Genomic DNA, 57,093 nt, shown 5'->3' with positions numbered 1-57,093 from the left:
TATATCGCGGTCGAATTCGCCAATATCTTCCACGGCCTCGGCGTCGATACGACGCTCATCTATCGCGGCAAGGAAATCCTCTCGCGGTTCGATCAGGACATGCGCCAAGGCCTGCACAAGGCGATGGTGGAAAAGGGCATCCGGATCGTCCTGACCGACGTGATCGAGGAGGTGACGAAGGCGCCGGCCGGCGGGCTTGTCGCCCGTACCCTTTGCGGGGAGACGATCGCCGTCGACACGATCATGCTGGCGCTCGGCCGGGATCCGAACACGAACGGACTGGGCCTGGAGGCGGCGGGCGTCGAGGTGAACGAGCGCGGTGCGATCGTCGTCGACGAATATTCCCGCACCAGCGTGCCGCATATCTATGCGCTCGGCGACGTCACCGACCGGGTACAATTGACGCCGGTGGCGATCCATGAGGCCATGTGCTTCATCGAAACCGCCTTCAGGGACAACCCGACCGCCCCGGACCACCAGCTTATCCCGACCGCCGTCTTCTCGCAGCCGGAGATCGGCACCGTCGGCCTTTCGGAAGAAGAGGCGGCCAAGCGCTATCAGGAGCTCGAAATCTACCGCGCCGAATTCCGGCCGATGAAGGCGACGCTGTCGGGTCGCGCGGAGAAGATGATCATGAAGCTCATCGTCGATGCCGCAAGCCGGAAGGTACTCGGCGCCCATGTTCTCGGCCACGACGCGGGCGAGATGGCGCAGCTTCTCGGCATTTCCCTGAAGGCCGGCGTCACCAAGGACGATTTCGACCGCACCATGGCCGTCCATCCGACGGCGGCGGAGGAGCTCGTCACCATGTACAATCCGAGCTACCGCGTCAGGAACGGCGAGCGCGTCTGAAGCATCCGCAACCGGGCTTGGCTCACCGCAAATCAGGCACGAAACCCGCGGCGTCTTTGTCGGACAATGCGGCTATGCAAGGCTCGTGTTAAGGTTTATAAGCCGCCTCAATTTTGAGGACGGATGCCCGGCAGACAGTCGCCAAAGGGGCGATCGCCGCGGCGAGAGCAGGTGAGTGAAATGGCACAGAATTGGACCCCGAGCAGTTGGCGGAACAAACCGATCCAGCAGGTCCCGGACTATCCGGACCAGGCCGCGCTGGCAGCGACGGAAGCCCAGCTCGCGACCTTTCCGCCGCTCGTCTTTGCCGGCGAGGCACGCCGCCTGAAGAAACAGCTCGCCAATGTCGCGGAAGGCAACGCCTTCCTGCTCCAGGGCGGCGACTGCGCCGAGAGCTTCGCGGAACATGGCGCCGACAATATCCGTGACTTCTTCCGCTCGTTCCTGCAGATGGCCGTCGTGCTGACCTATGGCGCCCAACTGCCGGTGGTCAAGGTCGGCCGCATCGCCGGCCAGTTCGCCAAGCCGCGCAGCAACTCCCACGAGACGCAGGACGGCAAGACGCTGCTCACCTATCGAGGCGACATCGTCAACGGCACGGATTTCACCGAGGAAGCGCGCACGCCCAATCCGGAACGGCAGCTCGATGCCTACCGCCAGTCGGCCGCGACGCTGAACCTGCTGCGCGCCTTCGCGATGGGCGGCTACGCCAATCTCGAAAACGTTCACAAGTGGATGCTCGGCTTCGTGAAGGATAGCCCGCAGGGCGAGCGCTACCGCAAGCTCGCCGACCGCATCGGCGAGACGATGAATTTCATGCAGGCGATCGGCATCACCTCGGAAAACAATCCGAGCCTGCGCGAGACCGATTTCTTCACCAGCCACGAGGCGCTGCTGCTCGGCTACGAGGAGGCGCTGACCCGTGTCGACTCCACCTCCGGCGATTGGTACGCGACCTCCGGCCACATGATCTGGATCGGCGACCGCACCCGCCAGCTCGACCATGCGCATGTGGAGTATTTCCGCGGCATCAAGAACCCGATCGGCCTGAAATGCGGCCCCTCGCTGCAGGCGGACAACCTGATCGAGCTGATCGATGCCCTGAACCCGACCAACGAGGCCGGCCGCCTGACGCTGATCTGCCGTTTCGGCTACGACAAGGTCGCCGACTGCCTGCCGAAGCTCATCCGCGCCGTCGAGCGTGAAGGCAGGCAAGTCGTCTGGTCTTGCGATCCGATGCACGGCAACACGATCACGCTGAACAGCTACAAGACCCGTCCGTTCGAGCGGATTCTCTCGGAAGTCGAAAGCTTCTTCCAGATCCACCGCGCCGAAGGCACCCATCCGGGCGGCATCCATGTGGAGATGACCGGCAAGGATGTGACCGAGTGCACCGGCGGCGCCCGCGCCGTCAGCGCCGAGGACCTGCACGACCGTTATCACACCCATTGCGATCCCCGTCTCAACGCCGACCAGGCGCTGGAACTCGCTTTCCTGCTCGCCGAGCGGATGAAGAGCGGCCGCGACGAGAAGCGGATGGTCGCCAACGGCTGAGCCGTTCGGCGCGGTTCTCGACAGTTGCAAATGAAAGAAGGCCGGCGAGGGGGAGCGCCGGCCTTCTTCATTTTCTCGTCCGGGGCTGAACTTACTGGACGAGAACGGGATTGCGGCAACTGAGGCCCGTCACCCGGACATCGGCTTCGCCGATGCGCACGCCGAGCGTCAGGAGCAGATTGTAGACCAGGGTATCGAGAGGCTTCGTGAGCGTCGCCAATGTATCGGCGAGCGCGGCCTGGATGAGCGTCGGCGTGCCGATCGCCAGCGGCCCGAGCTTGATCTCCAGTTCCAGCCGTTTCAGAAGCGAGGTGACGAGGCTCGTCAGAGTGTCCCTGGTGGAGACGTTCATGACCTTGCCGGAGGTGATGTCGTTGGCCGAGAAGGTCAGCGTCTTCTTGGTGAGATTGCCGGCGTTGATGTCGGCCTTTCCCGTGATGCTGAGCAGCACCGTGGAGAGGATATTCGCCTTGGTGACGCGCGGCGTGGTGCCGAAGTTTTCGAACGCGGCCTGATTGACGTTGCCGAGCCCGATCGCCGCGACGCCCGGCACGACCTCGACGTCGACGCTGCCATTGCCGTGAGTGCCGCCATAGCAGCGGATATCGGCAAGCCGTGCCTCGGCATGCGCGACCTCGAGATAGAGCGGCACTTCCACCTTCAGTCCGGCGATTGCAGCAAGGCCATCGACGACGACGTTGAGGGCAAGCCGCGTCTGCGCGGTGCGGACGATGGTGCCGGGGCCTCCCACGGCGTTCGGCGGCGTGCCGACCGGCGGCTCGCCGATGGCGATTGTGAGCGTCACCTTGCTGAGGCCGGGAATGCTGACATTGAGGTCGACGCCGATCTGCTTGCCGCCGTTGCCGGCCACCGCAGCCGCCGTAATGACGTCCATCAGGGCCGCCTTCACGGCGAGACCGTCACCCTGTCCGACCAGCCTTTCGGACAATGGTCCCAGCGCCAGGATTTCTTCCAGCCTGAGCTTGACCTGCGTGCGGTTGACCGTCTTTTCGAGTGTGTTGAGGATGGCGCGGACGGACGGCGTGAGACCGGTCGCCTTGCCGAGCGCCTGCAGAAACTGCCCGTAGGTGATCTCGGTCTTGAGCACCTCGGAATAGGTGCCGGCGGTGAGCCCGAGATCGATCGCCAGTCCGTCGAGAACGTGAAGGAGGTTGACGTCGGCATCGATCAACGCCTGATAGTCCATGACTTTCAGCGAGACGGTCGTGCCGAGAAGCTGGCCGAGCAGCGCGTTGACGATGCCTTCGTTGAGGCTGGCAAGACGCGAGCCGACCGAGAAGGCGGCGAGCTTGTCGGCAGAAGCCGTGCCGGTGGCCGCAAGCAGGGGGGCTTCGGCGAAGCTGTTTGCGAAGAAGATCCGGCTCTTCTGGTGCATGGTCACGCGGACGGCATCGTAAGGCGTTGCGCCGGCCTCGAAACGGGTCTCCACCGGACGCGACGGATCGGCCACATAGCGGCCTTTCGTCAGCTCGGCATAGGCGTCGTAACTCTCGAAGAGGTGTTCGGGGTCGAATGGAATTTTTCCCTGGGCCGTCAGCAGCCCGGTATCCGTCCGCACGGCAAAATTCTGGTTGTTGAGCGTGAAATAATCGAGCGCCGCCTTTTCGGGGTCGTTCAACTGCCCGGTCGCGGCAATGGCGGCAAGGTCGGCGGAACTCTGGAGCTGTCGCTGCTGCAGGGTCAGGTAGCCGTAATCCACGCCGAGCGCCAGGGCGCCGATGACGAGCGGCAGCGTGAGGGCCGCCGATATGGCCACATTGCCCGATGTGTCGCGACGAAGAGCTTGAACGAACCTGCGCATGTCAGATACCTCCGATCCGCATCGTCGAGAAGCGCCGGATATGCGGGTCCGGCATGGCGTAGCTGTAGAGGCTGAAGATCGGCAGCTCGCTGGCGTCGTAATCGACGGAGACGGTGAATTGATTGGGGTTCTGCGGGTCGTCCCGCACCTGAAGGGTGAAGTTCCTCATGTCCAGCAGGGCATGATTCATGGTCGACATGGTGAAATAGTTCCGCACGAGCTGTTCGCGTTCGGCCGGGTTCAGCCCGGCCACGGCCGTGCGGGCGGCGTCGGCGGCGATCTGCTGCACCGCGTGGGCGGCGCTCAGGTAGATGCCGTAGCCGATCAGGCTGAAGAGCGTGAGGAAGAGGATGGGCGCCACGATGGCAAACTCAACCGCCGACCCTCCCGACCGGCATTTCATCAGCGATAGGAGACGGTTCATGTTTATTCTCTCCCGCTAAATAAGTATTTTAGAATATAATAATCGACAGGTGCTAATGGCCGATTAACGCTTCATCATAAATTGCATTAGAAAATTGAAACGTAATTTAAGGCTGCGTATCTCCCGATTGACGGAGATGGCAGGGGCAGGACGAGGGGCGCGAAATCGGGGGAACCAAGTTCTCTTCCCTCGAAGACGGCGCCGGCGCAGTCAGCGTAGCTTCGCGGATCACGGCGGCGGCTCGCAAAAAACTCCTGGAACACGTTGCGGCCTTTCACAGGGAACGCTAAATCCATCTCATGACCCAGGACATCAGCCAGACCCTTCGCATTGCTGTCGCTCAGCTCAACCCGACCGTCGGCGATGTCGCCGGCAATCTGGCCCTCGCGCGTGAGGCGCGCCGGGATGCCGCGCGGGAGGGGGCCGACCTCGTTCTCTTCACGGAGCTTTTTCTCTCCGGCTATCCGCCCGAAGATCTCGTCCTGAAGCCGGCCTTTCTGGCTGCCTGCCTCAAGGCGGCGGAGCAGCTTGCCGCCGATACCGCCGATGGCGGGCCGGGCGTCATCGTCGGTTTTCCCCGCCAGGGCAAGGAGGGGCGGCACAACTCGGTTGCGGTCCTCGACGGCGGCAAGGTGATCGCCATCCGCGACAAGATCGACCTGCCGAACTATGGCGAGTTCGACGAGAAGCGCGTCTTCGTCGCGGGTGAGATGCCGGGACCGGTCAATTTCCGCGGCGTGAGGATCGGCATTCCGATCTGCGAGGATATCTGGGGCGAGCTCGGCGTCTGCGAGACGCTCTCCGAAAGCGGGGCCGAAATCCTGCTCGTGCCGAACGGTTCGCCCTATTACCGCGGCAAGGTCGATATCCGCCATCAGGTGGTGCTGAAACAGGTCATCGAGACCGGACTGCCGATGATCTATGCCGCCCAGCTCGGCGGCCAGGACGAACTGGTCTTCGACGGCGCGAGCTTCGCCTTCAATGCGGACAGGACGCTTGCCTTCCAGATGAGCCAGTTCGAGCCGGCGATCACGGTCACGGAATGGAAGAGGGCCGGCGACACGTGGCGCTGCACGCGCGGGCCGATGGCGCGCATTCCGGAGAAGGAGGAGGCGGACTACCGCGCCTGCCTGCTCGGCTTCCGCGACTACGTCAACAAGAACGGTTTCAAGTCGGTCGTGCTCGGCCTCTCCGGCGGCATCGACTCCGCGCTTTGCGCGGCGATCGCCGTCGACGCGCTCGGCGAGGAGCGGGTGCGCACCGTCATGCTGCCTTATCGTTACACGTCCGAGGATTCGCTGAAGGACGCGGCCGACTGTGCCAAAGCGCTCGGCTGCCGTTACGACATCGTGCCGATCGCCGAGCCCGTCGACGGTTTCTTGTCGGCGCTGTCGGAACTCTTCGAAGGGACGGACGAGGGTATTACCGAGGAGAACCTGCAGAGCCGCGCCCGCGGCACCATTCTCATGGCGATCTCCAACAAGTTCGGCTCGATGGTGGTGACGACCGGCAACAAGTCGGAAATGTCGGTGGGCTACGCGACCCTTTACGGCGACATGAACGGCGGCTTCAATCCGATCAAGGATCTCTACAAGATGCAGGTCTATGCGCTCTCCGCCTGGCGCAATCGGCACCTGCCGCCGACCGCGCTCGGGCCGACGGGCGAGGTGATCCCGAAGAACATCCTTTCCAAGGCACCGTCGGCGGAACTGAGGCCCAACCAGACGGACCAGGATTCCCTGCCGCCCTATCCGGCGCTGGACGACATTCTCGAATGCCTCGTCGAGATGGAAATGGGCACGGAGGAGATCGTCGCCCGAGGCCACGACGCCGCGACCGTGCACCGCATCGAGCACCTGCTTTATCTCGCCGAATACAAGCGGCGGCAATCGGCGCCGGGCGTGAAGATCACCAAGAAGAATTTCGGCCGCGACCGGCGCTATCCGATCACCAACCGGTTCAGGGACCGGTAGGGGAGCCGGCCATGGCGCTGCGCAGCTCGGTCGAGGTCTTCGACATCCGTACCCGCCGGAACCGCGTGGTCTGGCAGACGGAAGAACTGTTCGAGGCGCCGAACTGGTCGCCGGACGGACGCTATCTGATGCTGAACAGCGAGGGATCGATCTACCGCCTGTCACCGGATGGCGACGGCGAGCCCGAGCTGGTGGACACGGGCTTTGCCCGGCAGTGCAACAACGACCACGGCATCTCGCCGGACGGCGCCCTGATTGCCGTCTCGGACAAGGTGGAATTCGGCAAGTCGGCGATCTACGTTCTGTCGGCGGAAGGCGGCGTGCCGAGATTGGTGACGAAGAACCTGCCGTCCTACTGGCACGGCTGGTCGCCGGACGGGAAGACATTCGCCTATTGCTGCATCCGGGACCAGGTCTTTGACATCTATACGATCGGTATCGAAGGCGGCGAGGAGACGCGGCTCACCTTCGGCGAAGGCCGCAATGACGGTCCGGACTATTCGCCGGATGGAAAGTGGATCTATTTCAACTCCAGCCGCACCGGCCTGATGCAGATCTGGCGCGTGCCGGCCGAGGGTGGTCCGGCCGAGCGGATCACAAACAGCAATTACGGCGACTGGTTTCCGCATCCATCACCAAGGGGTGACAAGATCGTCTTCGTCTCCTACGACGCCGATGTCTTCGACCACCCGCGCGACCGGAATGTCAGGGTCCGGCTGATGGATATGGACGGCGGCAATGTCGAGACGCTGTTCGATCTTTTCGGCGGGCAGGGCACGATGAACTCGCCCAATTGGGCGCCGGACGGCGATGAATTCGCCTATGTGCGGTATTTCCCCGTCGCATCGGCGGCTTGAACGGCTGTGGTCTTCCGGGCATAAAGCTTTCGTCAGGTGCCCGCTTCTGCGGGAGAATCGGGAATCCGGTGAGATGCCGGAACGTGCCCGACGCTGTGAGGCCGACGCTTGGCCGCGAGATCTACGCCACTGGAATTTTCCGGGAAGGCAGCGGCGCAGGCGAATGAAGCCAAGTCAGAAGACCGGCCTGACGGGATAGACCGATCCGCGCGGACGGCGGCAGGTTTCGAAGCTCTCCTTGTGCCGCAGGCATGGGGTGCTGCATTGTTGGGGAAAACGATGCGACCTGATCTTTTCGAACCCGGCCTCGTTACTGCCGGCGAATTTTCCGAAGCCGAGCGGGCGGCCGTCTACAGGGCGATCGGGACGCGCCGCGACGTGCGCGACCAGTTCCTGCCCGAGCCGTTGCCGGACGACCTCGTGATGCGGCTGCTTGCCGCCGCCCATGCGGCGCCGTCGGTCGGCTTCATGCAGCCCTGGAACTTCGTCCTGATCCGCGATCCGGCGGTGCGGGAAGCGGCTTTCGCCGCCTTTTCGCGCGCCAATGAGGAGGCTGCGGACATGTTCCCCGAAGAACGGCGCGATCTCTATCGCAGCCTGAAGCTCGAAGGCATCTGCAAGGCGCCGCTCTCGATCTGCGTGACCTGCGATCCGGACAGGGCAGGGCCGGTCGTTCTGGGGCGTACGCACAATCCGCGCATGGATGTCTATTCGACCGTCTGCGCCGTGCAGAACCTCTGGCTTGCGGCGCGCGCCGAAGGCGTCGGCGTCGGCTGGGTGAGCATCTTCCGCGACGAGGATGTGCGCGCTCTGCTCGGCATTCCCGAGCGCATCGAGATCGTCGCCTGGCTCTGCCTGGGTTACGTCGATCGGCTTTATGCCGAGCCGGAACTGGCGGTCAGAGGCTGGCGCCAGCGCCTGCCGCTCGAGGAGCTGATCTTCAGGGAGAAATGGGAGAACCGCTGATCACTGCTGCGGCTGCGGCCCGCTCGATTTCGGATGGGCGAGATCGATGTTTTCCTCGGGCAGGAATTGCGGGCCGACCATCCGCACCTTCCTGTTCGGATCATAGGGACGCTCCGGACCCGGCAGGTTCGGCTGGACGGCCGCTGCCTGCGGCTGTTCCGGCGGCGTGGTGCGCAGATTGGTGATGCCGGAATAGGGTTCTTCCTTCGGCAGTTCGATACCCTGCACCTTCATCCGTTCCTTCTGGTCCTCTTCCACGTCGGACGGAATGCAGCTGTTCGAGCGGATCGCCGCGAGAATGGCGGTGCGTTCGTCGGAGGACTGCACCAATTGCCGCGCATTGTTTCGCTCGTCCGTTATGCCGTCGCGGTTCGCTTCCGCCTGCTGGAGCTGATCGCGGATTTCCTGGCAGATCTCGCTGTCCGCATCGCCAAGGGCGATGATGCTCCCGGTGCCGCAGCCGGCGCTGCGCATCTCGATGCGCAACTGCCGGATGACGCTGTTCTGGCGGCTGAGCTGCTGCGCGTAACGCCGCATTTCGGCGGTGTTGCCGATCACCTGGCGGGTGTTGTTGAGCTGCCGGTAAAGCGCCGCGCAGGCCGCGATGTCCCGCGCAGAGGCCGCTGCGGGAACGAGCAGGAGCGGGGCGATCAAGAGGCCGCGAAGGCGCATGGGCATTGTGTCCGGCATTCTCTCCAATCGGCGGGAGACCCGATCATGGAGCACGCCGGTTGACAATATCATAAGGCGTGCCTTGCGACCCGTCGAAACTCAGCGGGAGAGCCCGCCCGCCTTGCCCCGGAACGTCGAATCTACGGCTGCACGTCGAGATTGGGCTGCGATGCCTCCGCGACCGCAAGCGCCGCCATGTTGACGACACCGCGCGACGTGACCGACGGCGAAAGGATATGCGCCGGCATTGCCGCGCCGAGCAGGATCGGTCCCACATGCAGCGCGTCGGTCATGTTGCGCACGATCCCGAGCGAGATATTGGCGGCATCGAGGTTCGGGAAGACAAGGAGATTGGCCTCGCCGGTGAGCGAGCTGTTCGGCATGGCGCGCTTGCGCAATACTTCCGAAAGAGCCGAGCCGCCCTGCATTTCGCCGTCGACCTCCAGGTCCGGCGCCCGTTCGCGCACCAGCTTGAGCGCAGAGCGCATCTTCTGGGCGCTTTCCGAATCCCGCGAGCCGAAATTCGAATGGCAGATCAGCGCCGCTTTCGGGACGATGCCGAACCGGCGGATTTCCTCCGCCGCGAGAACGGTGATCTCGGCGATCTCCTGCGCGCTCGGATTGTAGTTGACGAACGTGTCGGTGAAGAAGATCGTGCCGCGCTGCGAGATGATCAGGCTGAGGGTGGAGAAGGCGCAGACGCCCGCGCGCCTGCCGATGATCTGCTCCACGTCGCTCAGATGCTTGTCGTAGCGGCCCTCGACGCCGCAGATCAGCGCATCCGCTTCGCCGCGCTTGACCGAGAGCGCACCGATGACCGTGTTGTTGGTGCGCACGATGGTGCGCGCCGCTTCCGGGTTGACGCCTTCGCGGCCGACCAGCGCGAAATAGTCGTCCACATAGTCGCGGTAACGCGGGTCGTCTTCCGGATTGACCACGGCGAAATCGACATTCGGACGGATGCGGATGCCGAAGCGTTTCAGGCGCGCCTCGATGACCGAGGGACGGCCGATCAGGATCGGGGTGGCGGTCTTCTCTTCGAGCAGAACCTGGGCTGCGCGCAGCACCCGTTCGTCTTCGCCTTCCGCAAAGATGACGCGGTTCTTCTCGGCGCTCTTGGCGGCGTTGAAGATCGGCTTCATGACGAAGCCGGAACGCCAGACGAAGCGGCTCAGCTGATCGAGATAGGCGTCGAAATCGTGGATCGGCCGGGAAGCGACGCCGGTCTCGGCGGCAGCCTTGGCGACGGCCGGGGCGATGCGCAGGATGAGACGGGGGTCGAACGGCGAGGGGATGAGATAGTCCGGTCCGAAGACCGGTGTGTCGCCCGAATAGGCGCGCGCGGCGACGTCCGAGACTTCTTCGCGGGCGAGCGCCGCGATCGCCTTCACGGCCGCCATCTTCATGTCCTCGTTGATCGTCCGGGCGCCGCAATCGAGCGCGCCGCGGAAGATGTAAGGGAAGCACAGCACGTTGTTGACCTGGTTAGGGAAATCCGAGCGGCCGGTGCAGATCATCGCATCGGGTCGGGCGGCGCGGGCAAGCTCGGGCATGATTTCGGGCGTCGGGTTGGCGAGCGCCATGATCAGCGGCTTTTCCGCCATCTGGGCGAGCAGCTCGGGCTTCAGGACGCCGGCGGCGGACAGACCGAGGAAGACGTCGGCGCCGCCGATGCTGTCGGCAAGCACGCGCTTGTCGCTCTTCTGGGCGTAGATGGCCTTCCATTCGTCCATGAGTTCGGTGCGGCCCTCATAGACGAGACCCTCGATGTCGTGGACCCAGATATTCTCCTGTCTGGCGCCGAGCGAGACGAGGAGATGCAGGCAGGCGAGCGCCGCCGCACCTGCACCCGACGTGACGATCTTCACGTCGGCGATGTTCTTGCCGGCAAGCTCCAGCCCGTTCAGGATCGCCGCGGCGACGATGATCGCGGTGCCGTGCTGGTCGTCGTGGAAGACCGGGATGTTCATTTTCTCGCGCAGCCGGCGTTCGACCTCGAAACATTCCGGCGCCTTGATGTCTTCCAGGTTGATGCCGCCGAAGGTCGGTTCGAGCGCCGAGACGGTCGAGACCATCGTATCGATGCCGTTGGCGTCGATCTCGATGTCGAAGACGTCGATGCCGGCAAATTTCTTGAAGAGGACGGCCTTGCCTTCCATGACGGGCTTGGAGGCCAGCGGACCGATATTGCCGAGACCGAGGACGGCGGTGCCGTTGGAGATGACGGCGACGAGATTGGCCCGCCCGGTGAAATCGGCAGCCGTATCCGGATTGTCGCGGATCGCCAGACAGGGGGCCGCGACGCCCGGCGAATAGGCGAGCGCCAGGTCGCGCTGGTTGCCGAGCGGCTTGGTGGCCTGGATTTCGAGCTTGCCCGGGCGCGGATAGCGATGGAAGAACAGCGCCTGTTCGTCGAGATCGCCGCTCACCGGCACGGCGGACGATTTCGGTTTTTCCTGGGCGTTCATGGTCCCTCCTGGCACTTCTTTTCTGTCTTGCTGGGTCGAAAGGCGAGCGTCCCTCATTACATCAATCGACCGGATGCGACAGCAGCTAATTTGCGGTCGTGGCGGAAATTGGGGCATGGCGAATGGTCGCGGCGGCGGCTTTTGCCGGAGCCTGTCATCATCCTGAAACACGAGTCTGGTTTTGGAAACCGCAGAAGCGGCAGCGAAAGGACGACTTCGTGACCGGTCAAGTGGAAACAAGGCATTTCAGGACGCTCTTCATTTCGGACGTGCATCTGGGCTCCAAAGCCGCCCGAACCGACTTCCTTCTGGACTTCCTGCGCTATCACGAAGCCGAAACCATGTTCCTGGTCGGCGATATCGTCGACGGCTGGCGCCTGAAGCGCAACTGGTACTGGCCGCAGGGCTGCAACGACGTCGTCCAGAAGCTCCTGCGCAAGGCGCGCAAGGGAACCCGGATCGTTTATATTCCCGGCAATCACGACGAATTCCTGCGTTCCTTCCCGGGCACGCATTTCGGTGGCATCGAAGTGGCCGAACGCGCCATTTACGAAATGGCCGATGGCAAGAAATACCTGATCCTGCACGGCGACGAGTTCGACGTGGTGGTGCGCAACGCCCGTCTGCTCGCCTATCTCGGGGATTGGGCCTACGATGCCGCGATCGTCATCAATGTCGGCCTTGCCGCCATCCGCCGGCGTCTCGGCATGCCCTATTGGTCCTTCTCCGCCTGGGCGAAGCTGCAGGTCAAGCATGCGGTCAACTTCATCGGCGAGTTCCAGCGCGTCGTGGCCGAAGAGGCTCGCCGCAACGACGTCGACGGCGTGATCTGCGGCCATATCCACCACGCCGTGATGGAGGACATGGACGGCATCCACTACGTCAACACGGGCGACTGGGTGGAAAGCTGCACGGCGATCGCGGAGCACCATGACGGGACGCTCGAGATGATCTCCTGGCAGCGGATAAACGCCACCGCGGAGATCAAGGCACTGCCGAAGCCGCAGAACGTCGAGGATATGCAGGCCGCCTGACAAGCGGCTGTGCAGGTTCGGCGATCACCCTGCTCGAAGGCTATTTCTTGCCATAGGCAGGGCCCGGCTCCTGTGTTAGGTAAGCTGAAAGTTCCAGCAGCCTACCCGTGAAATCGTGATTCCTCCACATGCGGCGCCTTCCGCGCCCCGGTTCTTTCAATTGCGCTGCGCGCTCGCTTATGGCGCGCCGTTGGGGGTGAACGGCGTCATCCTGCCTTATCTGCCGATCTGGCTGGAGGGGCTTGCCCTGACCGAAGTCGAGATCGGCATCGTCCTGGCGATGCAGCTTCTTCTCCGGCTTCTGGCGGCGCCGGTCTCCGGTTATGTCGCCGACCGCCTGCCTGAGCGGACGATGGTGCTCGCCTGGTCCGGTGGCCTGACGCTGCTGACGGCGCTGGTGATGTTCTTCACCCACGGTTTCTGGCCGGCGCTGCTGATCGTCAGCATCCAGGCGGCGGTTTTCGCGCCCTATGCCCCGATCGTCGAATCAATTGCCGTGACGGGCGTCCGGCGCTGGGGCTTCCAGTACGGTTCCATGCGCGTCTGGGGTTCCATCGCCTTCATGGGGTTCGCTCTGCTGGCGGGCGAGTTGCGAGGTATCTGGGGCATCAATACCATTCCCGGAATGATGGCGGCCGGTTTCCTTCTGACGATCGCCGCCGCCTTCGTTACGCCGCGGCTGGGGCGGGCGCCGGTGGGACCGTCGGCCGACAAGGCGATCAGCCCGAGCTCCCTCAAGCGGTTCGACCTGCATGTGCTGATGATCGGCGCTTCGCTGGCCCAGGCGGCGCACGGCATGTTCTACACCTTCGGCACGATCCATTGGCAGCAGGTCGGCTTTTCGAGCGGCTCGATCGGCGTATTGTGGAGTGCGGCGATCGTCGCGGAAGTCACCGTCTTCTTCGCGGCCGGCTGGCTGGCGCGAAAGGTGCCAGCCTGGACGCTGATGCGCATCGGCTGCGCGGTTGCGATGGTCCGCTGGACGCTGTTTCCGATGCCGCTCGGCTTCTGGGGTTATCTGGTGCTGCAGTTCACCCACGCCTTCACCTTCGCCTTCGTGCATATCGGACTGCAGCACCGGCTGGTCGAGTCGGTGAACGAGGAGCAGGAATCCTCCATGCAGGGCGCTTACGTCTTCTATAACGGCGTGTTCCTGGCGCTTTCGACCGTGCTCTCCGGTTTCCTTTACCGACAGTTCGGGCCGGAAAGCTATGTCGTCATGTCCGGCCTGTCCCTGCTGGCGCTGGCGATCATCGCGCTTGCGGCCAGGCTTCAGCCCCAGAGGCCGGGCGCCGGCGGATGGACGAGCGAACCTTCGTAATGAAGGCCGCCCGGCCGGTCGCGGGCAAGCAGAAGCGGCCCGTCGAGATCCGCATAATCCGCGTCCTGCGCAAGCAGCACGGCCGGCGCCATGGCAAGCGAGGAGCCGACCATGCAGCCGATCATCACGGCAAACCCGAGCCGCTGCGCTTCCGCCTTCATCGCGAGCGCCTCCGTGAGGCCCCCGGTCTTGTCGAGCTTGATGTTGACGGCGTCGTAGCGGTCGCGAAGGCTGGCCAGATCCTTGGTGGCGTGCACGCTTTCGTCGGCGCAGATCGAGACCAGGCGCCGGATGCCGGCAAGCGCCGCATCTTTGCCGGCCGGCAACGGCTGCTCGATCAGCGACACGTTGGTTTCTGCCGCGACGGCCATGTGCCGGGCGAGATTGTCCTCGGTCCATCCCTCATTGGCATCGACGATAAGGCGGCAATCTGGAGCCGCTTCGCGGACGGCGCGCAGGCGGGCTTCGTCGTCGTCCGTGCCGAGCTTGATCTTGAGAAGCGGGCGCTGCGCATTCCTGCGGGCTTCGGCCGCCATGGCCTCCGGTTCTGCGAGCGACAGCGTAAACGCCGTGACGAAGGGCTTGAGGCTGGTCGCGCCGATGGCGTCGGCAACGGGGCGGCCGCTGCGCTTGGCTTCGAGATCCCACAAAGCGCAATCGACGGCGTTCCGGGCGGCGCCCGGCTTCATCCGCGCCTGCAGCTCTTCGCGTGTCAGGCCGTCGCGAATCGCGTCGGAAACAGAGCGGATATCCGCAAGGACGCCGTCCAGGGTTTCGCCGTAGCGTCTGTAAGGCACGCATTCGCCGCGGCCGGAGATGCCGTTTTCACCGATCGTGCAGGTGATGACCTCCGCTTCCGTCTTGGAACCGCGCGAAATCGTGAACGTGCCGGCGATCGGGAATGTTTCTATTGTGGCTTCGAGGTGACGGACCATGCTTTTACGCGTCCCGTTGTGGCAAATCCCTATGAGGCGGCTATATTGCCGGTCTCGAAAAACACGATCAACCGCATCGCATTGAAATTGTAAGCGCGAAAGAAAACCGTGGCGTCGAAGTCAGCCCAGATCACAGCCGAGAACATGCCGGGCGGCAGCGGCGAGCGCTTGGTGCTGGCCGGCGACTGGCGGGGCTCGACGATTTCCCCGATCCTCAAGGATTTCGAGCGGCTTGAACGGGCACGGGGGCAGGGCAGGCTGGAGATCGATCTCTCGGGCATAGCGGGAATCGATACCGCCGGCGCCTGGCTGATCCGCAGGCTTCTGACCACCAAGAGCGAGCAGGGCCGCGAGCCGGTGCTGGTGGGCGGCGACGGGCCTATCCAGGAACTGGTCGGCGTGCTGCCGGAAAAGGCCCCGGCGCCGCCCGAAGACGGCGGCGCGAAGGGCACGCGGTTCGAACGGCTTTTCTCACCGGTCGGCAAGGTCATGGTGGGGCTCGGCGGCGATTTCTACGCGGCCATGCACATCCTCGGTTCGGCGGTGCGCGGCGCGCAGATGAAGCTCGGCCGCGGTGCGGGTGTCTCGCCGGCTTCGGTGGTCACCCATATCGACCGCATGGGCGTGCGGGCCGTTCCGATCATCGTGCTGATGTCCTTCCTGATCGGCGCGATCATCGCCCAGCAGGGCGCTTTCCAGCTCCGTTATTTCGGCGCGGAAATCTTCGTCGTCGACCTCGTCGGCATCCTGCAGTTGCGTGAGATCGGCGTGCTTTTGACCGCGATCATGATCGCTGGCCGATCGGGCAGCGCGATCACCGCCGAGATCGGCTCGATGAAGATGCGCGAGGAGATCGACGCGCTGACCGTCATCGGCCTCAATCCCGTGGGCGTGCTGATCTTCCCGCGTCTCGTGGCGCTGACGGTTGCGCTGCCGCTGCTCACAATCGTCGCCAATTTCGCGGCGCTCGCCGGAGCGGCGGTCGTCGCCTGGGCCTATTCGGGCATCACCTTCGAGACCTATCTCTCGCGCCTGCATGAGGCGATCGACCACACTTCGGTTGCGTCGGGCATGATCAAGGCTCCGTTCATGGCGCTGTGCATCGGCATCGTCGCGGCCGTTGAAGGCATGAAGGTCGGCGGCAGCGCCGAATCGCTCGGCCAGCACGTCACGACCTCGGTGGTGAAGTCGATCTTCGTCGTCATCCTCATGGATGCGCTTTTCGCCATCTTCTATTCCGCGATCGATTTCTGATGGAGAACGGTTTGGCAGAGACTGAACGGATCGAGGTCGAGGACAAGGAAAACGGTCGGCAGATCGTGCTCTCCGTGCGCGACCTGACCGTCGGCTTCGGCGACAATCTGGTGCTCGACCGGCTGAACCTCGATGTCTATCGCGGCGAGATCCTCGGCTTCGTTGGCGCTTCCGGCACCGGCAAGTCGGTGCTGATGCGCACCGTTCTGGGTCTCCTGCCGCACCGGTCCGGCACGATCCATATTCTCGGCGCCGATTACGACAAGGTGTCGGAAGGGGAACGGATGGAGCTCGACACGCGGCTCGGCGTGCTTTTCCAGCACGGCGCCCTGTTTTCGGCGCTGACGGTCAAGGAAAACATCCAGCTTCCGATGCGCGAATATCTCGATCTGCCGCAGGCGCTGATGGACGAGCTTGCCTATCTCAAGATCGAGATGGTCGGTCTGCCGCCGGACGCCGCCGACAAATATCCCTCCGAGCTTTCCGGCGGCATGATCAAGCGTGCGGCCCTGGCGCGCGCGCTGGCGCTCGATCCCGATCTGGTTTTCCTGGACGAGCCGACATCCGGCCTCGATCCGATCGGCGCCGCCGACTTCGATGCCCTGATCGCCAAGCTGCGCGATACGCTGGGCCTGACGGTCTATATGGTAACACATGATCTCGACAGCCTTTTTTCGGTCTGTGACCGTATTGCCGTGCTTGGCCAGAAACGGGTATTGGTGGAAGGCACCCTTGACGATATGTTCGCTTGTGACGATCCATGGGTTCAGTCCTATTTCCGCGGCAAGCGGGCTCGATCGGTCGTTCTCCCAGAAAAGCAGCCGGCGGCAGAAGTAGAGAAGACGTAATCCATGGAAACCAGAGCCAACTACGCCCTTGTCGGTTTCTTCACGCTGCTGGTGATCGCGGCTGCCTTCGGCTTCGTTTACTGGATGGCGCAATCGGGCCGCGGCGGGCCGACGGCCGAACTGGCGATCCGTATCCCGGGTTCGGCGAACGGACTGTCGGTCGGCTCGCCGGTGCGTTTCAACGGCATTGCCGTCGGCTCGGTGCGCAGCCTCACCATCGACCCGGACGACCCGCGTTATTCGATCGCGTTCACTGAAGTGAGGGCCGATGCCCCCGTCTACCAGTCCACCCAGGCGAGGCTGGAAGTGCAGGGCCTGACGGGAGCTGCCTATGTCGAGCTCTCCGGGGGAGCCAAGGGCGAGGAGAACATCCTCCAGAAATCGCTCGAAACCGGCCGGCCGGCAGTGCTGATTGCCGAACAGTCGAGTGTGACGAACCTGCTTGCGACCGCCGACAAGATCCTCCAGCGCGCGGACGATGCGATCGGCGATATACAGGGTTTCGTCGCGGATGCGCGCGGGCCGCTGACCCAGACGATCCGCAATGTCGAGACCTTCACCTCCGCGCTGGCGCAGAATTCCGACAGCATCGACCGGTTCCTAAACAGCCTCTCGACGCTTTCGGGGACCATCGACCGCGTCTCCGAAACACTGAATTCCACGCTTGCGGCAGCCGAGCGGCTGGTCAGCGCGATCGATGCGGAAAAGATCAATGCCGTCGTCGCCAATACGGAGCGCGCCACCCGCAACATCGCCAATGCCTCGGACAATTTCGACGAGCTGGTGACGAACGTGAAGAATGCCGCCGCCAATTTCGAGCGGGTCGGCGCGCAGGCGCAAAGCGTTCTGGGCCGCGTCGATACGGTGATGAATTCCGTCAACCCGGATCAGGTCAGAACGACCATCGGCAACATCACCGCGGCGTCGGAGGATGCCCGCCAGACCATCAGCTCCGCTCGCAGCGTGGTGGACAACTTCGCGCATCGCAAGGAAGACATCGACCGTGCGATAGGCGACTTCACGGAACTGGCGAGGAAGCTGAACGAGGCCTCCAGCCGCGTCGACGGCATTCTCGCCAAGGTCGACGGTCTGGTCTCGAGCGACGATTCTCAGGGCTTGTTCGCCGAAGCGCGCCGGACGCTGGAATCCTTCCGGACCGTCGCCGACAACATCAATGCGCGCGTCGGCCCGATCGCCGACAACCTGTCGCGCTTCTCGGCGAGCGGGCTGAGAGACATCCAGACGCTGGTCAACGATGCGCGGCGCACCGTGCAGTCGCTCGACCAGACGATCAACAATTTCGACCAGAACCCGCAGCGGCTGATCTTCGGCGGCGAGACGGTGAAGGAATATGATGGCAGGACACGGCGGTAAACGGGGCATTCGGTTTTGGAAAATGGGGGCTTGATGACCGGTTCGGAGTTCTTGGTGCGGCGTGCGACCCGCCGCCCGTTTCTGCTCGCGCTGCCGCTTGTCGCAGCACTTGTGAGCGGTTGCGGCAGCAAGGCGAACAACGACACGTTCGATCTGTCGCTGACGCCTTCCGGAGAAGGGCCTTCCGCCCGCAACCGTCAGATTCTGGTACCCGAACCGACGGCGCTCAAACTGCTGAACAGCGAGCAGGTCGTCGTGCGCGTGTCGCCTTCGGAAATCCAGTATCTCGCCAATTCCCGCTGGGGCGACCGCCTGCCGGCGCTCGTCCAGTCGAAGCTCGTGGAGGCCTTCGAGAATTCCGGCCGTCTCGGCGGCGTCGGCAAGCCGGGGCAGGGCCTTGCGATCGACTATCAGGTGGTGACGGACATCCGCGCCTTCGAGGTGAGCGCCGGCAGCCCGCGGGTGGCGACCGTGGAGATATCCGCAAAGCTCTTGAACGACCGCAACGGCACCGTGCGCGCCCAGGGCGTCTTCAAGGCGACGGCGCCGGTCTCCGGCGCGGAGAACCGCGATTTCATCGAGGCGCTGGACAGAGCCTTCGCCAAGGTGGGCGCCGAGATCGTCGACTGGGCTTTGAAGTCGATGTGATCGCGTTTTCTTGAAGACGGGGCAAGCTTCGCTCGAAACAAAAAAGGCCGCCTCGAAGGGCGGCCTTTCTGTTTGGTGTCTATCCGTCTCAGCTGAACCGGCCCGCGGCATGGGCGAGCATCGTATAGACCTTGCCCGTATCCGAGGTGAGGTAGCTCTGCGTCACCGTCTTGTCGCGGTCGGTGCGGGCGACGTCGGCGAGCAGCTTTTCGAAATCGGCGATGTAGCGGTCGACGGCGGTGCGGAATTCCGGCTCGCGGTCGTATTTGCGCTTGATCTCGTCGAAGGTCTGCTGGCCCTTCAGCGTGTAGAGACGGCGGGTGAAGACGTCGCGCTCGCCACGCTGGTAGCGGCGCCACAGATCGACCGACGCGTCGTGATCGATGGCACGGGCGATATCGACCGACAGAGAGTTCAGCGATTCCACCATGTGGCGCGGATTGCGGTTGTCGCCGTTGCTGCGCGGCGCGGGGGCCGGTTCGGCAGGACGGGCCGGCTGCTGCTGGCGGGCTGCCGGAGCATTGCCGAGTTCGTCGCGGGAAGCCCCGCGCAGGAGATTGCTGATCCAGCCGTCATCGCCGGCATTGCCGCCGCGGGGCGCCGGCTGCTGAGCACGCGGTGCCGGTGCCGAACCCTGCCGATCCAGCGGAAGCGTGCCCCGCAGCGAGCCGCTTGCGTAAGGATCGTTGCGCGGGGCGGCCGGAGCCGGCTGCTGCGGAATTGCTGCGGCAGCGGAAGGCTGCGGACGGGCAGGGGCCGGCTGGGCCGCCGGAGCGGGGCGGCTGGCCGATGCTTCGGAGACCTCGAAGTTCTGCGTCGAACGGCCGACCAGGGCGGAAATATCCTGGAGCGCCCTGATCTGCTCGGCGACGGCACGGCGCATGGCGGCGGCACTTTCTTTCGCCTCTTCCGGCAGGTCGAAGGCACCGCGCTTGAGTTCGGAACGGGTCGCATCGAGTTCCCGGCGGATATCCTGCGCGGAGCGGCGAATCTCCTCGGTCGCGCCCGAGAAGCGGTTGATGGCCTCGTCGACCGATTCGCGCAGCGTCTCGCGAAGCTGGTCGGCCGCGCTGCCGGAGCGGTTGGCGGCATCCGACAGCACCCGTTCGACGTCTCCGAGCGAGGCGGCAATGCTGCCGCGCATGCGTTCGGAAATTTCGCGGGTGCGCTTCTCGGCTTCCGAGAGCGTCGTTTCGATGGCCTTGTTGGCGTCGCCGCCCGCGCCGATAAGCGCACTGCGCATCGCATCCGCGGTGGCCTCGGCACGGTGCTGGGTTTCCCCGAGCGTCCGGCCGATATCGGCGAAGGAAGCGTGCAGGCTTTCGCGCAGGCGCGAACCGACCTGCAGGGAGCGTTCCTCGGCCCGTTCGAACGCGCCGTCGACAAGGCTCGTCAGGCTGCGCATGGTCGCTTCGATTTCCTCGGAGCGGCTGACCAGGCCGGCGGAGAGATTGCGCAATGCGCTCTGCCGTTCGTCCAGCGTGCTTGCCAGGTTGGACTGGGCGGCGCCCAGGAGGTCGGAAGCCTCCGCAAGCACTCTTGAGTGCTCGTCGAAGCGGCCGACGATGCCGCCGACCTGGTCGAGCGTCTGGCTGAAGACATCCGACATCCGATCGATATTGCTCTCGAGGACCCGGGTCGAGCCGGAGACGATATCGGCCGCATGCGTGGCCGATTGCGCAAAGCGGTTGGCGGTGGCGCCGAGCTTACGGTCGGCTTCCGCCAAATGCTCCGCGACGGTATCGGCGGTGCTGCCGATCTCCCGCGCCGATTGCTCGACCAGCGACGCGATGTTGGAATTGCTTTCCGCCAGCTTGTCGATGAGGCTGTTTACCGCAACGGACAGGCCCTGCTCGACATAGCGCATCGTGCCGGCCGCATTTTCGGTCCGCTGGCTGATCGCCGCGAGCGTATCGTTCGTGCGGGCGGCGATCGCATCGATGAGGGCCGAATTCTCGTCGCGGATGCGCGCGCTCGTTTCATCCGCGGTGGCGGAGAGCCGTTCGGCACCCTGCTGCGCGGCGGTCGTGATCTGTTCGACGGCAATGCGGCCGGTTTCGGCATATTCCTCGATGATCGGCTTCGCCTTTTCGTCGAGAAGGCGGGACAGTTCCGCCGAACGGCTGGCGAGCACGGAATTCAGGTCGCGGGCGCGGCTGTCGAGGGCCGAACGGATGGCCTCGCCGCGCGCGGCGAGAGCACGGTCGACGGCGTCCATCGCACTGTCGAGCTGGTTTGCCGTGTCGGAAAGCGTGGTGCGGATATCGTCGCTGCGGGCGCCGAGTGCCTTCTGCGCGTCTTCGAGCGCTTCGGAAATCGCCGTCACCTGCTGCTTCACGAGGCTGTCGGCCTCCGCCACCTTCTTGACAATGGCATTGCCCGCCTCGGAGAAGGCCTGCGCAACGGTTGCCGCCTGGCCGGCGAGCCGGTTCTGCGTTTCCGAAATCCGGCCGACGATCTGGGTGGAACGTTCCTCGATCGCCTTGGTGAATTCGCTGTTGCGGTTGGCGAGTTCCTGCGTGAATTCGGCACCGGCACGGGCAAGCACTTCCGCAGAACGGGTGGCCTCGCTGTCCATGTTCTGGGCCGCGGCGCTGACGGCTTCGCGCAGCGTCGTGGCAAGGCCGACGGCCTTTCCTTCCATGGTCTTCGTGACGTTGTCGAGGCCGATCGTCAGCGCGCGATCGATCGTGCCGAGCCGCTCCTCGATCCGGGCCGTGCGGCTGTCCATGGTCTCGGCGATGCGGTCGGAGGCTTCGCCTGCGACGCGTTCCAACTCCGCGGTGCGGTCGCCGAGGGTGCTGGAGAGATTGGCACCGGCTTCGTTGACAAGCTGGGTGGCGTCGAGAATCTCGTCCCGGATGCGGCCTTCCAGCCCGCCGAACGTCGATTCGATCCTGCTGCCGGTCTCTTCGAGCGCTCCCTGGACGCCGCCCACTGTTTCCTTGATGCGATTGGAGAAGGTGTCGGCCGAGCGGCCGATTTCGCCGGCTGCATCGGAAAGCTGAGTGGCGAGCGTGCCGACGTTCTCCCGCAGGCGCTCTTCCAGCGACTGGCCGGCGGAATCGATGGCGCCGCGCAATGCGCTCTGCTGATTTTCCAGCGACATTTCCAGCATGCCGGCGCTTGCGGCGATGGTGGTGCCGAGCGATGTCGCCTGATCCTGCATCAGGTTGTCGATCTGGCTGTGTGCCTCGCTGAGCGTCTCGGCGATTTTGCCGGTGCGCTCTTCGAGCGTGTCGCGAATCTGCTCGTAACCGGAGCCCAGCGTGGTTTCCATCTGCTGGTGGCCGAGGCCGATCGTTGCGGCGATGCGTTCCTGGCTGGAGCTGAGTACGGTTTCCATCCGCTCCAGACCGTCGGTCAACCCGGTTTCGAAACGCTGCGTACCGTCCGAAAGCGCGGTTTCGATCCGGCCGGCCGCGCCGCCGACGGCCTGTTCCAGGCGCTCGCCGCCGCTTTCGAGAATGCGCGAAAGCTCGGCAGTGCGGTTCTCCAAGGAAAGGTCGAGGTTGAGCTGGTTGTCGGCATAGGCGCTGCGGATGGCCTCTGCCCGCGCGGCAAAGGATTGTTCGATGCGGCTGTCCGCATCCGAAAGGGTATTGGCGATCGCCGCCGCTTTCTCGTCCAGCATGCCGGAGAGCCGGTCTTCGCTGAGCGCGAAAGTTGTTGCGATTTCCATCGACTTGTCGTCGAGGATTTCCGCCAGCTTGTCGCGGTTGGCATTCAGCGCTTCGTGGATTTCCGACGTCCGGCGGCCGAGATCGCCGCTGATATGCTGTTCGGTCTCCGAAAGCGCCCGGGTGATGGCTTCCGCCTTTTCGTCCAGCATGCCGGTGAGGCGGTCCTCGCCGAGCGCGAAGGAGGTTGCAAGCTCCATCGACTTGTCTTGCAGGACTTCGGAAATCCGCTCGCGATTGGCTTCAAGCGAGGCCTGCATGTCCGAGACATGCCGGCCAAGATCGCTGTTGATGCGCTGCTCGCCGTCCGACAGTGTCTTGGCGATGCGCTCCGACCTTTCGTCGAAGACGCCGGCCAGGCGTTCCGGCACGTTGGACATCAGCGCGTCGAGTGCCGCCGTCTTCTGGCTGAGCACCTCGGTCAGGTGATCGTGGCTGCTGGAAAGCGCGGAGATGATGGCGCCGGAGCGGATCGCCAGTCCCTGTTCGAACTGGGTCTGGCTTTCCGAAAGCGTGCCGATCAGGCCGCTGCCGTGCTCGGTGAGCGTGTCGCTGATCTTGCGGTGGGCGTTTGCGAGACCCTCGTGAAGCTCGCTGTTGTGCTCGGCGAGCGTGCCGCTGATCTTGCGGTGGGCGTCGGCCAGCCCCTCATGCAGCTCGCTGGTACGGGACGCGAGGACGTCCTGGATCTCGGCGGTACGGAATGCGAGCGCGTCCTGGATTTCGCCGCTGCGGGCCGCCAGCGCGTCGGAAAACTCCTGCGAGCGGCTTTCGAGCATCGAATCGAGCACTTCCTGGCCGGTCCCGAGTGTCGTCGCCAGCGAAAGCGACTGGTCGGTCAGCGAGGAGCTGATGCGTTCAATGCTGGAGCTGAGGATGTTCTCGATCGATTCCGACCCGCTCGCGACGGTCTCGTTGATGCGGGCAAGGCTGTCCATCAGCTTGCTGTCGAGCGTGCCGGCCCGCTGGTCGAACGCCGACGTGAACTGCGAAATGCTGTCGTCGAACGTGGTGCTGAGCTGGCCTACGGTTGCCTGGAGGCGCTCCTCGAAGAAGCCGGAGCGCATGTCGAGATCCATGACCACGTCGTCGACGGTGGTCTGCAGGCTCTGGCGGAATGAGGAGCTCTTGTCCTCCAGCGAACTGTTGAGGGCTGCGAGGATGCCGTCGAGCGAGCCGGTGAGGGTTCTTTCGCTGTTGGTGAGGCCTTCGGTGATTTCGCGCGTGCGGGCAAGCAGCGTCTCGTTGAGCTGACGGGTGCGGTCCGCAAGTGCCGCGTTCAGCTTTTCGGTATTGGCGTCGAGCGTGGAGGCGCGGGTCTGGAACTCGTTGAGGAGCGCCTCGCCGCGTTGCGAGAGGACCGAGGTGATCGTGTCCATCCGCTCGTCGAACTCGTGGGCGAGGGCGAAGCCGGCGGAGTTCAGGGTCTGCAGCAGGTTTTCCGACTTGGCGGTCAGGAGCGAACCGAGCGCTTCGCCTGCGGCGTTGGATTTCTCCATCAGCGTAGCGGCACGGGTCTCGATCATCGAGGCGAAGGCTTCGCCGGAGGTCGCCAGCCGGACGGAGATCTCCTCTGTCGCCAGCGACAGTTCTTCCTTGAGCTGGTCATGGGCGCCGACGATCGAGGAGCGGATGCGCTCGGCATGGTTGACGATCGCGTCGCGCTCGGAGCCGAGTTCCTGCACCAGGCCGCGAACGCGCAATTCGTTGTCGGTGAAGCTGCGCTCGAGCGCATTGACTTCCGAATGCACGAGCGTTTCGAGTTCGGCGGCGCGCGCGATGGTCCGTTCGATGCCTTCGTTCATGGCGGAGACTTCGCGGCGCACGGCCTGGCCGACGCTCATGATCCGCTCGGACGCGATGGTTTCCGGCTCGGAAAGGCGAAGCGCCACCTCCGCCATGGAGCGGGCTGCGTTCCTGAGGTCCTGGGCGCGGGCCATCATGATCGCGAAGGCGAAGAACAGCATGATCGGCACGAGAATGCCGACCGCGAGCGCCACGATGCCGGGAGCCGCAAGCACCCCTTCGACCGAGGTGATCTGCCAGAGCCGGTTGCCGTAGATGAGCTGCCCGAGCCCCACGCCTGCGATGGCCCAGAGAATGGAGATGATGACGGCGTTGCGGATGGCCGACCGCATCGTGCCGCCCTCCAGCGTCCGCAGCATGGCGGTGGTCGAACGCCGGCCGGCGTCGTTGGCGGGCTGGAACGCCTGCGTCCTTGCGGCGCTCTCGGACGCGGCCGATCTTTGGGATTCGGCTGAATTGTCCTGAGGCTGCACGGGAGTTTGACGCGGCTGGGATGTGTCTGACACTCTCGCCTCCGAGGCATGGGGCACGGATCTGGGACGCGGCGGCTCATCGTTGAAATCGATCTTCAGAGCATCTTCCAACGCCTGGAAAGCCGTTTCGTCGATAGACTCGCTGGTGGTTTTCTTCGCCATGCGGTTACGCCTCGTTACATACTCGCCCGGCCATATCCCATCCGACATCTGCCGCCTGCAGATTGAAAGACGGGACACTGCCTGCCGGAAATCCGCCTTCCATACCGGAATTCGGAATTTCCCATTCACTTTCAGGTCGGACGCCGTTCTTTCAAACGGATGATAATGAAAACTTACCAACCTGCCATCCGTGGCAAAAGGAGAATATTCCTCGCCACCTTAGTCGTACTGTAGTGGCACATTCGGCCACCCCGTACAATTAAAACGCCCCCTTGCGATCGGCAGCGCGAAATGTTGTTAACAGAATTTAAACCATGCGAAGGTGCAAAAGTCCTAAAATCCCGGGAGCTTAGCAGAAATTAACCATATGGGAAGATTCCGGCCCCGATTGTGCCGGAATTTAACGGGATAGCTGGGGCTGCCCCGCACAATTCGGGACACATAACGATAGGGAAAAACAGGTTCATGGCAATGGCAGCGGTCAGTATCGCGTTCGAAGCTCCAGAAAACTCCCGGGGCGCTTGTCCCTCCCAATCCCGCCCGATCGATCTCGTCCACCTGGCCTCCCAGACCATGGGAGACAAGGGGCTGGAAATCGAGGTGCTTCAGATGTTTGCCCGCCAGGCACGCCGCGCCCTGCAGGATATCGCCGGCGCCGATGCCGCCACGGCCGCCGCGGCCGCCCACAGGCTGAAAGGCGCGGCCGGTGCGGTCGGCGCTTTCAAGGTCTCGGCCGCCGCCGAGCGTCTCGAATCCGATGGCGGGGACGCCGCATTGCGCGCCGCCGTCAACGCTGCCGTCATCGAAGCGGAAAACTTCATCAATAAGCTCTGCCGCTAAAGGCATTAGTTTTTGGCCCGAGGCGCTCGCGGAACAGTCTGCGGCGCCTGAAAATGTTGACTGTGCCGGGGTTTTATTGGAAGACAGCGCGCTTAAATAAGCCGTAACCCTTCAACATCCCGGATTTCCAAAATCATGACGAAACTGACCATCGTTGCCTTCGACGGAACGCGCTTCGATATCGAGGCCGAGCCCGGCTCCACCGTGATGGAGAACGCGGTTCGCAATTCCGTACCCGGCATCGAGGCCGAATGCGGCGGCGCCTGCGCCTGTGCCACCTGTCACGTCTATGTCGACGAGGCCTGGACCGAGAAAGTCGGTCCCCCGGCGCCCATGGAAGAGGACATGCTCGACTTCGCCTTCGAGGTGAAGCCGAATTCGCGCCTTTCCTGTCAGATCAAGGTGAAGCCCGAACTCGACGGGCTGGTGGTCAACGTTCCCGAGCGGCAGGCCTGATCCTTAATCGGGTTGCAGCAAAAAAGTGCCTCGCTGCCCGAACGGGAAGCGAGGCGAGGCGGGCGCATCACCGTCAGGCGAGGGAGGAGACACCTGCGGCTTGAGGACGCGCCAGGAGAACTTGGGAACGCACGAAATACTCAGGTATCCCCGGAAGCGGCTGCGTGCGACGCATCGGCCGGAGCTGGAAAGGCGTGCCGACCCTCGGCCATCCGTCTCTTCCGCCCCATCTCTCGGAGCGTCTGCAGCCAAGCCGTCTTAGCTTTTATCCGAGAATCATATTTTAGACTCTAACCATAAACCATCGGCGATAGGCGGGACAATGCCCGACCTTCATAAGGCGGCAGCCGGGCGTCTCTTCCTGTGGAGAAGCGGTCAGGAGCCCCTGCGGCCCATGCGGTATTGCAGGAGCCGCATCATGCGGGCGTCGAAATTCGTCGCTTCGATCTGATCGAAGCGCAATTGCTCGCGATCGTGGTTTTCAAGGATCCGGCGCGTCGTTTCCGAGACCTGTTTTTCAAGCGCGTCGCAGCTCTTGCTGGAGCCGAGCGCAAGCAATGCCCGCTCGAGCTGGCGGGCATGGTTGCGGGCGATCTCCGCATGCCGCTCCTCATGCCGCTTGATATCGGTGGACAGCGTGTCCCAGATGAAGCGGAGATCCGCCGACGCGCGGCTACGGTTGTTCCAGCGCGGCAGGATGAGGTGCGTCCGCAGCGTGACGCGCGCCCCGCCGATCGAGCAGCGTCCGCCCCGCTCCATGTAGGTGACGTCCCCGCCGAACTTGATCTCGGTCGCGCCGGGATGGCGATGGCCGGTCGCGCGGGTCATCGGCCCGTGCTTTTCCAGCTCCTTGTCGAGATCTTCGGCCGTGCGGCCGCCGATGCGGAAATACGAATAGGTCTTGGTGATGACGGGCTCGGCCGAAGCCGTTGCCGGGATCACGCAGAGGAGAAGAATTGCACCGAAAAATCGGCGGACTCTGCGCATAAAGAACATTATCAGGCCTGCGACGTTGAACTTGGTTGGAGCTTGGGGCATAGCCAACTGGAGCGCAACACAAAGGCATGAAATTTTGCGTTACCCTTCGAAAGATGGACAGCCGGTGACATCGCGATGCAACAGCACGTGGCGTGTCGGGCGAGGTCGGGCCATCGAACTCGGCCCGCAGGGCCATATCATGGCGATCGTCAACGTCACGCCGGATTCTTTTTCGGACGGCGGACGCTACTCCGGAAGCGTCGAGACGGCGATCGCGCATGCCATGTCCTGTATTCGTGACGGAGCCGCGATCGTCGACATCGGCGGCGAATCGACGAGACCGGGCGCCGTCGAGGTCTCGGCGGCGGAAGAGCAGGATCGCGTCCTGCCGGTGATCGAGAGGCTTGCGGCCGAGACCGACGCACTGATCTCCATCGATACTTACCGCGCCGAAACGGCGAGATTGGCCGTCGCGGCCGGTGCTCACATCGTCAACGACGTGCACGGCCTGCAGCGGGAGCCCGAGATCGCGAATGTCGTGGCCCGAACGGGGGCAGGGATCTGCATCATGCATACCGGCCGGGGTCGCGAACAGGAAAAGCGTGCCGACCTGGTTGCCGATCAGGAGTTTTTCCTGACGGAATCGCTGAAGATCGCCCGCGCCGCCGGAATTCCCGAGGAGGCCGTGATCCTCGATCCGGGCTTCGGCTTCGCCAAGAACCGTGACGAGGACGTGGAACTGATGGCGCGGTTCGCCGAACTGCACCGGCTGGGCTTTCCGCTGCTTGCCGGCACGTCCCGCAAGCGCTTCACCGGCAGCGTGACGGGCCGCGATAAGCCCGACGAACGCGATGTCGGCACGGCGGCCACGACCGTGATATTGCGGCTTGCGGGTGCGGCGATCTTCCGGGTCCACAACGTCGCCGTCAATCGTGATGCGCTGGCCATGGCCGATGCCGTGCTCGCCGCCGCCGAGGCCCATGCCGCAAAGAGAGGCTCCTGATGGGCACCTATACGATCACGCTGAAGAACTGTGCCTTCTATGCCAACCATGGGGCGTTCGAGCAGGAAGTCTCTCTGGGGCAGCGTTTTTTCGTCGATGTCGTCATGGACGTCGAGGCGGACGAGGCGCTCGAGAACGACGATGTCGGAAGCACGGTTCATTACGGCATCGCCTACGAGATCGTCGAAAAGGCCGTGACCGAGCATCGCCGCAACCTGATCGAGGCGCTCGCCAAGGACATCGCCAAGGCGCTCTGCGCCTGGTCGCCGAGGATCAGGCGTGCCGATATCACCGTGCGCAAGCCGAGCGTGCCGATCCGGGGCATTTTGGACTATGCGGAGGTGCGCGTTGAGCATTTCGCCTGAAAAGGTTTTCGAGGTCGCGGCGCTGGGGCTCGGCGGCAATATCGGCGATCCGCCGGCTGCCATGGCCGAAGCCTTGCGGCAGCTCGATCGGCGTGATGACTGCCGCGTCGCCGCCGTTTCGAAACTTTATTCGACCCCGCCCTGGGGGAAGACGGATCAGGCGGATTTCTTCAACTGCTGCGCACTGGTGGAAACGTCGCTGGAGCCGGAAGCCTTGCTCGATGTCTGCCTGTCGATCGAGCGGGGCATGAAGCGGGTGCGTCTGGAGCGCTGGGGGCCGCGCACCATCGATATCGACGTGCTGACCTACGGGACGCGCGAGCAGAAGACCGAGAAGCTGGAAGTGCCGCATCCCCGCATGACCGAGCGCGGTTTCGTGATGAAGCCGCTTGCCGACATCGCGCCGGACCTTCCGGTCAAGGGAAGAAAGGTGCGCGACTGGCTTGAAGAGGCGGATATCGGCGGCATCAAGGTCGCAGGTGACCAGGACTGGTGGCGGGCTCGGTAAGCCCGCACGGGGCATTACTGTTCGATCGAACCGACGGCGATCGAATCGAGATCGCGGTCGAGGCTGAGCCCGATGACCGGAACCATCTGATCCTCGACCTTCACCGAGATGGTGATGTTCATCTTGTTTTCGCCGCGCAGGCTCGCGACCATCGCGCCGTTGAGCTTGGCGCGGTTGATTCCCATCACGACCTTGTCGCCGCTGACAGAGCCGGAAATGATGTCGAGGCCCTTGCCTTCGGCGCCGTCCAGGAATTTGCCGCTATAGCCGCGGCCGCTCTCGGTGATGACCGCGGACATCGGCTGCTGGAAGACGCCGACGCGGCAGGTGCCGTCGAGCTTGATGCCGACATTGCCGTCCGGAGCCGGCGCGCCGGTCAGGTTGCAGCTGAACTTCGTACCCTTGTATTTGCCGGCGACGATTTCGCCGGGACCTTTCCAGACGCCTGCGACCGACTGGAAGAATGCCTTGTCGCGGGGGGCGGCTTCGGCCTGCGGAGCCATGGCCGACGTGGCCGCAATGGTCAGGACGGCGAGCCCGCCGAGAAGCGAAAAGAGGCGCGGGTACATGGGCTTTTCCTTGGCACGCAAGCAACGTTAAGTGCCGCCCAATCTAGGCGGGAATGGTTAACGACTGGTGACGATATCCAGGTTTGAGACGGATCGGACCGGTTTACGGCTCGTCCTTGCGCCCGCCGACCGCCGCGATATCGGAAATGAAATCGCCTATTCCGGGGCGTTTGACCGCCCGAAAGGGCAGCGGCCGGCAGAGATCCATGGCTGCGATCCCGATTCGCGCCGTCAACAGACCGTTGATCACCCCTTCGCCGAGCCGGCTCGACAGTTTGGAGGCAAGTCCATGGCCGAGCACCTGCTGCGCAAGGCTGTCGCCGACGGCAATCGAGCCTGTGACCGCAAGATGGGCGATGACGTCCCGCATCAATCTGAGAAGGCCCAGCGTCCCCGGCCGCCCGCCATAGAGATCGGCCATCGCGCGGATGAGCCGGGTCACCTCGAAGAACACATAGGCGAGATCGACGATGGCGCGGGGACTGACGGCTGTGACGACCGAGACCCGCTTCGCCGAACCGAGGATAAGCGAACGGGCCTTTCGGTCGAGAGGCGCCAGCAGCTCCCGTTCGGCCAGTTCGAGGAGCTGCGGGCCGTCGATGATCTCGTCTTTCGTTGCATCGAGCGAAGCGCGGCCCCTGGCGGTCTCCGCGCGGTGGCTGAGAAGCTTTGTGAGCGTCGCGACGACGCTGCGTGCCGCGGCCGGGCGGGGGGAGAGGGCTGCTTCTTCGGCTTCGGATTTCAGCGTCTGGACGGTGGCAAGCCGCATCATGCCGAAGATTTCCCGCCCGACGATGACGGCGAGCGCGAGGAGCCCGAGCCCGAGCGCGGCCAGCGCGGCATAGCCGAGCCAGTCGGCGCGGGAAAAGAGATCGCGGATCACCCGGTCGGCCCAGAGCCCGAAGGCGAGCGACAGGAAGGTGCCGAAGGCGGCGATCGCGAGATTGACGAAGGAGAATTTTTTCCGCGCCCGGGGCTCTGCGACCGGAATGGCTTCGGAGGCGAGTTCAGGCGGCGTCACGAAGGGGTCCTCTTCGTCCGGCGTGACGACGACGCCATCCTCGAAGCTGCGTGGGCTGCGGCGCGCCGGAACAGGCGTCTCGTACCTGGTTGTTTCGTCTTCCACGGTAAAGGAGGCGGGGCGACGCTTGCCGTTCGGGGGATTTTCGGGCTCTCTCATGCGAGTCGGTCTCCGAACAGGAACTGCATGGCGCGGTCGAGCCGGATATGCGGCACCGAGAGTTTCAGGCCCCCATTGGTTTCTTCCAGCGCCGGCGGGCGGAAACGCACCACGTTGATCTCCGGAAGCTCCGCCTTCGGCGCATCGAGCTTTTGAAAGAACGCTTCAGGATCTTCCGGCAAGTCGCCGGGAAATATGGCGGTTTTCCTTTCCCCGTCGAAGCGCTCACCATCGATCGTCTCGCCTGCCATCGGCGTGCCGACGATGACCGGCAGGAGCTGGTTGCCCTCCTTCACCGTCGCCTCGCGGGTGGCGCGGACGGACGCGATCGCCATGACCTCGATCCCGGCGCCGGCCATGCCGATGCGCTGGATGGCGCGGTCCACGAGCCGGCCCGTCAGTCTCTCCAGCCGGTCGTGGCTTTCGTGGTGCAGGTGGTCGGCCTTGGTCGCGGCAACCAAGACCTTGTCGATCCTGCGCCCGAGGAAGGCGGAGAAGAAGCTGTTGTGGCCGGGGCGGAAACAGGCGAGCACGTCCGTCAGCGCCCTTTCCAAGTCCTGCACAGCTTCCGGACCGCGATTGATCGCCTGCAGCGCGTCGATTAGCACGATCTGCCGGTCGAGCCGCGCGAAATGCTCGCGGAAGAAGGGTTTGACGACGACGTTCTTGTAGGCGTCATAGCGGCGCTCCATCATCGCCCGCAGCGAGCCTTTGGGCGCCTTCGCGTCCGGAATGTTCGGCAGCGGCGCGAAGGTGAGCGCCGGCGAGCCCTCCAGATCCCCGGGCATCAGGAAGCGGCCGGGCGGCAGGGTGGACAGCGAGCGCTCGTCGTCCTTGCAGGCCCTGAGATAGGCAGCGAAGCTCTCGGAAAGCCGCCTGGCGGTCATCTCGTCTGCCGGCGCATCCATGTCGATGCTCGAAGCGAGCGCCAGCCATTCCCGCGACAATTCCCTGCGTATGCCCGTTTCGGCGAGCGCTGCGGTATTTTCGCTGAATGCCCGAAAATCCTGTGCCAGAAGCGGCAGGTCGAGCAGCCATTCGCCCGGATAGTCGACGATATCGATGGAAAGCCGGCCGCGTGAAAACATCCGGTTCCAGCCGCTGGCGCTCTGGTAGTCGAGGGTGATGCGCAATTCGGAAATGGCGCGGGTGGAATCGGGCCAGACCCGGTCGCGCACCAGCGCCTGGATGTGATCCTCGTACTGGAAGCGCGGGATCGCGTCGTCCGGCTGCGGTTCGAGCCGTACGGCCGAGACCCGGCCGGAACGCAACGCCTCGAAGAGCGGCAGGCGGCCGCCGTTCAGAAGATTGTGGACGAGCGAGGAGATGAACACCGTCTTGCCCGCTCGCGACAGGCCCGTCACGCCCAGTCTGATCGCGGGATGCACAAGACCCGAAGCGCGGTCGGCGAGATTGTCCAGCGCGATGCGGGCGTCGTCGGTGAAGCTGGTAAGCGAAGGCGGCAAGGCGTCGTTCCGGATCCAGTGTTTTCAGCTATATAGGATGGGCAGCCGCCGCCGCAAAGGCGGGGATCGTCTCAGACCGTCAGGAAATCGGTGAGCACCCAAACCGCATCCGAGCCTGCGACGAAGCCGCGGTAGTCCAGCACCGCCAGTCCGGCGGGCGGATAGCCGCCCGGGATCGCCGCCACCATGCGGTCGGCCCCGATGAGCGCTTCCAGCACCTCTTCCATGGTCGGATTGTGACCGACCAGCATGACCGAGCGGCTGTCCTTCTGCCCGTCGAGGACGGCGAGGTAGGTGGCGAGCGAGCCGTTGTAGAGTTCGTCGATATAGACCGGCTCGATCGTCTCGCTGACGGCGCGGCGGACCGCTTCGGCCGTCTGGCGGCAGCGGATTGCCGTCGAGCTGACGAGGAGGTCGGGGCGGTAGTTCCGGTCGGCCGCCTTGTCGGCGACGATCTCCGCCTCCGCAAAGCCCTGATTGTCGAGCGTGCGGTCGAAATCGTGCTGTCCCGGCTCCGCCCAGCCCGATCTGGCATGACGCAGCAGGTAGATGCGGGAAGGAGGAGGCGTAATCGTCGTCATGCCCGGCGCCGAAACTTGGAAATTCGAAAGGATGGGTACCTGTCGGACGGGGCCTCGTCAACTGCCCCCGATGTCCCGGAATAATCCCGCACAAGCCCGTGACATTAGACGGAACGACTATGGCGGCTACAAATAAAAGCTTAAAAAATAGCCGTTTAGATGATTTCTGTGACAGTTTTAAAAATGCTTTAATGCTGGCCCGCAAGGCTTGAACCGCCTGGGGCACATGGGATATAGAGGCGCCGCATGAGATGTTCTTCAGGAGAATCGCGTTGAGTGAGAAGATCGATCTTAGCAATTATGTGCTCTCGGAAGACGACGAGTTCATGAATGCAAATCAAAAGGCGTATTTCCGGGCCAAATTGATTGCTTGGAAAAATGACATCCTGAGAGAAGCGCGCGAAACGCTGGATCATCTGGCAGAAGAAAGCGCAAATCATCCCGATCTCGCCGACCGGGCCTCCTCCGAAACCGACAGAGCTATCGAACTTCGCGCCCGCGACCGCCAGCGCAAGCTGATTGCCAAGATCGACGCCGCCCTCCAGCGCATCGAAGACGGCACCTACGGTTACTGCGAGGAGACCGGCGAGCCGATCGGCCTCAAACGCCTCGACGCCCGCCCGATCGCAACCCTGTCGATCGAAGCGCAGGAACGCCACGAGCGCCGCGAAAAGGTCTATAGGGACGAATAATCTCGCAACTGCCCAAAACCAATTCAGAAGGCACGGGGTCTCCCTGTGCCTTTTTTATTGGTCGGATGAGGAGGAACACGCCGCCTCGCTCACTTGTCGCGGGTGACGGACATCTCGCCGAAAATGCGAGCGACTTCCGCCTGCAGGGAGGGTTCGGGCGTTGCCCCGGTAACCGGCGGCACCGAAGGATCGCGCGGCAGCGTCTGGCGGTTCGCCTGTCCGGAGGCCGCGGCCTCGCGGGCGGCGAGGTTGTTGGCCATTTCCTGTTCGAGGATTTTCTCGAAGTCGCTGCCGAGCTGTTTCGGCTTCTCCGCGGCGGTCTGCAACGCGGAGGGCACGTTTGCGGGGTTGATGGGCACCACGCGCGGCTCCGGCTCCTCCTGAAAGACACGGCCCCGGGCTGCATCGAGCACCTCGGCGGCGTTGTCGAGCGAATGGGCGGCGGCATTGGCGGCCGCCAGGGCTGCGATCGGCCGCAGCGGTTCGGGCCTTACGTCGGGCGTCTGGGAAACGGGGACGTCGGACCTGGACGCGGATAGCGGTTCTGAGGCCGGCGGAAGAGGCCTGGAGGGTGCAGGCGCGCTCGCCGGCTGCACCACGCCGGGAACGGGAGCCGTAGCGGCCGAAGCGGGACGAGGCGCCTCCCGTGCGGCAAGGCTTTCCGCTGCCGGCTCGATGCGGGGTTCCGGCGGCGCCGGACGCTGGGCCGGAGCGGCTCGCGGTCCTGCAGGCGGCATGGCGGAGAAGGGGACGATATCCTGGGATTCCGAAACCTCGGAACGGCTTGCGGCGGACGCCGATGCTGCCCGCGTACCGCCCGTGGCGGTCGAAATCCCGCTCTCGATGACGATATCGGTCGGTCCGCCGATCATGATCAGGTGTTCGACATTGTCGCGGCGCACGAGAACGAGGCGGCGGCGCGTATCGACCGCAGCGGCATCCAGCACCTGCAGCCTCGGCTGACGGTTCTTGCCGCCGCGCACGAAAGGCGAGGGGCCGTTGCGGCCGCGGATCATCCACAGAACGCCGATCAGCAGGAGGAGGCCGACGCCGACGCCGACGATGGCGATCACGAGGCGGCTGCCATAGGCGCTCAACAGATCTTCGAACATTTTTGCCACTCCTCATGTGAACGCTGCCGTAAAAGACGACTTTTTTCCCGCCGAGGCAAGCCGCCGGTCGTCATTCTGCAGAGCTGAAAATACAGAACGGAATGGCAAAGATAGGTCACGCCGGCAAACTGTCCCGGGTTTTATGGACTTGCGGAGCTTTTTGCTTCATCTGCAACTTGCTAAGAAGGAATCGCGGGATTTTCGTTCCCGGGAATATCCATGGCCGGGGCGCCGGCCGAAATGCGAGGAATTGATGACGAAGTTGCAGCAAGGCGGCAACTACGAAGCGCCCCTGGTGGATCGCGGTTCGCGCGGCGGCACCATCATCCGGATCATTCTCCTGGCGCTTGTGCTCTGCGGCGTGGCCGCGGGTTTCGTGCTGTTCCAGCACGCGCTCGACAACGAAGTCGTGCTCGGCCTTCTCGGCATCCTCGCGATGGTGGGCATCTTCTTCCTGGTTTCCTCCATCATCGGCTTTGTCGAGGTGATGCCGCAGTCCCGCTCCGACGAGCTGGCGCGCGGCTTTCTCGCCAATCATCCCGACGGCATCCTGATCACCGATCCACGGGGCCGCATTCTTTACGCCAATGCCGCCTACGGCCGCCTGACCGGTGCGACCAGGGCGAGCAACGTGCAGTCCCTCGAAGCGCTGCTGTCGAAGACCCGCGAATCGACCGAGGCGCTCTACCGGCTGACCGCGGCGCTGCGCGAAGGCCGCGAAGGCCACGAGGAGTTCCGGCTTCTGCAGCCGCTCGGCCGTGCGACGGGCAATGGTTCCGGCGCCCACTGGTATCGCCTGAAAGCGCGGCTGCTGGGGCCTGCCGGAAAAGGTCAGCTCGATATCTGGCAGATTACCGACATCACATCGGAACGGGAGGACCAGGAGCGGTTTTTCCGCGAGTTGCAGAACGCCATCGACTATCTCGATCATGCCCCTGCCGGGTTCTTCTCCGCCGGCAAGAAGGGCGAGATCTTCTATCTGAACGCCACGCTGGCCGAGTGGCTCGGCATCGACCTCACCAAATTCGTGCCGCGTTCCACGACGATCGCCGATCTCGTGGCGGGCGAGGGCATGGCGCTCATCCAGTCCGTGCAGGCGGCCCCGGGTCTCGATCGCACCGAAACGCTTGATCTCGATCTGCGCCGCGCCAACGGCCAGAGCCTGCCGGTGCGGCTGGTGCACAGCGTCAGCGCCACCCGTGACGGTGCGCCCGGCGAAAGCCGCACGATCGTGCTGGCGCGGCCGAAGGGCGGCGAGGGCGACCAGTCGGCCTCCGCCATGCGCTTCACCCGCTTCTTCAACAATACGCCGATGGCGATCGCCTCGGTCGACGGCGGCGGAAAAATCCTGCGCATCAACGCGCCGTTCCTGAAACTGTTTGCCGGGGTCGTGTCCCGCGACGAGGTAGAGGCCGGCGCCGATCTCGAGCGCATCGTGCACGAGAATTCCCGCCAGCAGCTGATGCAGGCGCTCGCCGCCGCCAAGGACCGGCAGGGCGACATAGCCCCGATCGATTCGCGTCATCCGGGCGACGAGAACCGTTACGTGCGCTTCTACGTCAATGCCGTCATCGACGAGAGCGACGAGGCTCCGGAAGAGGCGGCGATCGTCTATGCCGTCGAGACGACCGAGCAGAAGGCGCTCGAGACCCAGATGGCGCAGACCCAGAAGCTCAACGCGGTCGGCACGCTGGCAGGCGGCATCGCACACGACTTCAACAACGTGCTGACGGCGATCCTGCTCTCCTCGGATCATCTTCTTTTGCAGGCGCGCCCTTCCGATGCGAGTTTTGCCGATCTGATGGAGATCAAGCGCAACGCCAATCGCGCGGCGGTGCTGGTGCGTCAGCTTCTCGCCTTCTCGCGCAAGCAGACCATGCGTCCGGCGGTATTGAACCTCACCGATGTCGTGGGCGACCTGCGCATGCTGGTCGACCGGCTGATCTCCGGCACGAACGTGAAGCTGGAAGTGGATTACGGCCGCGACCTCTGGCCCGTCCGCACCGACCTTTCGCAATTCGAGCAGGTGCTGATCAACCTTTGCGTCAACGCGCGCGATGCCATGCCCCAGGGCGGCACGATCCTCATCAAGACCCGCAATGTCTCGGCCGGCGAAGCGGCCGGTTTCCATCAGGCGGACCTGCCGGCCGAGGATTTCGTCATGGTGGAGGTTTCCGACACCGGCACGGGCATTTCGTCCGAAATCATGGACAAGATCTTCGAGCCCTTCTTCACGACGAAGGAAGTGGGCAAGGGGACGGGCCTCGGCCTTTCCATGGTCTATGGCATCGTCAAGCAGTCTGGGGGCTATATCTATCCGGAATCGGAAGTCGGCCGCGGAACGAGCTTCCGCATCTTCCTGCCGCGTCATGTTCAGGAAACGCCGGCGGTGGTGCAGGAGGCCGCTCCCGCGGCCGGTTCTTCGACCGAACAGGCCGCCCCGCCGCCGGTCGTTTCCCCGCCGCCCGCCGAAGACCTCGATCTGACCGGCAAATCGGCGGTCGTTCTGCTGGTGGAAGACGAGGAGGCGGTCCGGCGCGGCGGCAAGCGCATGCTGGAAACGCGAGGCTATACGGTACATGAGGCGGGTTCGGGCACCGAAGCCCTGGAGATCATGGAGGAGCTTGAAGGCAAGGTCGACATTGTCGTTTCCGATGTCGTCATGCCTGAGATGGACGGACCGACGCTGCTCACCGAGCTGCGGAAATCCTATCCGGATCTGAAATTCATCTTCGTCTCGGGCTATGCGGAGGATGCTTTTGCCCGCAACCTGCCGGCCGACGCCAAGTTCGGCTTCCTGCCGAAGCCGTTCTCGCTGAAGCAGCTCGCCGTGGCCGTCCGCGAGATGCTCGATTCGGACTGAGGGCCGCGCGTTTCGCCGGATTTCCCATGCCGCTGCGATTCGTCTCGGAATTGCCGCCAAGCGTTGTTTTCCTTAGCGGATTTTCCACATGCGGCAGAGCGTGAACATCACCGGAACGAAATCGGAATAATTATTTTAAGTCAATCTGTTGGTCAGGCATTGTCAAATGAGAACAAACAGGGTACATCACCTTTATCGGCTGCTTCATTGCTTGCGCGGCGGCAATAACCTAAAGGTGGGATCACATGGCACAGAATAGTTTGCGGCTCGTAGAGGATAAAGCGGTGGACAAGAGCAAGGCGCTGGAAGCGGCACTGTCGCAGATCGAACGATCCTTTGGAAAAGGATCGATCATGAAGCTCGGCTCGAACGAGAATATCGTCGAGATCGAGACGGTCCCCACGGGTTCTCTCAGCCTCGATATCGCGCTCGGCATCGGCGGCCTTCCGAAGGGGCGCATCGTTGAGATCTACGGTCCGGAAAGCTCGGGCAAGACGACGCTCGCGCTGCAGACGATTGCCGAATCCCAGAAGAGGGGAGGCATCTGCGCCTTCGTCGACGCCGAACATGCGCTCGATCCGGTCTACGCCCGCAAGCTCGGCGTCGACCTCCAGAACCTTCTGATTTCCCAGCCGGATACCGGCGAGCAGGCGCTTGAGATCACCGATACGCTGGTCCGCTCCGGCGCGATCGACGTGCTGGTCGTCGACTCGGTCGCGGCGCTGACGCCGCGCGCCGAAATCGAAGGCGAGATGGGCGACAATCTGCCGGGCATGCAGGCCCGCCTGATGAGCCAGGCACTGCGCAAGCTGACTGCCTCCATCTCGCGCTCCAACTGCATGGTCATCTTCATCAACCAGATCCGCATGAAGATCGGCGTCATGTTCGGTTCGCCGGAAACCACGACGGGCGGCAACGCGCTGAAGTTTTATGCCTCGGTCCGCCTCGACATCCGCCGCATCGGCCAGGTCAAGGAGCGCGAGGAGGTGGTCGGCAACCAGACCCGCGTCAAGGTCGTCAAGAACAAGATGGCTCCTCCCTTCAAGCAGGTCGAATTCGACATCATGTATGGCGAGGGCGTCTCCAAGACCGGCGAATTGATCGATCTCGGCGTCAAGGCGGGTATCGTCGAAAAGTCCGGCGCCTGGTTCTCCTATAACAGCCAGCGCCTTGGCCAGGGCCGCGAAAACGCAAAGCTCTTCCTGCGCGACAATCCGGAGCTCGCCCGCGAGATCGAAATGTCGCTTCGCCAGAATGCCGGCCTCATCGCCGACCGCTTCCTGCAGAACGGCGGTCCGGACGCCGACGACGGCGACGCGGCTGCCGAAATGTAATCGGTTCCGCCGCACTCGGAGCTTCTCCGGCCGCTTGCTTTTCGAGCCGGCTGCCCATCGAAAGATGAGCGGCCGGTTTCTCGTTCGTCTGGACAGCCGGGAGCGCGGGCGATACAAGCCTTTGGTTTTCGAATAACAGGACCGCATCCGGCGGTAAAAAGGGCGTAGCATGAGCGGCGTGAATGAAATCCGGTCGACCTTTCTCGACTATTTCCGAAAGAACGGACACGAGGTCGTGGCCTCCAGTCCGCTGGTGCCGCGCAACGACCCGACGCTGATGTTCACCAATGCCGGCATGGTGCAGTTCAAGAACGTCTTCACGGGTCTGGAGAGCCGCTCCTATTCGACTGCGACGACCTCGCAGAAATGCGTTCGCGCCGGCGGCAAGCACAACGATCTCGACAATGTCGGCTATACGGCCCGCCATCTCACCTTCTTCGAGATGCTCGGCAATTTCTCGTTCGGAGATTATTTCAAGGAACGGGCAATCGAACTGGCCTGGAAACTGGTGACCGAAGGTTTCGATCTTCCCAAGCACCGGCTGCTGGTGACGGTCTATTCCGAGGATGAAGAAGCGGCCGTGCTCTGGAAGAAGATTGCCGGTTTCTCCGACGACAAGATCATCCGCATTCCGACCTCCGACAATTTCTGGCAAATGGGCGATACCGGCCCTTGCGGCCCCTGTTCGGAAATCTTCATAGACCAGGGCGAGAACGTCTGGGGCGGTCCGCCCGGCTCGCCGGAAGAGGATGGCGACCGTTTCCTCGAATTCTGGAACCTCGTTTTCATGCAGTTCGACCAGACGGCGCCGGGTGAGCGTATGCTCCTGCCGCGCCCGTCGATCGACACGGGCATGGGCCTCGAGCGCATGGCCTGCATTCTTCAGGGTGTCCAGAGCGTGTTCGATACCGACCTGTTCCGCACGCTGACCGGGACCATCGAGGATGTCATGGGCGTCAAGGCGGAAGGCAGCGCCAGCCATCGCGTCATTGCCGATCATCTGCGCTCCTCGGCTTTCCTGATCGCCGATGGCGTTCTGCCGTCGAACGAAGGGCGTGGCTATGTTCTGCGCCGCATCATGCGCCGCGCCATGCGCCATGCGCAGTTGCTGGGCGCCAAGGAGCCGGTCATGTACAGGCTCCTGCCGGCGCTGGTGCAGGAAATGGGCCGGGCCTATCCGGAACTGGTCCGCGCCGAGGCGCTGATCTCCGAAACGCTGAGGCTGGAAGAGACGCGCTTCCGCAAGACGCTCGAACGCGGCCTTTCGCTTCTCTCCGACGCGACGAACACGCTCGGCAAGGGCGACATGCTGGATGGCGAGACGGCCTTCAAACTCTACGACACCTACGGCTTCCCGCTCGACCTGACGCAGGATGCGTTGCGCGCCCGCGAGATCGGCGTCGACCTGGCCGGCTTCACCGATGCCATGGAGCGCCAGAAGGCGGAGGCCCGTTCGCATTGGGCAGGTTCCGGCGACAAGGCGACCGAAACCATCTGGTTCGAGCTCAAGGAGAAGTTCGGCGCAACCGAATTCCTGGGCTATGACACGGAAACGGCCGAAGGCGTCGTGCAGGCGATCGTACGCGAGGGCAAGGCGGTCGACAGCGCTTCGGCCGGCGATCAGGTGCAGATCGTCGTCAACCAGACGCCGTTCTACGGCGAATCCGGCGGTCAGATGGGCGATACCGGCGTGATCGCTACCGACGATGCGAAGCTCAACGTCACGGACACGCAGAAAAAGGGCGAGGGCCTGTTCGTCCATACCGCGAAGGTCGCCGAGGGCACGCTGAAGGTCGGCGACGCCGTGGCGCTGACGGTCGATCACGAGCGCCGCTCGCGCCTGCGGTCGAACCATTCCGCCACCCATCTCCTGCATGAGGCGCTGCGCGAGGTTCTCGGCACGCATGTCGCGCAGAAGGGATCGCTGGTCGCGCCCGAGCGCCTACGCTTCGACGTCTCGCATCCGAAGCCGATGACGGCGGAGGAGCTGCAGAAGGTCGAGGATATGGCGAATGCCATCGTCCTGCAGAACGCGCCGGTCAACACGCGCCTGATGAGCGTCGACGATGCGATCGCTGAAGGCGCGATGGCTCTGTTCGGCGAGAAATACGGCGACGAGGTCCGTGTGGTCTCCATGGGCAAGGCGATCGAAGGGCCGAAGGCCGGCAAGCCCTATTCGGTCGAACTCTGCGGCGGCACGCATGTGAACGCGACGGGCGATATCGGCCTGGTCCGCATCCTCGGAGAAAGCGCCGTCGGCGCCGGCGTCCGCCGCGTCGAAGCCGTGACGGGCGAAGCGGCGCGCGCCTATCTTGCCGAGCAGGACGAGCGTGTGAAGACGCTTGCCGGCGCGCTGAAGGTGCAGCCGGGCGAGGTGGTGTCGCGCGTCGAGGCACTGATCGACGAGCGTCGCAAGCTCGAGAGAGAGCTGGCGGATGCCAAGCGGCGGCTTGCCATGGGCGGCGGTGAGCGCGGCCCGGCCGGAGATGTCCGTGAAGTTGCCGGCGTCAAGTTCATGGGCAAGGCGCTGACCGGCATCGACGCCAAGGACCTGAAGGGGCTTGCCGACGAAGGCAAGGCAAGCCTCGGCTCAGGCGTGGTGACCCTGATCGGCGTTTCGGAAGACGGCAAGGCGAGCGCGGTCGTCGCCGTGACGCCGGATCTGACCGGCCGGTTCAGCGCCGTGGATCTGGTGCGCGTCGCCTCCGTGGCGCTGGGCGGCAAGGGCGGCGGCGGCCGGCCGGACATGGCCCAGGCCGGCGGTCCCGATGGCGCGAAAGCGGACGAGGCGCTGGAGGCGGTGGCGGCCGCGCTCGGCGCCTGACGATTGATCGGGGAAGCGGGGTGCAGCCCGCTTTTCGGTTTTTGAGGAAGACGAATGGGCATGAATGCCAGGTTTGAGGATGAGCTGGACGAGGCCGTCGAGGGTCTCGTGCCGGCGCTGTTCCGCGATGCGCCCGGTTCCGTCTCGTTCAACAAGCTGCGCAAGCGCCTGCTCCGGCAGGTGCGTCAGGCCTTCGACGATTTCGGGATGCTGAAGGGGCAGAAGCGCTGGCTGGTAGGGCTTTCCGGCGGCAAGGATTCCTATTCGCTGCTCGCCGTGCTGCTCGACCTGCAATGGCGCGGGCTGCTGCCGGTCGAGCTGATCGCCTGCAATCTCGATCAGGGTCAGCCGAATTTCCCGAAACACATCCTGCCCGATTATCTTGCCTCCATAGGCGTGAAGCACCGCATCGAATATCGCGACACCTATTCCATCGTGAAGGAAAAGGTGCCGGAAGGCGCCACCTATTGCTCGCTCTGTTCGAGGCTTCGGCGCGGCAATCTCTATCGCATTGCCCGGGAGGAGGGGTGCGATGCGCTGGTACTCGGCCACCACCGCGAAGATATCCTCGAAACCTTCTTCATGAATTTCTTCCATGGCGGGCGGCTTGCCGGCATGCCGGCGAAGCTGCTGAACGACGAGGGCGATCTGATGGTGCTGCGTCCGCTGGCCTACTGCGCCGAGGACGATCTCGCGAAGTTCGCTGCCGCCATGCAGTTCCCGATCATTCCGTGCGATCTCTGCGGTTCCCAGGACGGCCTGCAGCGAAATGCGATGAAGGAGATGCTGGCCGGGATCGAAGCGCGTATGCCGGGGCGCAAGGATGCCATGCTGCGCGCGCTTGCCCATGTAAATCCATCCCATCTTCTCGATCCGAAACTTTTCGATTTTTCCGGCCTCGAAGCCGCCTCCAGAACCTGAGACTTTCCAAGATGACCCTTCCGCTCGACGTGACGAAGCTCGCCGACCTTTTGCGCCTTGCCGCCAAATCCGAAATTCTGCCGCGCTTCCGCAGGCTCGCAGACGGCGACGTCCGTGCAAAGAGCGAGCCGGTCGATCTGGTCACTGAAGCGGATGAGGCCGCGGAACGGTTGATCCGGCGCGAGGTCGAGGCAATGGCGCCGGGCGCGCTCTTCGTCGGCGAGGAATCGGTGGCCGCCGATCCGGCGCTGCTCGGCAGGCTTGCGGATGCGGATTTCGCCGTGGTGGTCGATCCGGTCGACGGCACGTTCAACTTCGCCTCCGGCATTCCTGCCTTCGGCGTCATGGCGTCCGTCGTCTGGAAAGGCGAGGTGGTGGCAGGCATCATCTACGATCCGATGGGCGACGACTGGGTCATGGCGGAAAGGGGCGCCGGCGCCTTCCTCAGACGACCGGACGGCGAAGCGATCCGCCTTTCCGTCGCCCGCTCCGCGCCGCTCGAAGCTATGGTCGGCATGGCTTCGCCGGCATATTTCTTCGGCGACGTGCGCGAGCGCATCCTCGGCAATCTGGCAAAGGTCCGTTTCTTTGCGAACTATCGCTGCTCGGCGCATGAATACCGCACCTTCGCGGGCGGTCATGTACAGTTCGTGCTCTACAACAAGCTGATGCCCTGGGACCATCTGGCCGGCACGCTGATCGCGGTCGAGGCCGGCGGCTACGCGGCACGGTTCGACGGCTCGCCGTACAGGCCGAGCCATGTCGATGGCGGGCTTCTGCTCGCGACCGACAGGGAAAGCTGGCAGATGCTTCGCCGGGAGATCATCGGCTAGAGTGCTTTCCGGAAAGCACGCTGCGGCAAGCAGGCACGGTCGGCCGGAAGAGCGCGGCGTCGCGCTCAAAAGCCTGCCCGGCCGATCACCTCCGCGGACACGTCCCGTTCCGCGGAGGGCGGGATTTCATATCCGCGGATTGTGCGGCTGGAAGAGTTCACCCTTTTCGCCGATCAGCACGAAGATCAGGCCGATGATGGACACGGCGAAGAAGCCGGCGACCAACGGCAGGGCCGTGCCGTTGAAGGCCTGGCCGATCACGACACCGATGATCGAGCCGCCGACCGTGCTCATGAACCCGAGCACGGAGGAGGCGGTACCGGCCACATGGCCGAGCGGTTCCATGGCGAGCGAATTGAAATTCGCGCCGATCCAGCCGAACTGGAACATGGCAAGCGAAAAGAAGGCGAGGAACAGCAGGACGGGCATGGGCTGCGGTCCGAAGACCTGCACCAGCAGCCACAGGAAGGTGACGAGGATGAACCCCATGAGCGAGCCGTGCGACAGGCGCCGCATTCCGAAGCGTCCGACAAAGCGGGCGTTCAGGAAGGATGCGGTCGACATGAAGATCGCAACGGCCGCGAAGGCAACCGGAAACCATATGCCGAGCTCGTAGATGCCGACATAGATCTGCTGCGCCGAATTGATGAAGCCGAACAGCGCCCCGAAGATGAAGGTGCTGGCGATCGTATAACAGAGCGCAATTCGGTTGGTGAGCACGATCCGGAAGGCGTCGAGGATCGACGACACGGTGAACGGGCGCACATCGGCCGGATCGAGCGTCTCGGGCAGGCGGGCATATGTCCAGAAGCCGATCGCGAGCGACACGATGGCAATGAAGAGGAAGATCAGGTGCCAGTTGCCGGCGAACATGATGAGCTGGCCGGTGCCGGGCGCGATGATCGGCACGATCATGAAGACCATCATGATCAGCGACATGACTTCGGCCATGGCGCGTCCGCCATAGACGTCGCGGACGATCGAGACGGTGATGACGCGGGTCGCTGCCGCGCCGGCACCCTGGATGAAGCGAAGCGCGAGCAGGGCGCCGAAGGAGGGGACGACGACGATGCCGATCGAGCAGATAATGTAGATGCCGATGCCGAACAGCATGGGTTTGCGGCGGCCGAAGCGATCCGAGAGCGGCCCGTACAAGAGCTGGGCGATGCCCAGACCGAAGACATAGGAGGAGACGACGTATTGCCGGTGGTTTTCGTTCTCGATGCCGAGCGATGCGCCGATTTCCTGCAGTCCCGGAAGCATGATGTCGATCGCGAGCGCGTTGAGCGCCATCAGCATCGCCATCATTGCGATGAATTCGGCCCGGCCCATTTCACGCAGTCGGGGTGCGGTCGTTTGTGAAGGATTTGTCACAGCGATTTCCTAAACAATGGCAAAGGCGCCGTTGGGAGCGGCGCCTTGAAAAGGTCTTCGATTTTGAGCCCGGCCCTAGGTCCGGGATGTTTCAGGCCGCGCCGCGGACGGCGATTCCCTGTTCCTGCAGGTGAGTCTGCAGCTCGCCCGATTGGAACATTTCGCGGACGATATCGCAACCGCCGACGAACTCGCCCTTCACGTAAAGCTGGGGAATGGTCGGCCAGTTGGAATAATCCTTGATGCCCTGGCGGATTTCGGCGTCGGCGAGCACGTTCACGCCCTTGTAGTCGATGCCCAGATAATCGAGAATCTGGACGACCTGGCCCGAGAACCCACACTGCGGGAACTGGGGAGTGCCCTTCATGAAGAGAACCACATCGTTCGTCTTCACTTCGTTGTCGATGAAATCGTGAACTCCGCTCATATCCTATCCTTTCACATGCGGTTTCAAGGACCGCTGCGCTGCATTATTCCCCTTAGATAGCAACCTGTCTCCCGGAATTCCAGCAGAATAGTCCGACGCCCGCGGTTGTCGCCCGACATCGCAGCGGTTTTCCTCGGAGGCGGATCAGCGGCTGCGCTGCCTGCTGCGGCTTGCAGTCGTCCGCCGGCGGCTAACCTGCTTCCTGGCGGGTTTTGCCGCACGGGTGCGGGTCTTCACGAAGCGTCCCGATGTCGCCGAGCGCGTCTGCCGCTTCTTCCGTTTGGTGGCCGTGCGGCCATGGGACTTCTTCAGAAGCTCCTTCATGGCGGTCTCTACGATGCCGGTGACGAGTTCGTTAATCAGGCTGGACATCGCCGTATCAATCCGAAGGAGCCGATGTCTGCAATGCCAGCGCATGCAGAACGCCGCCCATATTGCCCTTCAGCGCCTCGTAGACCATCTGGTGCTGCTGCACGCGGCTTTTGCCGCGAAACTGTTCCGCCACCACTTCGGCGGCATAGTGATCACCGTCACCGGCAAGATCCCGGATGGTGACCCTGGCGCCGGGAATGCCCGCCTTGATCAGATCTTCGATTTCGCCGGGTCTCATAGCCATGGTGTCTTCCCTTTTCTCCGCCGCGGAATCGAAACCGCGGAACCCTTGTTTTCGACAGAGTGCCTCAAAGCCGCTCCGTGGTCAAAGCGGGATCGCACAGCTTTCGACCGTTTGCTTTCGATCAGGCCATGAAGGCCGGGAACCAGCTTTCATGCGCGTTGGCAAGATCGGTGACCGGCACGTCGACGAGATCGTCGATCACCAGCCTGTCCCCGGAAACGGTTCCGAGCGGGCGGAAAGGCACGCCGGCGCTTTCGGCGCTCGCCTGCACGAAATCGGCAAGGTCGGCGGGAACGGCGATCACATAGCGGGCCTGGTCTTCCCCGAAGAGCAGGGCATGCGCGGGACCGCGCTGCTCGTTGAGCCTCACCTTCATGCCCTTGTTGGAGGCCATGGCCATTTCCGCAAGCGCGACCGCAAGACCGCCCGATGAAATATCGTGGCAGGCGCTTACCTGACCGTTGCGGATGATCGAACGGACGAAATTGCCGTTGCGACGTTCGGCGGCGAGATCGACCGGCGGCGGCGGGCCGTCGATCGTGTCGAGGATGTCGCGCAGATAGATCGAGGAGCCGAGATGGCTGCCGTCCGTGCCGATCATGATCAGCCTGTCGCCTTCTCGTGCCGAGCCGATCTTTGCCATATTCTGCCAATCGGGCAGGAGGCCGACGCCGGCGATCGTCGGGGTCGGCAGGATCGCGACGCCGTTGGTCTCGTTGTAGAGCGAGACGTTGCCGGAGACGATCGGGAAATCGAGGGCCTTGCAGGCTTCCCCGATGCCTTTGATGGCGCCGACGAGCTGGCCCATGATCTCCGGCTTTTCCGGATTGCCGAAATTGAGGTTGTCTGTCGCCGCAAGCGGCTCGGCGCCGGTGGCGACAAGATTGCGCCAGCATTCGGCGACCGCCTGCTTGCCCCCTTCGAACGGATCGGCTTCGACATAGCGCGGCGTCACGTCGGAGGAGAAGGCGAGCGCCTTGGTCGGATGATTTTCGACGCGCACGACCCCGGCGTCTCCGCCCGGACGCTGCAGCGAATTGCCCTGGATCAGCGTGTCGTATTGTTCCCACACCCAGCGGCGGCTCGACTGGTTCGGGGAGCCCACCAGCTTCAGCAGTGCTTCGTTGTAGTCCGCGGGAGCGGCGACCTGAGAGGCGGGCAGCGGGGCGCGGCCGCTCGCCTGCATCCAGGGCCGGTCGTATTCCGGAGCCTGGTCGCCGAGTTCCTTGATCGGCAGGTCGGCGACTTCTTCGCCCTGGTGGAGGACGCGGAAGCGGAGATCGTCGGTCGTCTTGCCGACGATCGCGAAATCTAGGCCCCATTTGACGAAGATCGCCTTGGCTTCCTCTTCCTTTTCCGGCTTCAGCACCATGAGCATCCGCTCCTGGCTTTCCGAAAGCATCATCTCGTAGGCGCTCATGCGGTCTTCGCGCACCGGCACCTTGTCGAGGTCGAGTTCGATGCCGAGGTCGCCCTTGGCGCCCATTTCGACGGCAGAGCAGGTGAGGCCGGCGGCACCCATGTCCTGGATAGCGATGACCGCGCCGGTCGCCATCAGTTCGAGGCAGGCTTCGAGCAGGCATTTTTCGGTGAAGGGGTCGCCGACCTGCACGGTGGGACGCTTCTCCTCGATCGACTCGTCGAATTCGGCGGACGCCATGGTGGCGCCGCCGACGCCGTCGCGGCCGGTCTTGGCGCCGAGATAGACGACGGGCAGGCCGACGCCCTCGGCCTTCGAATAGAAGATCGCATCGGTGCGGGCGAGGCCCGCCGCAAAGGCATTGACGAGAATGTTGCCGTTGTAGCGCGGATCGAATTCCACTTCGCCGCCGACCGTCGGCACGCCGAAGGAATTGCCGTAGCCGCCGACACCCGCGACGACGCCGGAGACGAGGTGCTTGGTCTTCGGATGGTCCGGCGCGCCGAAGCGCAGGGCATTCATCGCAGCGACCGGGCGCGCGCCCATGGTGAAGACGTCGCGCAGGATGCCGCCGACACCTGTCGCAGCACCCTGATAAGGCTCGATATAGGAGGGGTGGTTATGGCTCTCCATCTTGAAGACGACGCAGTCGCCGTCATCGATATCGACGACGCCGGCGTTTTCGCCCGGTCCCTGGATGACGCGCGGTCCTTTCGTCGGCAGCGTGCGCAGCCACTTCTTCGAGGACTTGTAGGAACAATGCTCGTTCCACATGGCTGAGAAGATGCCGAGTTCCGTGAACGTCGGCTCACGGCCGATCAGATCGAGAATCCGCTGATATTCGTCGGGCTTCAGGCCATGCGAGGCGACGAGTTCGGGAGTGATCGCGATGCTGTTCGGAATGGTCATGATCTTCTCTGGATTGAAGGGCCGAGCTTGGCCGCTCTTTAACGCATGTGAGGCAGGGGCGCGACAGGAAAATGCCTGCACCCTCGACATCCGGCGATTTCCTCACAGGAGGCGTTCAGAATTTGTAGCCCAGCATGACCCCGGCATGGCTCAGGCCGTCGTTCGGGCCATCGCAGAGCTCCGCATGGGAGGAGTGCTCGACCTGCGCGGCGATGCGCCAGTTGTCGGTGAGCTTGAAGCCCGCTGCCGCGTATTCGTGAAAGAGCAGGCGGCAGCCGAGTGCCGGACCTGATCCGCCGTCGTCATCGAGATCGCCGTCGTGAATTGCTCCGCCGACACCCACTTCGAGAAACAGCCGATCGGTGAGGTCGGCGGTCCACGATAAACCGGCATAGACCTGGCTGGTCTCGTCGGCGGTGCTCAGACTTCCGCCCACATGAATTCGCGGGCGCAGGAGCTTGTCGATGCCTTGCGCTTCGTCATGGCTCCAGGGATCGAAGAAGAGCATGCCCGTCGCAAACACGCCGTCTTCATGATGCCCGTCATCGATCGAGGCAAGCACGCCGAAGCGGGCCTCATCGAATATCGGTTCCTGTGCGGTTGCCGAATTGAATGTCGCGGAGAAGAGCGCTGCGGTCAGTGCGGACGAAAGGAAAACACGACGGCAACGGGATTTCATCAGCATGTGCCCACCTCACCGAATCGCCTGGCGATCATCAATGATTGGTAGGATGGGAAGAGCGCGGCTGTCCATGCCTCGCTTAAGCTGTATCAGGGGGGATATTCAACGGTTGCGGGATGCATGCGGCGGGATCGTCTTTCCCGCTGCGCCGTCAGCAGCCGTTGGCGCCGCCTGCCCAGCGCAGGACGTCGCGCCTGATCCGCTCGCCTTCCGCACCATTCATCAAGGGGCCGAAGGCGTCGAGGCGGGCGGGATTTCCTTCCGCCTGCACGACCAGGACGGGGCGCGATTCAGGACTGTTGCGCGGAACGGCGAGGATGCGCGGACGCCCGGAAAAGGAGTTGAGCTCGGGCGCCAGCCGATAGGGTTTGAAGGCCGCATCCTGCGATTTGAACCAGCATGTGTTGGCGGCGAGCGCCACGCGCTCCATGGTCGGCAGCGCAGCGCGATTCTGCGCCGGCGCTTCGCGTCCCGATTGGCAGGCCGAAAGGATCAGGCCCGCAACGGCAACGGAGAGGACGGCGGGCAGGCGAGGAGTAAACGGCATCAAAGCGTCCTGATCTGGTTTCCGCAGGATTAAGGCAGGGCGACCGACTTAGGCGGATGCGGCGACCACATCGAGCGCGGAGGCGAAGAGGCCGCGCCCGTCGTTGCCGCCATGGGCTGCCTCGATCAGGTTTTCCGGATGCGGCATCATGCCGAGCACGTTGCCGCTTCTGTTCATGACGCCGGCAATGTCGTTCAGGGAGCCGTTCGGATTGGTGCCCTCGGCATAGCGGAAGACGATCTGGCCGCTGTCTTCCATGGAAGCCAGGGTGTCCGCATCGACGAAATAGTTGCCGTCGTGATGGGCGACCGGGCAGCGGATGATCTGGCCTTTTTCGTAGGCCCGGGTGAAGTCCGTCTCGGCGTTGACCACTTCGAGCTTCACTTCCTTGCAGACGAATTTCAGCGAGGAATTGCGCATCAGGGCGCCCGGCAGCATGCCGGCTTCGACCAGGATCTGAAAGCCGTTGCAGACGCCGAGCACCTTCACGCCCCTGTCGGCCTTCTCCTTGATCGCCTGCATGACCGGCATGCGCGCCGCGATCGCGCCGCAGCGCAGATAGTCGCCGTATGAGAAGCCGCCCGGAATGACGATGAGATCGACGTCATCCGGGATAACGGTCTCGGTCTGCCAGACGGTGACCGGCGCGTTGCCGGAAATCTTGGTGAGCGCGGCGATCATGTCGCGATCGCGGTTGAGCCCGGGAAGCTGAACGACGGCGGATTTCATGGATGCGGTTCAAACCTTGCCTGTGCCTCGGCAAGCTCGCGCAATTCGAGGCGGTTTTCGATACGGTCGAGACGATTTTCAATGTGCCCAACGGTGACGCGCAAATTGTTGACGCCCCCCTGCAGCACGTGAAGTTGTCCTCTCAAGGTCATGTGGTCGGCGCGCAATTCGCTGATCGCAAGATCGACCTTGTCGAAGCGCTGATGAAGCTTCTTCAAGAGCTCATACATCAATTCACTCGTGATCTCGACCATTTCCTACTCCGCAACCGTCAGTCGAGAGCGATAGTATAGTTCTCGATCACCGTGTTTGCCAGAAGCTTCTCGCACATCGCCTTCAGGTCTTCTTCGGCCTTGGCCTTGTCGGCGCTTTCGAGCTCGATGTCGAAGACCTTGCCCTGGCGCACATGCCCGACGCCGGAAAAGCCGAGGCTGCCGAGCGCCCCTTCGATGGCCTTGCCCTGAGGATCGAGAACGCCGTTCTTGAGCGTGACCGTCACGCGTGCCTTGATCACTGATCCACCCCTTGGATTACTTGACGAGAACCGGTCCGGTGCCCCGGATCGGCTCGTTCTCATTGATGATGCCGAGACGGCGCGCCACTTCCGAATAGGCTTCCAGAAGGCCGCCCATATCACGCCGGAATCGATCCTTGTCCATCTTTTCCCGGGTTTCGATGTCCCAGAGGCGGCAGCTGTCCGGAGAAATCTCGTCGGCGAGGATGATGCGCATCATGTCGCCTTCGAACAGGCGGCCGCATTCGATCTTGAAATCGACGAGCTGGATGCCGACGCCGAGGAAGAGGCCGGACAGGAAGTCGTTGACGCGGATGGCGAGCGCCATGATGTCGTCGAGCTCGGCCGGGTTCGCCCAGCCGAAGGCGGTGATGTGCTCCTCGGAGACCATCGGATCGGCAAGCGCGTCGGACTTGTAGTAGAACTCGATGATCGAGCGCGGCAGGACCATGCCCTCTTCGATGCCGAGGCGGGTCGAGAGCGAACCGGCGGCGACATTGCGCACGACGATCTCCAGCGGAATCATCTCCACTTCCTTGATCAGCTGCTCGCGCATGTTCAGCCGGCGGATGAAATGCGTCGGAATGCCGATCTTGTTGAGATGGGTGAAGAGGTATTCGGAGATGCGGTTGTTGAGAACGCCCTTGCCGTCGATGACGTCATGTTTCTTCTTGTTGAAGGCGGTGGCGTCGTCCTTGAAGAACTGGATCAGCGTGCCTGGCTCCGGGCCCTCATACAGGATCTTGGCCTTGCCTTCGTAGATACGGCGGCGACGGTTCATGATTTCTTGTCTCGTTTGTTGGCGCCCCTTGCAGGCGCAATGGATGATGTTCGAGCGGTCCCTTATCGGAAAAGAACGGGTTTCACAATGCAGGCCTCCAAAACCTTGACCTAGCGAGAACTCCTGACGAAAGCGAACAGGAATCATTCGACATCAGATTACACGGATTCTTGAAGTTTTTTGCTCCGGCAACGGCGGTGTCCTGTCGGAAGGGACAGTAATGAACAAGAAAAGCAGGGGACCATGATATTCCGCTCTTTGTGATCGGGGTGGAGCCCGCAGAGACAAATCCGCCACGGTCGGACCTTCAATCCAGGCACGGTTCCCGCGCAGCAGGCCGACGATGCGTCGGATCGCGCATTGCCACTTGCCGCCAGCCATGCCGAATATCTGGTGATTTCCAGTCTCACCGGCAAGGTTTCCTGCGACATAGCCACCAAATTGCGTCATGATTTCGGCGTGGCCGGCGCCGCCGTTTTCGATCGCGGACCGCCGACCGGAATCCGGGGTGGGCGATCCGCGTCCCAGGGATCTTGGCATCCATCAATTCCGTGAGAGATTTCGCTTCTGCAAGCGCCGCAATCGGCGGCATGCCGATTGCGCTTCGCTTATCTTTTGATTAAGGGGTCCAGGCAAAGTCACTTTTGGGAGACCCGAGATGAGCGGCATCAACGATCGCGAAAAAGCCTTCGAAAACAAGTTCGCCCTGGACCAGGAGTTGAAGTTCAAGGCGCTCGCCCGCCGCAACAAGCTTGTCGGCCTCTGGGCGGCCGGTCTGCTCGGCAAGGCGGATGTCGAAGCCTATGCGAAGGAGGTCGTCGTCGCCGATTTCGAAGAGGCCGGTGAGGAGGATGTCTTCCGCAAGCTCCGCAAGGATTTCGATGCCGCCGGCGTTTCGGTCTCCGATCAGGATATCCGCACCAGGATGGTCGAACTGCTGGCCGAGGCGGTCACCCAGATCGAGAACCAGTAAGCGGCATCCTTGATTTCATGACGGGCCGCGTCCGGCAGGGCGCGGCTTTTCCTTTGGGCCGCGGGAATGGGCTGGCCGCGGCTCGGAGCCTTCCCCGGCCTGGAGCCGCCCAATTCTGGCAAGACGCCAGCGGCCCGAACGGATGAAGTCCGGAAGGCTGGACCGGGGCATCGGTCTTGCGAGCGCATAGCCCTGCAGCACGTCGCAGCCGAGATCGCGGAGGATGCGGATTTGCTCCGCGGTTTCGACGCCCTCGGCAATGACCCGGATATTCAGGGACCTGCCGATCTCGATGATGGTTCCGACCAGTTTCCGCTGCTTCTGGGATTGGCTGACGAGACGGACGAGCTCTCGGTCGATCTTGAGCGCCCGAGGATTGAGCCGCAGCAGGCTGATGATCGAGGCATGGCCGGTGCCGAAATCGTCGATCTCGATGTCGATGCCGAGTCTCCTGATCCGCGCCAGGGTCTTCATCACCTCCTCGTCGCAGTCGTCGAAGAAGATCGATTCCAGAAGCTCGAAGGCGACCGTATCCGGCTCGATCCCCAGCTTCCTGAGTTTTCGCGGCAGCGACGCATCGCGCAGCCGCCGGTAGGAGACGTTGACCGAGAGTTTCGGGATCGAGAGGCCTTGCCGCCGCCATTCGCGGAAATCCGCGAGCGCCTTGTCGAGGATCATGCCGTCGATTGCCGGGACGACGTCCAGTTCCTCCGCGGTTTCCAGGAATTTCACGGGTGAGAGCAGGCCGTGTTCGGGGTGTACCCAGCGGGCCAGCGTTTCGACGCCGACGATCTCAAGCGTCCGGGCGTCGAACTGAAGCTGATAGAAGGGAACGAATTCGTTGCGCTCCAGGCCGAGCAATATCTCGTCCGACATGCGCCTGGTGCTGATGATCTCCTTCTGGGTGTCGGCCGAGAAGAATTCGTGCCGGTTGCGGCCGTTGTTCTTGGCGCGGTAGAGCGCGATATCGGCATTCAGGAGGAGCTGGCGCGCATCGGCATCCGCCGCCGCCTCGCATGCGATGCCGATGCTGGCGCCGAAACGGCAGTCGTGCCCTTCGTAGGAGACCGGCTTTCGCAATTCTCTGATGATCCGCTCGGCGAGATTGGAGAGTTTGCGCGGCGACCCCTGGAATTTCGAAAGGATGACGAATTCGTCGCCGCCGACCCGGGCTACGAAATCGCCCTTGCGGATGGTCCCCTTCAGGATCTTGGCCACGTGCTTGAGCATCATGTCGCCGGCGCTGTGACCAAGCGTATCGTTGATCTGCTTGAAGCGGTCGAGGTCCACGTGGAGGATGGCGATGCCCTGTCCGTCGCGGACGCATTCGGCCGCAACGCGGTCCAGCATCTCGTCGAGGTAACGCCGGTTCGGCAGATCGGTGAGATGGTCGTGCATCGCATTGTGTTCGATGCGGCTGCGGGCGGCTTCGAGCTCGCGGTTGCGCGCCTCCGCAAGGGTCTTGGCCCGTTCGAGCTCGCGATGAAGCATCACATCGGCCGTGACGTCCCAGTTTGCGCCGACCATCTTCCGGTGGCCGTTGCCGTCCGTGAAGGACATGGTGCGCGTGCGCACGATTCGCTCCGAACCGTCCCGCAGGATGACACGATATTCGTCGGAGAAACGTTCGCCATCGCGGATATGCGCCTGGACGTTGGCCTGGACGCGCGCCGCGTCGTCGGGGTGCAGGAAGCTTTCCCACAGGCCGCCGATGACGACTTCCTCGCCTTTCTGCAGGCCGTAGATGCGGAACATCCGCTCGTCCCAGTCCACTTCGCCGGTATCGAAGTCGGATTCGTAGACGCCGATCCCGGAAATCTCGAGCGCCATGTCGAGCCGCCGCGACATCTTCGCCATGGCTTCTTCCGCCGCCTTGCGGGCGGTGATGTCCGTATCGGTACCGACGACGCGCGTGGCTTTGCCGTTGCCGTCCCATTCGATGCAGGCGCCACGGCATTCGATCCAGATCCAGTGGCCGTATTTGTGGCGCTCGCGGTACTCGAAGACCGCATAGGCCGGATCGCCGGCATTCTGGCGCTCCATCGCGTGGACGACCCGGTCCCGGTCGTCGGGATGGACGAGGTCCAGCCATTCCTGCGTGCTGGAAGCGAGCTGATCCTCCGGCGACATTCCGCGGATCTGACGCCATACCGGCGAATAGTATTTCTGGCCGGTCGCGTAATTATGATCCCAGACGCCCGAGGCGGAACTGACCAGCGCATTGTTCCAGCGGCTCTCGCGCTCGGCAAGCTCCTCGATTTGTCTCTTCTGCGCGGTGATGTCGGCAAAGTGCAGACAGAAAAGGAGCTGGCCTTCCATGCCATGGCCGAGCGGCACGATGGAAACGAGCGCCCATCGCGGGAATCCGCCGGGATCGACGAGACGCAGTTCCAGCCGTTCCGTCAGGGAGCCGGCATTCAGGGCGTCGAGCCTTTCATCGAACGCCGCGATGTCGTCGGGATGAAGCAGGCCGGGAAACAGGGAGGGAGACGATCGGTCCAATCGCGCCGAAAGGTCTCGTTGGTGAGCAGCAGGGTGCCGGCGTGATCGATTGCCGCCAGAGGCAGGGGAACCGCCTCGAAAACCGCCTCCAGCACGCTGATCATGCCCCCGGTTACGGGCTCTGACGGGCGTGAGAGGACATTGGACGGCATCGGCACGACTAAGCTCACCGCAAAACGAGTGCGGACATTAGCAGGTGCCCATTAAGCTCGGCTTAAAATTGCAGTTCAAATTGCGGCACCCCGAAAATACGGGGAAAGCCGTTTTCATGCGTCTTCAGGGTTTCAGCCGGCTCAGGAATCGGGCGAAGACCATCGTGCCTTCCGGCCAGGGGCCGTGGCCGGATTCGGCGTTGATATGACCCGCTTCTCCCGCATCGACGAGCAGCGAGCCCCAAGCCGCCGTGATGTCGTCGGCATGCTCGAAGGAGCCGAAAGGATCGTTGCGGCTGGCGACGGTCAGCGAGGGAAAGGGCAGGGGATCGCGCGGGTAGGGGCCGAAGGTCATCAGGTGTTTCGGCCGGATTTTGGGGTTGTCCAGTTCCGGCGGAGCCACGAAGAAAGCGCCGGCGACCCGTTTCCTGAACAGCGGAATGGCATGGATCGCGGAAGGGATGCCGAGGGAATGGGCGATCAGCACCACCGGGCGGATGGAGGCATTCACTTCCTCGGCGACCCGCGCCACCCAATCCTCCCGGACAGGTTTCGACCACTCCGCCTGCTCCACGCGGCGGGCGGTGGCAAGCTTCGATTGCCACCGTGTCTGCCAGTGGTTCGGTCCGGAATTGGTGTAGCCGGGGATGATCAGGATATCGGCTTCGGAAGCTTTCATGCCGCCTATCTGTGTTCGCTGGCCTGTAACATCAAGCTTCGCCGAAGACGCGCTTGAAGATCGTGTCGACGTGCTTGGTATGATAGCCGAGGTCGAATTTTTCGCGGATATCCTCTTCGGAAAGCGCCGCGCGGACCTCCTGGTCGCCGAGCAGTTCTTCCAGGAAATCCTTGCCCTCTTCCCAGACCTTCATGGCGTTGCGCTGCACGAGGCGATAGGCGTCCTCGCGCGAGACGCCGGCTTGCGTAAGGGCAAGCAGCACGCGCTGCGAATGAACAAGTCCACGGAACTTGTTCATATTCTTCATCATGTTTTCAGGATAGATGAGCAGTTTGTCGATGACGCTCGTCAGGCGCGCCAGCGCGAAATCGAGCGTCACGGTCGCGTCCGGACCGATCATGCGCTCGACGGAGGAATGGGAAATGTCCCGCTCATGCCAGAGAGCGACGTTTTCCATCGCCGGCATCGCATAGGAGCGGACCATGCGGGCAAGGCCCGTCAGGTTTTCGGTCAGCACCGGGTTGCGCTTGTGCGGCATGGCCGACGAGCCCTTCTGGCCCGGCGAGAAATATTCTTCGGCCTCCAGAACCTCGGTGCGCTGCAGGTGGCGGATCTCGATCGCCAGCCGCTCGATCGACGAGGCGATGACGCCGAGGATCGCGAAGAACATGGCGTGCCGGTCGCGCGGAATGACCTGCGTCGAGACCGGTTCCGGCTTCAGCCCCATGGCGGCGGCGACATGTTCCTCGACGCGCGGATCGATATTGGCGAAGGTCCCGACCGCGCCGGAAATCGCGCAGGTCGCGATTTCTTCCCGGGCTTCGAGCAGGCGTGTCTTGTTGCGGTCGAATTCCGCATAGGCCTGGGCGAGCTTCACGCCGAAGGTGGTCGGTTCCGCATGGATGCCGTGGCTGCGGCCGATCGTGACCGTATCCTTGTGCTCGAAGGCACGGCGCTTCAGGGCCTCGAGCAGCTTGTCTATGTCGGCAAGCAGAAGGTCCGTGGCGCGCACGAGCTGCACGTTGAAACACGTGTCGAGCACGTCGGACGAGGTCATGCCCTGGTGAACGAACCGGCTGTCGGGGCCGACGAATTCTGCAAGGTGGGTCAAAAAGGCGATGACGTCGTGCTTGGTGACGG

General features: G+C 63.4%; 50 protein-coding genes and 1 riboswitch (2 of these 51 running past the window's edge). Of the genes, 23 read left to right on the top strand and 27 right to left on the bottom strand.

The window, feature by feature from the left end:
* Positions 1-852, top strand: the 3' portion of a protein-coding gene (gene gor, locus QTA58_RS21345; protein ID WP_085424321.1) for a glutathione-disulfide reductase. The gene continues 537 nt to the left of window position 1, outside the view; only the last 852 of its 1,389 coding nucleotides appear in the window; its start codon lies off the left edge, out of view; its stop codon occupies positions 850-852.
* A gap of 180 nt (positions 853-1,032) precedes the next feature.
* Positions 1,033-2,406 (top strand): 3-deoxy-7-phosphoheptulonate synthase class II, encoded by a 1,374-nt coding sequence (locus tag QTA58_RS21340; protein WP_289670713.1) that lies wholly within the window; start codon positions 1,033-1,035, stop codon positions 2,404-2,406.
* 91 nt (positions 2,407-2,497) lie between these two features.
* Here the strand turns inward: QTA58_RS21340 and QTA58_RS21335 are convergent, their stop codons facing one another.
* Positions 2,498-4,228, bottom strand: a complete 1,731-nt coding sequence (locus tag QTA58_RS21335) for a pilus assembly protein TadG-related protein (RefSeq protein WP_289670712.1) — start codon at positions 4,226-4,228, stop codon at positions 2,498-2,500.
* Position 4,229: 1 nt separating this feature from the next.
* Entirely contained in the window at positions 4,230-4,652 is a 423-nt protein-coding gene (locus QTA58_RS21330; RefSeq protein WP_289670711.1) for a TadE/TadG family type IV pilus assembly protein, read from the bottom strand.
* 299 nt (positions 4,653-4,951) lie between these two features.
* Between QTA58_RS21330 and QTA58_RS21325 the strand changes: the two genes are divergently transcribed.
* The 3 genes from QTA58_RS21325 (at position 4,952) to bluB (ending at position 8,448) form a co-directional block, all read left to right on the top strand.
* The gene (locus tag QTA58_RS21325) at positions 4,952-6,625 is read left to right on the top strand and encodes an NAD+ synthase (protein WP_289670710.1); all 1,674 of its coding nucleotides are present in this window, start codon (positions 4,952-4,954) and stop codon (positions 6,623-6,625) included.
* A gap of 17 nt (positions 6,626-6,642) precedes the next feature.
* Complete coding sequence (locus tag QTA58_RS21320) at positions 6,643-7,482, top strand: TolB family protein (RefSeq protein WP_289673260.1); 840 nt, start codon at positions 6,643-6,645, stop codon at positions 7,480-7,482.
* 17 nt (positions 7,483-7,499) lie between these two features.
* Positions 7,500-7,688, top strand: a riboswitch (cobalamin riboswitch).
* A gap of 73 nt (positions 7,689-7,761) precedes the next feature.
* The gene (gene bluB, locus QTA58_RS21315) at positions 7,762-8,448 is read left to right on the top strand and encodes a 5,6-dimethylbenzimidazole synthase (protein WP_289670709.1); all 687 of its coding nucleotides are present in this window, start codon (positions 7,762-7,764) and stop codon (positions 8,446-8,448) included.
* Here the strand turns inward: bluB and QTA58_RS21310 are convergent, their stop codons facing one another.
* On the bottom strand, positions 8,449-9,126 hold the full coding sequence (locus QTA58_RS21310; RefSeq protein WP_289670707.1) for a hypothetical protein: 678 nt from the start codon (positions 9,124-9,126) through the stop codon (positions 8,449-8,451).
* Between the two features lie 134 nt (positions 9,127-9,260).
* Entirely contained in the window at positions 9,261-11,588 is a 2,328-nt protein-coding gene (locus tag QTA58_RS21305) for an NADP-dependent malic enzyme (protein WP_289670705.1), read from the bottom strand.
* Between the two features lie 218 nt (positions 11,589-11,806).
* Between QTA58_RS21305 and QTA58_RS21300 the strand changes: the two genes are divergently transcribed.
* Entirely contained in the window at positions 11,807-12,622 is an 816-nt protein-coding gene (locus QTA58_RS21300; protein WP_085425093.1) for a UDP-2,3-diacylglucosamine diphosphatase, read from the top strand.
* A 160-nt stretch (positions 12,623-12,782) separates the two neighbouring features.
* Positions 12,783-13,943 carry an MFS transporter gene (locus QTA58_RS21295; RefSeq protein ID WP_289670703.1) on the top strand — a complete coding sequence of 387 codons (1,161 nt, stop codon included), beginning with the start codon at positions 12,783-12,785 and terminating at the stop codon, positions 13,941-13,943.
* On the opposite strand, the gene dgcA is transcribed toward QTA58_RS21295, so the two are convergent.
* Positions 13,895-14,878: an N-acetyl-D-Glu racemase DgcA gene (gene dgcA, locus QTA58_RS21290; RefSeq protein WP_289670702.1), complete on the bottom strand. Its 984-nt coding sequence runs from the start codon at positions 14,876-14,878 to the stop codon at positions 13,895-13,897. The genes QTA58_RS21295 and dgcA overlap by 49 nt on opposite strands.
* Before the next feature lie 144 nt (positions 14,879-15,022).
* Here dgcA and QTA58_RS21285 point away from each other — a divergent pair, with 144 nt between their 5' ends.
* The 4 genes from QTA58_RS21285 to QTA58_RS21270 are packed head-to-tail and all read left to right on the top strand — an operon-like array spanning position 15,023 to position 19,002.
* The gene (locus tag QTA58_RS21285) at positions 15,023-16,132 is read left to right on the top strand and encodes an MlaE family lipid ABC transporter permease subunit (RefSeq protein WP_289673258.1); all 1,110 of its coding nucleotides are present in this window, start codon (positions 15,023-15,025) and stop codon (positions 16,130-16,132) included.
* Positions 16,132-16,980 (top strand): ABC transporter ATP-binding protein, encoded by an 849-nt coding sequence (locus tag QTA58_RS21280; RefSeq protein ID WP_289670701.1) that lies wholly within the window; start codon positions 16,132-16,134, stop codon positions 16,978-16,980. Before QTA58_RS21285 ends, QTA58_RS21280 begins: the two co-directional genes overlap by 1 nt.
* Positions 16,981-16,983: 3 nt before the next feature.
* On the top strand, positions 16,984-18,354 hold the full coding sequence (locus tag QTA58_RS21275) for an MlaD family protein (protein WP_085424332.1): 1,371 nt from the start codon (positions 16,984-16,986) through the stop codon (positions 18,352-18,354).
* A 33-nt stretch (positions 18,355-18,387) separates the two neighbouring features.
* The gene (locus QTA58_RS21270; protein WP_289670698.1) at positions 18,388-19,002 is read left to right on the top strand and encodes an ABC-type transport auxiliary lipoprotein family protein; all 615 of its coding nucleotides are present in this window, start codon (positions 18,388-18,390) and stop codon (positions 19,000-19,002) included.
* A gap of 88 nt (positions 19,003-19,090) precedes the next feature.
* On the opposite strand, the gene QTA58_RS21265 is transcribed toward QTA58_RS21270, so the two are convergent.
* Positions 19,091-24,994 (bottom strand): hypothetical protein, encoded by a 5,904-nt coding sequence (locus tag QTA58_RS21265; protein WP_341850271.1) that lies wholly within the window; start codon positions 24,992-24,994, stop codon positions 19,091-19,093.
* A 594-nt stretch (positions 24,995-25,588) separates the two neighbouring features.
* Here QTA58_RS21265 and QTA58_RS21260 point away from each other — a divergent pair.
* Both QTA58_RS21260 and QTA58_RS21255 read left to right on the top strand, forming a co-directional pair.
* Positions 25,589-25,963 carry an Hpt domain-containing protein gene (locus QTA58_RS21260; protein ID WP_289670694.1) on the top strand — a complete coding sequence of 125 codons (375 nt, stop codon included), beginning with the start codon at positions 25,589-25,591 and terminating at the stop codon, positions 25,961-25,963.
* 135 nt (positions 25,964-26,098) lie between these two features.
* Complete coding sequence (locus QTA58_RS21255; protein ID WP_085424336.1) at positions 26,099-26,419, top strand: 2Fe-2S iron-sulfur cluster-binding protein; 321 nt, start codon at positions 26,099-26,101, stop codon at positions 26,417-26,419.
* Between the two features lie 375 nt (positions 26,420-26,794).
* Here the strand turns inward: QTA58_RS21255 and QTA58_RS21250 are convergent, their stop codons facing one another.
* On the bottom strand, positions 26,795-27,415 hold the full coding sequence (locus QTA58_RS21250; protein ID WP_289670691.1) for a DUF922 domain-containing protein: 621 nt from the start codon (positions 27,413-27,415) through the stop codon (positions 26,795-26,797).
* Between the two features lie 181 nt (positions 27,416-27,596).
* Between QTA58_RS21250 and folP the strand changes: the two genes are divergently transcribed.
* From folP to folK, 3 genes are read left to right on the top strand one after another with little or no spacing between them, the layout of a single operon-like run.
* On the top strand, positions 27,597-28,400 hold the full coding sequence (gene folP, locus QTA58_RS21245) for a dihydropteroate synthase (RefSeq protein WP_341850270.1): 804 nt from the start codon (positions 27,597-27,599) through the stop codon (positions 28,398-28,400).
* Positions 28,400-28,765, top strand: coding sequence for a dihydroneopterin aldolase (folB, locus tag QTA58_RS21240; protein WP_289670687.1), 366 nt, complete (start codon positions 28,400-28,402; stop codon positions 28,763-28,765). The genes folP and folB overlap by 1 nt, the downstream gene beginning before the upstream one ends.
* On the top strand, positions 28,749-29,273 hold the full coding sequence (gene folK, locus QTA58_RS21235) for a 2-amino-4-hydroxy-6-hydroxymethyldihydropteridine diphosphokinase (RefSeq protein ID WP_289670686.1): 525 nt from the start codon (positions 28,749-28,751) through the stop codon (positions 29,271-29,273). The genes folB and folK overlap by 17 nt, the downstream gene beginning before the upstream one ends.
* A gap of 14 nt (positions 29,274-29,287) precedes the next feature.
* Here folK and QTA58_RS21230 read toward each other — a convergent pair whose 3' ends face one another.
* The 4 genes from QTA58_RS21230 to QTA58_RS21215 all read right to left on the bottom strand — a co-directional run bounded on the left by QTA58_RS21230 (position 29,288) and on the right by QTA58_RS21215 (position 33,069).
* Entirely contained in the window at positions 29,288-29,842 is a 555-nt protein-coding gene (locus QTA58_RS21230; protein WP_289670685.1) for a hypothetical protein, read from the bottom strand.
* A 103-nt stretch (positions 29,843-29,945) separates the two neighbouring features.
* On the bottom strand, positions 29,946-31,022 hold the full coding sequence (locus tag QTA58_RS21225; RefSeq protein WP_289670684.1) for a TIGR01620 family protein: 1,077 nt from the start codon (positions 31,020-31,022) through the stop codon (positions 29,946-29,948).
* Positions 31,019-32,488: a YcjX family protein gene (locus tag QTA58_RS21220; RefSeq protein ID WP_289670682.1), complete on the bottom strand. Its 1,470-nt coding sequence runs from the start codon at positions 32,486-32,488 to the stop codon at positions 31,019-31,021. Before QTA58_RS21220 ends, QTA58_RS21225 begins: the two co-directional genes overlap by 4 nt.
* A 71-nt stretch (positions 32,489-32,559) precedes the next feature.
* The gene (locus QTA58_RS21215) at positions 32,560-33,069 is read right to left on the bottom strand and encodes a histidine phosphatase family protein (RefSeq protein ID WP_085424343.1); all 510 of its coding nucleotides are present in this window, start codon (positions 33,067-33,069) and stop codon (positions 32,560-32,562) included.
* Positions 33,070-33,341: 272 nt separating this feature from the next.
* Between QTA58_RS21215 and dksA the strand changes: the two genes are divergently transcribed.
* Positions 33,342-33,761, top strand: a complete 420-nt coding sequence (gene dksA, locus QTA58_RS21210; RefSeq protein ID WP_085424344.1) for an RNA polymerase-binding protein DksA — start codon at positions 33,342-33,344, stop codon at positions 33,759-33,761.
* An 89-nt stretch (positions 33,762-33,850) separates the two neighbouring features.
* Here dksA and QTA58_RS21205 read toward each other — a convergent pair whose 3' ends face one another.
* Positions 33,851-34,873 (bottom strand): flagellar biosynthetic protein FliO, encoded by a 1,023-nt coding sequence (locus tag QTA58_RS21205; protein WP_289670679.1) that lies wholly within the window; start codon positions 34,871-34,873, stop codon positions 33,851-33,853.
* A 253-nt stretch (positions 34,874-35,126) separates the two neighbouring features.
* On the opposite strand from QTA58_RS21205, the gene QTA58_RS21200 reads away from it, so the two are divergent.
* The 5 genes from QTA58_RS21200 to QTA58_RS21180 all read left to right on the top strand — a co-directional run bounded on the left by QTA58_RS21200 (position 35,127) and on the right by QTA58_RS21180 (position 43,648).
* Positions 35,127-37,736, top strand: coding sequence for a PAS domain-containing sensor histidine kinase (locus tag QTA58_RS21200; RefSeq protein WP_289670678.1), 2,610 nt, complete (start codon positions 35,127-35,129; stop codon positions 37,734-37,736).
* A gap of 245 nt (positions 37,737-37,981) precedes the next feature.
* Complete coding sequence (recA, locus tag QTA58_RS21195) at positions 37,982-39,070, top strand: recombinase RecA (RefSeq protein WP_085424347.1); 1,089 nt, start codon at positions 37,982-37,984, stop codon at positions 39,068-39,070.
* Positions 39,071-39,239: 169 nt separating this feature from the next.
* Positions 39,240-41,894 carry an alanine--tRNA ligase gene (alaS, locus tag QTA58_RS21190; RefSeq protein WP_289670677.1) on the top strand — a complete coding sequence of 885 codons (2,655 nt, stop codon included), beginning with the start codon at positions 39,240-39,242 and terminating at the stop codon, positions 41,892-41,894.
* A 54-nt stretch (positions 41,895-41,948) separates the two neighbouring features.
* The gene (gene ttcA, locus QTA58_RS21185) at positions 41,949-42,815 is read left to right on the top strand and encodes a tRNA 2-thiocytidine(32) synthetase TtcA (RefSeq protein ID WP_289670676.1); all 867 of its coding nucleotides are present in this window, start codon (positions 41,949-41,951) and stop codon (positions 42,813-42,815) included.
* An 11-nt stretch (positions 42,816-42,826) separates the two neighbouring features.
* A complete protein-coding gene (locus QTA58_RS21180; protein ID WP_289670675.1) occupies positions 42,827-43,648 on the top strand; it encodes an inositol monophosphatase family protein in 822 nt (273 codons plus the stop codon).
* Between the two features lie 126 nt (positions 43,649-43,774).
* On the opposite strand, the gene QTA58_RS21175 is transcribed toward QTA58_RS21180, so the two are convergent.
* From QTA58_RS21175 to QTA58_RS21120, 12 genes are all read right to left on the bottom strand, one after another.
* Positions 43,775-44,980: a multidrug effflux MFS transporter gene (locus QTA58_RS21175; RefSeq protein ID WP_289673256.1), complete on the bottom strand. Its 1,206-nt coding sequence runs from the start codon at positions 44,978-44,980 to the stop codon at positions 43,775-43,777.
* Positions 44,981-45,113: 133 nt separating this feature from the next.
* A complete protein-coding gene (gene grxD / locus QTA58_RS21170) occupies positions 45,114-45,449 on the bottom strand; it encodes a Grx4 family monothiol glutaredoxin (RefSeq protein ID WP_085424352.1) in 336 nt (111 codons plus the stop codon).
* Positions 45,450-45,593: 144 nt separating this feature from the next.
* A complete protein-coding gene (locus QTA58_RS21165; protein WP_289670674.1) occupies positions 45,594-45,821 on the bottom strand; it encodes a hypothetical protein in 228 nt (75 codons plus the stop codon).
* A 7-nt stretch (positions 45,822-45,828) separates the two neighbouring features.
* On the bottom strand, positions 45,829-46,065 hold the full coding sequence (locus QTA58_RS21160; RefSeq protein WP_085424354.1) for a BolA family transcriptional regulator: 237 nt from the start codon (positions 46,063-46,065) through the stop codon (positions 45,829-45,831).
* A gap of 121 nt (positions 46,066-46,186) precedes the next feature.
* On the bottom strand, positions 46,187-48,394 hold the full coding sequence (gene purL, locus QTA58_RS21155; RefSeq protein WP_289670672.1) for a phosphoribosylformylglycinamidine synthase subunit PurL: 2,208 nt from the start codon (positions 48,392-48,394) through the stop codon (positions 46,187-46,189).
* 115 nt (positions 48,395-48,509) lie between these two features.
* Positions 48,510-49,079, bottom strand: coding sequence for an acyloxyacyl hydrolase (locus QTA58_RS21150; protein WP_289670670.1), 570 nt, complete (start codon positions 49,077-49,079; stop codon positions 48,510-48,512).
* A gap of 148 nt (positions 49,080-49,227) precedes the next feature.
* Positions 49,228-49,623, bottom strand: coding sequence for a hypothetical protein (locus QTA58_RS21145; protein WP_289670669.1), 396 nt, complete (start codon positions 49,621-49,623; stop codon positions 49,228-49,230).
* 48 nt (positions 49,624-49,671) lie between these two features.
* Positions 49,672-50,352, bottom strand: coding sequence for a phosphoribosylformylglycinamidine synthase subunit PurQ (gene purQ, locus QTA58_RS21140; protein WP_289670668.1), 681 nt, complete (start codon positions 50,350-50,352; stop codon positions 49,672-49,674).
* Positions 50,349-50,606 carry a hypothetical protein gene (locus QTA58_RS21135; protein ID WP_085424358.1) on the bottom strand — a complete coding sequence of 86 codons (258 nt, stop codon included), beginning with the start codon at positions 50,604-50,606 and terminating at the stop codon, positions 50,349-50,351. The genes purQ and QTA58_RS21135 overlap by 4 nt, the downstream gene beginning before the upstream one ends.
* Positions 50,607-50,623: 17 nt before the next feature.
* Complete coding sequence (purS, locus tag QTA58_RS21130; RefSeq protein ID WP_085424359.1) at positions 50,624-50,866, bottom strand: phosphoribosylformylglycinamidine synthase subunit PurS; 243 nt, start codon at positions 50,864-50,866, stop codon at positions 50,624-50,626.
* Between the two features lie 16 nt (positions 50,867-50,882).
* Entirely contained in the window at positions 50,883-51,647 is a 765-nt protein-coding gene (gene purC, locus QTA58_RS21125; RefSeq protein WP_085424360.1) for a phosphoribosylaminoimidazolesuccinocarboxamide synthase, read from the bottom strand.
* Positions 51,648-51,800: 153 nt separating this feature from the next.
* On the bottom strand, positions 51,801-52,187 hold the full coding sequence (locus QTA58_RS21120; protein WP_289670666.1) for a hypothetical protein: 387 nt from the start codon (positions 52,185-52,187) through the stop codon (positions 51,801-51,803).
* A gap of 118 nt (positions 52,188-52,305) precedes the next feature.
* On the opposite strand from QTA58_RS21120, the gene QTA58_RS21115 reads away from it, so the two are divergent.
* Positions 52,306-52,620 carry a DUF1476 domain-containing protein gene (locus QTA58_RS21115; RefSeq protein ID WP_085424361.1) on the top strand — a complete coding sequence of 105 codons (315 nt, stop codon included), beginning with the start codon at positions 52,306-52,308 and terminating at the stop codon, positions 52,618-52,620.
* A gap of 15 nt (positions 52,621-52,635) precedes the next feature.
* Here QTA58_RS21115 and QTA58_RS21110 read toward each other — a convergent pair whose 3' ends face one another.
* The 3 genes from QTA58_RS21110 to purB all read right to left on the bottom strand — a co-directional run.
* A complete protein-coding gene (locus QTA58_RS21110; protein ID WP_289670664.1) occupies positions 52,636-55,122 on the bottom strand; it encodes an EAL domain-containing protein in 2,487 nt (828 codons plus the stop codon).
* A gap of 276 nt (positions 55,123-55,398) precedes the next feature.
* On the bottom strand, positions 55,399-55,953 hold the full coding sequence (locus tag QTA58_RS21105; RefSeq protein ID WP_085424362.1) for an alpha/beta hydrolase: 555 nt from the start codon (positions 55,951-55,953) through the stop codon (positions 55,399-55,401).
* Positions 55,954-55,984: 31 nt separating this feature from the next.
* Positions 55,985-57,093, bottom strand: the 3' portion of a protein-coding gene (gene purB, locus QTA58_RS21100) for an adenylosuccinate lyase (RefSeq protein WP_289670663.1). Its footprint extends 199 nt past the window's final position; 1,109 of the gene's 1,308 nt are visible here — the last part of the coding sequence; its start codon lies off the right edge, out of view; the stop codon is at positions 55,985-55,987.

The sequence above is a fragment of the Neorhizobium sp. CSC1952 genome (assembly GCF_030378245.1).
GTDB lineage: Bacteria > Pseudomonadota > Alphaproteobacteria > Rhizobiales > Rhizobiaceae > Neorhizobium > Neorhizobium oryzae_A.
This window is presented reverse-complemented; position numbering and strand designations above follow the sequence as displayed.

Bases quoted from the DNA above. Each gene is read 5' to 3' on its own strand.
- QTA58_RS21340 (WP_289670713.1), top strand. From the start codon at position 1,033: ATGGCACAGAATTGGACCCCGAGCAGTTGGCGGAACAAACCGATCCAG.
- QTA58_RS21335 (WP_289670712.1), bottom strand. From the start codon at position 4,228: ATGCGCAGGTTCGTTCAAGCTCTTCGTCGCGACACATCGGGCAATGTG.
- QTA58_RS21330 (WP_289670711.1), bottom strand. From the start codon at position 4,652: ATGAACCGTCTCCTATCGCTGATGAAATGCCGGTCGGGAGGGTCGGCG.
- QTA58_RS21325 (WP_289670710.1), top strand. From the start codon at position 4,952: ATGACCCAGGACATCAGCCAGACCCTTCGCATTGCTGTCGCTCAGCTC.
- bluB (WP_289670709.1), top strand. From the start codon at position 7,762: ATGCGACCTGATCTTTTCGAACCCGGCCTCGTTACTGCCGGCGAATTT.
- QTA58_RS21310 (WP_289670707.1), bottom strand. From the start codon at position 9,126: ATGCCCATGCGCCTTCGCGGCCTCTTGATCGCCCCGCTCCTGCTCGTT.
- QTA58_RS21305 (WP_289670705.1), bottom strand. From the start codon at position 11,588: ATGAACGCCCAGGAAAAACCGAAATCGTCCGCCGTGCCGGTGAGCGGC.
- dgcA (WP_289670702.1), bottom strand. From the start codon at position 14,878: ATGGTCCGTCACCTCGAAGCCACAATAGAAACATTCCCGATCGCCGGC.
- QTA58_RS21285 (WP_289673258.1), top strand. From the start codon at position 15,023: ATGCCGGGCGGCAGCGGCGAGCGCTTGGTGCTGGCCGGCGACTGGCGG.
- QTA58_RS21280 (WP_289670701.1), top strand. From the start codon at position 16,132: ATGGAGAACGGTTTGGCAGAGACTGAACGGATCGAGGTCGAGGACAAG.
- QTA58_RS21275 (WP_085424332.1), top strand. From the start codon at position 16,984: ATGGAAACCAGAGCCAACTACGCCCTTGTCGGTTTCTTCACGCTGCTG.
- QTA58_RS21270 (WP_289670698.1), top strand. From the start codon at position 18,388: ATGACCGGTTCGGAGTTCTTGGTGCGGCGTGCGACCCGCCGCCCGTTT.
- QTA58_RS21260 (WP_289670694.1), top strand. From the start codon at position 25,589: ATGGCAATGGCAGCGGTCAGTATCGCGTTCGAAGCTCCAGAAAACTCC.
- QTA58_RS21255 (WP_085424336.1), top strand. From the start codon at position 26,099: ATGACGAAACTGACCATCGTTGCCTTCGACGGAACGCGCTTCGATATC.
- QTA58_RS21250 (WP_289670691.1), bottom strand. From the start codon at position 27,415: ATGTTCTTTATGCGCAGAGTCCGCCGATTTTTCGGTGCAATTCTTCTC.
- folP (WP_341850270.1), top strand. From the start codon at position 27,597: ATGGCGATCGTCAACGTCACGCCGGATTCTTTTTCGGACGGCGGACGC.
- folB (WP_289670687.1), top strand. From the start codon at position 28,400: ATGGGCACCTATACGATCACGCTGAAGAACTGTGCCTTCTATGCCAAC.
- QTA58_RS21230 (WP_289670685.1), bottom strand. From the start codon at position 29,842: ATGTACCCGCGCCTCTTTTCGCTTCTCGGCGGGCTCGCCGTCCTGACC.
- QTA58_RS21225 (WP_289670684.1), bottom strand. From the start codon at position 31,022: ATGAGAGAGCCCGAAAATCCCCCGAACGGCAAGCGTCGCCCCGCCTCC.
- QTA58_RS21215 (WP_085424343.1), bottom strand. From the start codon at position 33,069: ATGACGACGATTACGCCTCCTCCTTCCCGCATCTACCTGCTGCGTCAT.
- QTA58_RS21205 (WP_289670679.1), bottom strand. From the start codon at position 34,873: ATGTTCGAAGATCTGTTGAGCGCCTATGGCAGCCGCCTCGTGATCGCC.
- QTA58_RS21200 (WP_289670678.1), top strand. From the start codon at position 35,127: ATGACGAAGTTGCAGCAAGGCGGCAACTACGAAGCGCCCCTGGTGGAT.
- recA (WP_085424347.1), top strand. From the start codon at position 37,982: ATGGCACAGAATAGTTTGCGGCTCGTAGAGGATAAAGCGGTGGACAAG.
- alaS (WP_289670677.1), top strand. From the start codon at position 39,240: ATGAGCGGCGTGAATGAAATCCGGTCGACCTTTCTCGACTATTTCCGA.
- ttcA (WP_289670676.1), top strand. From the start codon at position 41,949: ATGGGCATGAATGCCAGGTTTGAGGATGAGCTGGACGAGGCCGTCGAG.
- QTA58_RS21180 (WP_289670675.1), top strand. From the start codon at position 42,827: ATGACCCTTCCGCTCGACGTGACGAAGCTCGCCGACCTTTTGCGCCTT.
- QTA58_RS21175 (WP_289673256.1), bottom strand. From the start codon at position 44,980: ATGGGCCGGGCCGAATTCATCGCAATGATGGCGATGCTGATGGCGCTC.
- grxD (WP_085424352.1), bottom strand. From the start codon at position 45,449: ATGAGCGGAGTTCACGATTTCATCGACAACGAAGTGAAGACGAACGAT.
- QTA58_RS21165 (WP_289670674.1), bottom strand. From the start codon at position 45,821: ATGTCCAGCCTGATTAACGAACTCGTCACCGGCATCGTAGAGACCGCC.
- QTA58_RS21160 (WP_085424354.1), bottom strand. From the start codon at position 46,065: ATGGCTATGAGACCCGGCGAAATCGAAGATCTGATCAAGGCGGGCATT.
- purL (WP_289670672.1), bottom strand. From the start codon at position 48,394: ATGACCATTCCGAACAGCATCGCGATCACTCCCGAACTCGTCGCCTCG.
- QTA58_RS21150 (WP_289670670.1), bottom strand. From the start codon at position 49,079: ATGCTGATGAAATCCCGTTGCCGTCGTGTTTTCCTTTCGTCCGCACTG.
- QTA58_RS21145 (WP_289670669.1), bottom strand. From the start codon at position 49,623: ATGCCGTTTACTCCTCGCCTGCCCGCCGTCCTCTCCGTTGCCGTTGCG.
- purQ (WP_289670668.1), bottom strand. From the start codon at position 50,352: ATGAAATCCGCCGTCGTTCAGCTTCCCGGGCTCAACCGCGATCGCGAC.
- QTA58_RS21135 (WP_085424358.1), bottom strand. From the start codon at position 50,606: ATGGTCGAGATCACGAGTGAATTGATGTATGAGCTCTTGAAGAAGCTT.
- purC (WP_085424360.1), bottom strand. From the start codon at position 51,647: ATGAACCGTCGCCGCCGTATCTACGAAGGCAAGGCCAAGATCCTGTAT.
- QTA58_RS21120 (WP_289670666.1), bottom strand. From the start codon at position 52,187: ATGCCAAGATCCCTGGGACGCGGATCGCCCACCCCGGATTCCGGTCGG.
- QTA58_RS21115 (WP_085424361.1), top strand. From the start codon at position 52,306: ATGAGCGGCATCAACGATCGCGAAAAAGCCTTCGAAAACAAGTTCGCC.
- QTA58_RS21105 (WP_085424362.1), bottom strand. From the start codon at position 55,953: ATGAAAGCTTCCGAAGCCGATATCCTGATCATCCCCGGCTACACCAAT.